The organism is Pseudoalteromonas sp. EB27 (assembly GCF_001974875.1).
Classification (GTDB): Bacteria; Pseudomonadota; Gammaproteobacteria; order Enterobacterales; family Alteromonadaceae; genus Pseudoalteromonas.
In genome coordinates, this window is sequence record NZ_MTQD01000020.1 from 1 (window position 1) to 57,671 (window position 57,671).

Annotated in this window: 53 protein-coding genes (1 of these 53 running past the window's edge); 26 read left to right on the plus strand and 27 right to left on the minus strand. The window is 39.0% G+C overall.

Annotated elements, in window-relative coordinates:
• Window positions 1-301: 301 nt before the first annotated feature.
• The 11 genes from moaE to BW142_RS18710 form a co-directional block, all read right to left on the minus strand.
• The gene (gene moaE / locus BW142_RS18660) at window positions 302-760 is read right to left on the minus strand and encodes a molybdopterin synthase catalytic subunit MoaE (RefSeq protein ID WP_008167810.1); all 459 of its coding nucleotides are present in this window, start codon (window positions 758-760) and stop codon (window positions 302-304) included.
• Window positions 760-1,059, minus strand: a complete 300-nt coding sequence (locus tag BW142_RS18665; RefSeq protein WP_076925900.1) for a MoaD/ThiS family protein — start codon at window positions 1,057-1,059, stop codon at window positions 760-762. Before BW142_RS18665 ends, moaE begins: the two co-directional genes overlap by 1 nt.
• Window positions 1,037-1,507 (minus strand): cyclic pyranopterin monophosphate synthase MoaC, encoded by a 471-nt coding sequence (gene moaC, locus BW142_RS18670; protein ID WP_076925901.1) that lies wholly within the window; start codon window positions 1,505-1,507, stop codon window positions 1,037-1,039. Before moaC ends, BW142_RS18665 begins: the two co-directional genes overlap by 23 nt.
• Before the next feature lies 1 nt (window position 1,508).
• A complete protein-coding gene (gene moaB / locus BW142_RS18675) occupies window positions 1,509-2,048 on the minus strand; it encodes a molybdenum cofactor biosynthesis protein B (protein ID WP_076925902.1) in 540 nt (179 codons plus the stop codon).
• Window positions 2,045-2,755 (minus strand): molybdenum cofactor guanylyltransferase, encoded by a 711-nt coding sequence (locus tag BW142_RS18680; RefSeq protein ID WP_143475961.1) that lies wholly within the window; start codon window positions 2,753-2,755, stop codon window positions 2,045-2,047. The genes moaB and BW142_RS18680 overlap by 4 nt, the downstream gene beginning before the upstream one ends.
• Window position 2,756: 1 nt before the next feature.
• Window positions 2,757-3,728 (minus strand): GTP 3',8-cyclase MoaA, encoded by a 972-nt coding sequence (moaA, locus tag BW142_RS18685; protein WP_076925903.1) that lies wholly within the window; start codon window positions 3,726-3,728, stop codon window positions 2,757-2,759.
• A 16-nt stretch (window positions 3,729-3,744) separates the two neighbouring features.
• Window positions 3,745-6,441, minus strand: coding sequence for a nitrate reductase (locus BW142_RS18690; protein ID WP_076925904.1), 2,697 nt, complete (start codon window positions 6,439-6,441; stop codon window positions 3,745-3,747).
• 43 nt (window positions 6,442-6,484) lie between these two features.
• Complete coding sequence (locus BW142_RS18695; protein WP_076925905.1) at window positions 6,485-8,008, minus strand: FAD-dependent oxidoreductase; 1,524 nt, start codon at window positions 8,006-8,008, stop codon at window positions 6,485-6,487.
• A 227-nt stretch (window positions 8,009-8,235) separates the two neighbouring features.
• Entirely contained in the window at window positions 8,236-9,429 is a 1,194-nt protein-coding gene (locus BW142_RS18700; RefSeq protein WP_076925906.1) for an alginate export family protein, read from the minus strand.
• Window positions 9,430-9,438: 9 nt separating this feature from the next.
• The gene (locus tag BW142_RS18705) at window positions 9,439-11,181 is read right to left on the minus strand and encodes a bifunctional protein-serine/threonine kinase/phosphatase (RefSeq protein ID WP_076925907.1); all 1,743 of its coding nucleotides are present in this window, start codon (window positions 11,179-11,181) and stop codon (window positions 9,439-9,441) included.
• Window positions 11,182-11,194: 13 nt separating this feature from the next.
• Window positions 11,195-12,664, minus strand: coding sequence for a NarK family nitrate/nitrite MFS transporter (locus tag BW142_RS18710; protein WP_010552543.1), 1,470 nt, complete (start codon window positions 12,662-12,664; stop codon window positions 11,195-11,197).
• A 289-nt stretch (window positions 12,665-12,953) separates the two neighbouring features.
• On the opposite strand from BW142_RS18710, the gene moeB reads away from it, so the two are divergent.
• Window positions 12,954-13,712 carry a molybdopterin-synthase adenylyltransferase MoeB gene (moeB, locus tag BW142_RS18715; RefSeq protein ID WP_083707602.1) on the plus strand — a complete coding sequence of 253 codons (759 nt, stop codon included), beginning with the start codon at window positions 12,954-12,956 and terminating at the stop codon, window positions 13,710-13,712.
• Here moeB and BW142_RS18720 read toward each other — a convergent pair whose 3' ends face one another.
• From BW142_RS18720 to modA, 3 genes are read right to left on the minus strand one after another with little or no spacing between them, the layout of a single operon-like run.
• Window positions 13,713-14,741: an ATP-binding cassette domain-containing protein gene (locus tag BW142_RS18720; RefSeq protein WP_076925909.1), complete on the minus strand. Its 1,029-nt coding sequence runs from the start codon at window positions 14,739-14,741 to the stop codon at window positions 13,713-13,715.
• A 1-nt stretch (window position 14,742) separates the two neighbouring features.
• On the minus strand, window positions 14,743-15,420 hold the full coding sequence (gene modB / locus BW142_RS18725) for a molybdate ABC transporter permease subunit (RefSeq protein ID WP_002959821.1): 678 nt from the start codon (window positions 15,418-15,420) through the stop codon (window positions 14,743-14,745).
• Complete coding sequence (modA, locus tag BW142_RS18730) at window positions 15,407-16,159, minus strand: molybdate ABC transporter substrate-binding protein (RefSeq protein ID WP_171972342.1); 753 nt, start codon at window positions 16,157-16,159, stop codon at window positions 15,407-15,409. The genes modB and modA overlap by 14 nt, the downstream gene beginning before the upstream one ends.
• A 45-nt stretch (window positions 16,160-16,204) precedes the next feature.
• Here modA and glp point away from each other — a divergent pair, with 45 nt between their 5' ends.
• Window positions 16,205-17,422, plus strand: a complete 1,218-nt coding sequence (gene glp / locus BW142_RS18735; RefSeq protein WP_076925911.1) for a gephyrin-like molybdotransferase Glp — start codon at window positions 16,205-16,207, stop codon at window positions 17,420-17,422.
• 70 nt (window positions 17,423-17,492) lie between these two features.
• Here the strand turns inward: glp and BW142_RS18740 are convergent, their stop codons facing one another.
• A complete protein-coding gene (locus BW142_RS18740; protein ID WP_076925912.1) occupies window positions 17,493-17,945 on the minus strand; it encodes a hypothetical protein in 453 nt (150 codons plus the stop codon).
• A gap of 274 nt (window positions 17,946-18,219) precedes the next feature.
• Window positions 18,220-19,644 (minus strand): sodium-dependent transporter, encoded by a 1,425-nt coding sequence (locus BW142_RS18745; RefSeq protein ID WP_024599116.1) that lies wholly within the window; start codon window positions 19,642-19,644, stop codon window positions 18,220-18,222.
• A 189-nt stretch (window positions 19,645-19,833) separates the two neighbouring features.
• Between BW142_RS18745 and BW142_RS18750 the strand changes: the two genes are divergently transcribed.
• From BW142_RS18750 to BW142_RS18775, 6 genes are all read left to right on the plus strand, one after another.
• Window positions 19,834-20,136 (plus strand): YciI family protein, encoded by a 303-nt coding sequence (locus BW142_RS18750; RefSeq protein ID WP_076925913.1) that lies wholly within the window; start codon window positions 19,834-19,836, stop codon window positions 20,134-20,136.
• 160 nt (window positions 20,137-20,296) lie between these two features.
• On the plus strand, window positions 20,297-20,554 hold the full coding sequence (locus BW142_RS18755; RefSeq protein WP_024594903.1) for a PepSY domain-containing protein: 258 nt from the start codon (window positions 20,297-20,299) through the stop codon (window positions 20,552-20,554).
• A 2-nt stretch (window positions 20,555-20,556) separates the two neighbouring features.
• Entirely contained in the window at window positions 20,557-21,231 is a 675-nt protein-coding gene (locus BW142_RS18760) for a response regulator transcription factor (RefSeq protein ID WP_007375447.1), read from the plus strand.
• Entirely contained in the window at window positions 21,225-22,562 is a 1,338-nt protein-coding gene (locus tag BW142_RS18765; protein WP_076925914.1) for an ATP-binding protein, read from the plus strand. Before BW142_RS18760 ends, BW142_RS18765 begins: the two co-directional genes overlap by 7 nt.
• A complete protein-coding gene (locus tag BW142_RS18770) occupies window positions 22,549-22,959 on the plus strand; it encodes a hypothetical protein (RefSeq protein ID WP_024599113.1) in 411 nt (136 codons plus the stop codon). The genes BW142_RS18765 and BW142_RS18770 overlap by 14 nt, the downstream gene beginning before the upstream one ends.
• A gap of 105 nt (window positions 22,960-23,064) precedes the next feature.
• On the plus strand, window positions 23,065-24,144 hold the full coding sequence (locus BW142_RS18775) for an FAD-dependent oxidoreductase (protein WP_076925915.1): 1,080 nt from the start codon (window positions 23,065-23,067) through the stop codon (window positions 24,142-24,144).
• Window positions 24,145-24,213: 69 nt separating this feature from the next.
• Here the strand turns inward: BW142_RS18775 and BW142_RS18780 are convergent, their stop codons facing one another.
• Complete coding sequence (locus BW142_RS18780; protein WP_076925916.1) at window positions 24,214-25,251, minus strand: AI-2E family transporter; 1,038 nt, start codon at window positions 25,249-25,251, stop codon at window positions 24,214-24,216.
• Between the two features lie 170 nt (window positions 25,252-25,421).
• On the opposite strand from BW142_RS18780, the gene BW142_RS18785 reads away from it, so the two are divergent.
• Window positions 25,422-26,312, plus strand: a complete 891-nt coding sequence (locus BW142_RS18785) for a TIGR01777 family oxidoreductase (protein ID WP_076925917.1) — start codon at window positions 25,422-25,424, stop codon at window positions 26,310-26,312.
• A 353-nt stretch (window positions 26,313-26,665) separates the two neighbouring features.
• Window positions 26,666-27,619, plus strand: coding sequence for a GGDEF domain-containing protein (locus BW142_RS18790; protein WP_083707603.1), 954 nt, complete (start codon window positions 26,666-26,668; stop codon window positions 27,617-27,619).
• A 181-nt stretch (window positions 27,620-27,800) separates the two neighbouring features.
• Here the strand turns inward: BW142_RS18790 and BW142_RS18795 are convergent, their stop codons facing one another.
• Entirely contained in the window at window positions 27,801-30,353 is a 2,553-nt protein-coding gene (locus tag BW142_RS18795) for a glycoside hydrolase family 3 N-terminal domain-containing protein (protein ID WP_076925919.1), read from the minus strand.
• Window positions 30,353-31,627 carry a sugar MFS transporter gene (locus BW142_RS18800; protein ID WP_076925920.1) on the minus strand — a complete coding sequence of 425 codons (1,275 nt, stop codon included), beginning with the start codon at window positions 31,625-31,627 and terminating at the stop codon, window positions 30,353-30,355. Before BW142_RS18800 ends, BW142_RS18795 begins: the two co-directional genes overlap by 1 nt.
• A 258-nt stretch (window positions 31,628-31,885) precedes the next feature.
• Here BW142_RS18800 and BW142_RS18805 point away from each other — a divergent pair, with 258 nt between their 5' ends.
• The 3 genes from BW142_RS18805 (at window position 31,886) to BW142_RS18815 (ending at window position 35,632) form a co-directional block, all read left to right on the plus strand.
• Window positions 31,886-33,214: a GH1 family beta-glucosidase gene (locus BW142_RS18805; protein ID WP_076925921.1), complete on the plus strand. Its 1,329-nt coding sequence runs from the start codon at window positions 31,886-31,888 to the stop codon at window positions 33,212-33,214.
• A 28-nt stretch (window positions 33,215-33,242) separates the two neighbouring features.
• Entirely contained in the window at window positions 33,243-34,565 is a 1,323-nt protein-coding gene (locus tag BW142_RS18810; protein ID WP_076925922.1) for an MFS transporter, read from the plus strand.
• A 62-nt stretch (window positions 34,566-34,627) separates the two neighbouring features.
• Complete coding sequence (locus BW142_RS18815) at window positions 34,628-35,632, plus strand: LacI family DNA-binding transcriptional regulator (protein WP_076925923.1); 1,005 nt, start codon at window positions 34,628-34,630, stop codon at window positions 35,630-35,632.
• 91 nt (window positions 35,633-35,723) lie between these two features.
• Here BW142_RS18815 and BW142_RS18820 read toward each other — a convergent pair whose 3' ends face one another.
• Together BW142_RS18820 and BW142_RS18825 are read right to left on the minus strand one after the other, a co-directional pair.
• Window positions 35,724-36,392, minus strand: a complete 669-nt coding sequence (locus BW142_RS18820; RefSeq protein WP_024600125.1) for a DUF2987 domain-containing protein — start codon at window positions 36,390-36,392, stop codon at window positions 35,724-35,726.
• Window positions 36,385-37,191 (minus strand): glucosaminidase domain-containing protein, encoded by an 807-nt coding sequence (locus BW142_RS18825; protein WP_024600124.1) that lies wholly within the window; start codon window positions 37,189-37,191, stop codon window positions 36,385-36,387. The genes BW142_RS18820 and BW142_RS18825 overlap by 8 nt, the downstream gene beginning before the upstream one ends.
• A 184-nt stretch (window positions 37,192-37,375) precedes the next feature.
• Between BW142_RS18825 and BW142_RS18830 the strand changes: the two genes are divergently transcribed.
• Window positions 37,376-38,668, plus strand: a complete 1,293-nt coding sequence (locus tag BW142_RS18830; protein WP_076925924.1) for an anti-phage deoxyguanosine triphosphatase — start codon at window positions 37,376-37,378, stop codon at window positions 38,666-38,668.
• An 82-nt stretch (window positions 38,669-38,750) separates the two neighbouring features.
• On the opposite strand, the gene BW142_RS18835 is transcribed toward BW142_RS18830, so the two are convergent.
• Window positions 38,751-40,907, minus strand: coding sequence for a prolyl oligopeptidase family serine peptidase (locus tag BW142_RS18835; RefSeq protein WP_076925925.1), 2,157 nt, complete (start codon window positions 40,905-40,907; stop codon window positions 38,751-38,753).
• A 165-nt stretch (window positions 40,908-41,072) separates the two neighbouring features.
• Here BW142_RS18835 and BW142_RS18840 point away from each other — a divergent pair, with 165 nt between their 5' ends.
• The gene (locus BW142_RS18840) at window positions 41,073-41,387 is read left to right on the plus strand and encodes a DUF962 domain-containing protein (protein ID WP_076925926.1); all 315 of its coding nucleotides are present in this window, start codon (window positions 41,073-41,075) and stop codon (window positions 41,385-41,387) included.
• Between the two features lie 669 nt (window positions 41,388-42,056).
• A complete protein-coding gene (locus BW142_RS18845; protein ID WP_076925927.1) occupies window positions 42,057-44,627 on the plus strand; it encodes a TonB-dependent receptor in 2,571 nt (856 codons plus the stop codon).
• A gap of 290 nt (window positions 44,628-44,917) precedes the next feature.
• Here BW142_RS18845 and BW142_RS18850 read toward each other — a convergent pair whose 3' ends face one another.
• Complete coding sequence (locus BW142_RS18850) at window positions 44,918-45,139, minus strand: hypothetical protein (RefSeq protein ID WP_076925928.1); 222 nt, start codon at window positions 45,137-45,139, stop codon at window positions 44,918-44,920.
• Window positions 45,140-45,342: 203 nt separating this feature from the next.
• Between BW142_RS18850 and BW142_RS18855 the strand changes: the two genes are divergently transcribed.
• Together BW142_RS18855 and BW142_RS18860 are read left to right on the plus strand one after the other, a co-directional pair.
• Window positions 45,343-45,831 carry a hypothetical protein gene (locus BW142_RS18855; protein ID WP_076925929.1) on the plus strand — a complete coding sequence of 163 codons (489 nt, stop codon included), beginning with the start codon at window positions 45,343-45,345 and terminating at the stop codon, window positions 45,829-45,831.
• Between the two features lie 24 nt (window positions 45,832-45,855).
• Window positions 45,856-46,506 (plus strand): hypothetical protein, encoded by a 651-nt coding sequence (locus tag BW142_RS18860; protein WP_076925930.1) that lies wholly within the window; start codon window positions 45,856-45,858, stop codon window positions 46,504-46,506.
• 163 nt (window positions 46,507-46,669) lie between these two features.
• Here the strand turns inward: BW142_RS18860 and BW142_RS18865 are convergent, their stop codons facing one another.
• The 3 genes from BW142_RS18865 to BW142_RS18875 form a co-directional block, all read right to left on the minus strand.
• Window positions 46,670-47,671 (minus strand): branched-chain amino acid aminotransferase, encoded by a 1,002-nt coding sequence (locus BW142_RS18865; protein ID WP_272941825.1) that lies wholly within the window; start codon window positions 47,669-47,671, stop codon window positions 46,670-46,672.
• A gap of 191 nt (window positions 47,672-47,862) precedes the next feature.
• Complete coding sequence (locus tag BW142_RS18870) at window positions 47,863-48,915, minus strand: acyl-CoA desaturase (RefSeq protein ID WP_076925931.1); 1,053 nt, start codon at window positions 48,913-48,915, stop codon at window positions 47,863-47,865.
• Window positions 48,912-49,955, minus strand: coding sequence for an iron-sulfur cluster-binding domain-containing protein (locus BW142_RS18875; protein WP_076925932.1), 1,044 nt, complete (start codon window positions 49,953-49,955; stop codon window positions 48,912-48,914). Before BW142_RS18875 ends, BW142_RS18870 begins: the two co-directional genes overlap by 4 nt.
• 268 nt (window positions 49,956-50,223) lie before the next feature.
• Between BW142_RS18875 and BW142_RS18880 the strand changes: the two genes are divergently transcribed.
• From BW142_RS18880 to BW142_RS18890, 3 genes are all read left to right on the plus strand, one after another.
• Window positions 50,224-51,399, plus strand: a complete 1,176-nt coding sequence (locus BW142_RS18880) for a PQQ-dependent sugar dehydrogenase (RefSeq protein ID WP_076925933.1) — start codon at window positions 50,224-50,226, stop codon at window positions 51,397-51,399.
• 151 nt (window positions 51,400-51,550) lie between these two features.
• Window positions 51,551-51,730: a DUF6435 family protein gene (locus BW142_RS18885; RefSeq protein ID WP_007375469.1), complete on the plus strand. Its 180-nt coding sequence runs from the start codon at window positions 51,551-51,553 to the stop codon at window positions 51,728-51,730.
• 614 nt (window positions 51,731-52,344) lie between these two features.
• The gene (locus BW142_RS18890; RefSeq protein WP_024600116.1) at window positions 52,345-52,581 is read left to right on the plus strand and encodes a DUF3144 domain-containing protein; all 237 of its coding nucleotides are present in this window, start codon (window positions 52,345-52,347) and stop codon (window positions 52,579-52,581) included.
• A gap of 36 nt (window positions 52,582-52,617) precedes the next feature.
• Here BW142_RS18890 and BW142_RS18895 read toward each other — a convergent pair whose 3' ends face one another.
• Window positions 52,618-53,571: an IS110 family transposase gene (locus BW142_RS18895; RefSeq protein ID WP_076925934.1), complete on the minus strand. Its 954-nt coding sequence runs from the start codon at window positions 53,569-53,571 to the stop codon at window positions 52,618-52,620.
• A 264-nt stretch (window positions 53,572-53,835) separates the two neighbouring features.
• Between BW142_RS18895 and BW142_RS18900 the strand changes: the two genes are divergently transcribed.
• From BW142_RS18900 to BW142_RS18925, 5 genes are all read left to right on the plus strand, one after another.
• Window positions 53,836-54,441 carry a DUF998 domain-containing protein gene (locus BW142_RS18900; protein ID WP_076925935.1) on the plus strand — a complete coding sequence of 202 codons (606 nt, stop codon included), beginning with the start codon at window positions 53,836-53,838 and terminating at the stop codon, window positions 54,439-54,441.
• Window positions 54,442-54,486: 45 nt separating this feature from the next.
• A complete protein-coding gene (locus BW142_RS18905; RefSeq protein ID WP_076925936.1) occupies window positions 54,487-54,678 on the plus strand; it encodes a hypothetical protein in 192 nt (63 codons plus the stop codon).
• A 536-nt stretch (window positions 54,679-55,214) separates the two neighbouring features.
• Window positions 55,215-56,225: a hypothetical protein gene (locus BW142_RS18910; protein WP_076925937.1), complete on the plus strand. Its 1,011-nt coding sequence runs from the start codon at window positions 55,215-55,217 to the stop codon at window positions 56,223-56,225.
• Window positions 56,226-56,912: 687 nt separating this feature from the next.
• Window positions 56,913-57,428 carry a hypothetical protein gene (locus BW142_RS18920; protein ID WP_076925938.1) on the plus strand — a complete coding sequence of 172 codons (516 nt, stop codon included), beginning with the start codon at window positions 56,913-56,915 and terminating at the stop codon, window positions 57,426-57,428.
• 122 nt (window positions 57,429-57,550) lie between these two features.
• Window positions 57,551-57,671, plus strand: the beginning of a protein-coding gene (locus BW142_RS18925; protein ID WP_076925939.1) for a cupin domain-containing protein. Its footprint extends 245 nt past the window's final position; 121 of the gene's 366 nt are visible here — the first part of the coding sequence; the start codon lies at window positions 57,551-57,553; the stop codon falls past the right edge of the window.

Below are 57,671 nucleotides of genomic sequence, written 5' to 3' on the forward strand. Positions count from 1 at the left end.
AGCTGATACGGCTATACAAAAGCTTACTGTTGATATGGTGAAGCTTAGTAAATCTTTACCTTCTTTTAAATCATATACCCATACAGCAAGAAAAGCTGAAAGTAGAACAAGTAATAATATTGTAAAATATAACATTTTTGATGTGCGCATATGTCTTCCAGACTTGGGTCGAGCTAACAATCTAATATTGCTGATTTATAACACGAAAAACGCAGACTTCACACGCAAACTAAGAGTTACATAAGTTATTTATTATCGAGCTGTAAAGCCTTTACTGAACGTAAATAATTAAATATTTGTATCACTTCTCCCACTTGCCCAACGCTTGTTTGTCACTTTGTTTAAACTCAACCCAGTTTGATGAGTCTTTAAAGTGCTCTTTCTTCCAAAATGTGGCGTGGTTTTTTAAATAATCCATTATAAATTGTGCGCCTTCGAACGCGGCTTGGCGATGGCGGGAAGTGACGCCAACAAACACAATTTGCTCGCCAAGGGCTAAGTAACCAACGCGGTGAATAATACATATTCGCGCTAGTTGCCAGCGCGTTTGTGCTTGCTCTGCAATAGATTGAAGAAGTTGCTCGGTCATACCAGGGTAGTGTTCAAGCTCAAGTGCAATAACGTTGTCACCACTGCTGAACTCTCTTACCAAACCTGTAAAGGTGACAACAGCGCCATCGCTTTTATTATTACTACAAAGCGTATTGTGCTCGTCACCTACATTAAAATCATCAGTTTGTACTTGAATGTGTATGCTCATTAGCCACCTGTAACCGGCGGAAAAAAGGCAAGCTCATCCCCTGCTTTCACTATTTCGTCGCTTGATGACATAGTTTGATTAAGCGCTGCAAGTAGCTCACGCTCTTCCAGCCACGGTTGCCAATGCGGATATTGGCTCACTAATCTTAATTTAAGTTCTGAAATAGTAAGCGGCCGCGTAATCTCAAGGCTTAATTTACTGCACTTCAAGCGCTCTTTTAGTTGCCCAAAAAACAATATCTCTACATTTTGGGCGTTAGATACAACATCGTTTGGATTAATCGCGCTGCCAACTGCCATTTTTGCCCCCTGCTTTTTGAGTAACGCGCATGCCACTGATTTCCATTAGTGGATCGGCGGCTTTACACATATCAAACAAAGTAAGGCTAGCCACAGATACCGCAGTGAGCGCTTCCATTTCGACCCCAGTTTTACCGGCAAGTTTACAGTAGCTGGTTACTTTAATTTGGCTGTTTGCTTCATCAAGTTCAAAATCGACTGCTACTTTACTAAGTGCAAGGGGATGACAAAGCGGGATTAAATCAGCGCACTTTTTAGCGCCTTGAATACCCGCAATACGTGCCACGCCTAACACATCGCCCTTTTTATTTTGATTAAGCATAACTTGCTCAAAGGCAAGCTTGCTCATGCTAATAAAGGCTTCAGCTGAGGCGTCGCGCAGAGTTACGTCTTTAAGCGATACATCAACCATATTAGCTTGGCCGTTTTCGTCAACGTGGCTTAACATACTATTGCTCACGCGATTCACACTTTTTACCAATGGTAATGTGCGGTGCAAAGTTACACGGTTTATGCATTGAGTTAAGTTGATCTTTTATAATGCCTGTCCACGCTGTTTTACATGCGCCTGTAGAGCCCGGCATACAAAAAATAACGGTGTTGTTAGCAAGTCCTGCAAGTGCACGAGATTGAATAGTTGAGTTACCAATTTCACCGTACGATATATGTCTAAATAGCTCACCAAAGCCGTCTACGCTTTTATCAAACAGCGGCGCAAATGCCTCAGGTGTTGAATCACGTTCGGTAAATCCTGTACCACCAGTCACTAAAATAGCGTGAATGGTGTCATCGGCTATCCACTGTGATGCAATAGCGCGCATTTGGTAAACATCATCTTTTACAATTTCTTTATCCGCTAAGTGATGACCCGCCTCAGTTAGCGCTTTAATTAAGTAATGACCAGAAGTATCGGTAATCGCATCGCGCGTGTCGCTTACTGTAAGCACGGCAATGTTTAAGGCTATTTGTGACTCTGTTGTGTGGCTCATAATGTTCTTCTCAATTGGTTAATGCTTTGGACAAAATGCTCATTTACAGCTTTAAATTGCGCCGGTGTATTGGTGTTTATTAATGCATGCGCTTTATTACATAAAAGCGTTTGCACACCAATGCTTTGGGTAAACTGTTTTATTGATTTATGACTGTTTGCGTTTGTGAGTATGTGTTTTAAATGATTTTTTACACTGCTTGTATTACGAATATACAGCGGTAGTGGTTCATTTTCAAAGTGCCAAGCATGTATTTGTGATTGATTTAATTGATTGCTCACACTTTGTACGTTATTTGACTGAGAAGCCAGCACTATTGTGCTTAACAAACTACTCGTAAGTAGAGGCATATCTACCGCAGTAATAAGTAAATCGTACTCGGTGGCTATTAATGTTGAGTAAATACCGCCAAGGGGTCCACTATTGGGGTATACATCTTTAACGTACTTTTCTGAAGGATAATCGCTCGGCGAATAATGGCTCGATGACTTGAGCGGATTTATAACATTGCGGCTTATTAGTATATTTTTAGCACCTGCGTCTTTTAATAAATCACACGTATTGTGCAATAGTGTTTTATTTTTTAAAACTAAATCGGCTTTGTCTGTGCCCATTCTTGATGACTTACCACCAGCAAGCACAACACCTGTAAAATCTCGCTTAACTTTCATATTAGCTTTTATATGAGTATTCACATCAGCTCCCATATTAACCACCTAACATGGCTAAGTGAGTTGTCGCACCTGTTAAGCGTTTATCTAGCTCATGGCTTATTTCTTTATTGCCCATAGCAGCTCGAATAGCCTTTACTGTCGCTGCAGTATCGTCCTCGTTTAGTAGCTCGCGTAAATCGATTCCTTGCTCGGCAAATAAACATAGGTGTAATTTACCCAGCGCCGATACCCTTAAGCGATTACAGCTTTTACAAAAATCTTTGCTGTAAGGCATTATTAAACCAATACGACCATCGTAATCAGGATGACAAAATTCCTCGGCGGGTCCGTTTAGTTTCCCCCTCACAACTTGTAACCAACCTTGGTCGAGTAATTGGGCTTTAACTGTTTGTCCACTTAAGTGGTTTTCTTCAAAAAAGGTTGCGCCGTCACCTGTTTCCATTAGTTCTATAAAGCGCACCGTAACTCTGTGGTGTTTTACCCACGCTAAAAAATCCTTCAATTGGTTTTTATTAAACTGCTTGGCAAGCACCGCATTTATTTTTATATCTTTTATTCCCAGCTCTACCGCGCGTTCAATTCCTTTTAAAATAAGGTTAAGTTTGTCGTGCCCTGTTATGAGTTTAAACATACTCGGATTTAAACTATCAATACTGACGTTGAGCGCATCAAGCCCTGCTTCTGCAAATTCATCAATTTTCTTTAATAAATTAAAGCCGTTGGTAGTAATGGCTACTTTTTCTATGCCGGGCGTGTTTTTACAAAGCTTTATAATATCGGTTACGTCGTTTCGTAAGCATGGTTCGCCACCTGTAATACGCACTTTTTTAGTATCTAGTTCTGCAAACGCATTTACAAGCGTGCTAATTTCATTTTTATTTAAAAAATTACGCGGCGTATCGCACTGATACCCGTTTGGTAAACAATAACTACAACTAAAATTACATACATCGGTTATTGAGAGGCGCAAATAGTTAAACTGCCGACCAAATTGATCATTAAGCATATGCTTCCTTTTTTCTTTACATTACAACAGCAACATCAATGCTGCTAGAACCTGCTTTGTAATGTTGTTTTATTAATTGGCTTAATTGCGTTTTACACGAACCGCAGTTCGTTCCACATTTAAGTTCAGACCCCAATTGCTCGACTGTGTTTGCACCGTTTTTAATGGCGTTTATAATTGGTTGCTCTCTTACTTTAAAGCAGCTACACACTTGCATACCTTGGGTAAATTCTTCATCTGGAGTTGCATAAAGCAAAGACTGTAACTGTGTAAACGTCAGTAATGGCTCTGCAAACAAATGGTTTATCCACTCAAGTGATATTTCTTTTTGCTCATTAGATATAACACCAACAAACGCTAATTGATCGTTTTGAATACACTGCACATGCATAGCTTTTGCCGTATTCATAGCCGACCACTGCCCTTGCAAACCGGTTAAGGTTTGGCAGAAATACAGTAAATCACTTTGTGGTTCATTAAGCGCCAACTGATAATTAAAGCAATTACTTGCATTAACTTTGAGCCAAAAATCACTTTTTATAACAAGTTCGTTTTTAGCAAACAGCTGCATATATTGCGCATACGGTGCTTTAACTATATTAACAGCGCCGTGTTTACACTCAGCCTGACCAGATAGTGGGTCAACTACCGATTGATACAGCCCGCTTACTGTTGCTGATGACGCAAATTGCTTGTTCCAATGAATAGGCATAAAGCATTCGCCTTTTCGCACGGCATCGGTTACTTTTGCATGCGCGGTAACCTGCCCTGTTTGGGCAATCGCACTAATTAAATCGTTTTGTTTAATTGCTAATTTACTGGCATCAAGCGGATTAATTTCAATATACGGGCGTGTAATATGCGATGAAAGCGCGGTACTTTTACCGGTGCGGCTCATGGTATGCCATTGGTCGCGTATACGACCCGAGTTCATTACAAACGGATAAGCACTTGATGTTTGTTGCACCGGTAATTGCGGCGTTATAGGTATAAAGCGTGCTTTTTTATCAGCGGTGCTAAATTGGTTATCTGTAAAAACCTGACCATTTTTATAAGGCTGATTTTTAACAACCGGCCACATAATGGGTTTTAAATTATCGTACTGGCTTTTTGTGAGCCCAACTAAACCAGAAAGATTTAGTAATCGGCTGCCGTTATTTTCAAAATCAGTTAATTGTGCCCATTCTTCAAAAATGCCACTAGGTTCTATAAAATCAAACCCTTCAAAGCCCATTTTTTTAGCAACGTCGCACATAATTTGCCAATCGTTTTTAGCACCCGAATAAGGCGCTACTAACGGTCGTTGCCTTGATATTCTGCGTTCTGAATTAGTCACAGTGCCGTTTTTTTCACCCCATCCAGTTGATGGAAAAGCAACATCGGCAAATTTTAACGTATCACTTTTTGCAATACAGTCAGATACAACCACCAACTCGCAGGTCTCTAATGCCTTTTTAATAGCGGCGTTATTAGGCAAGCTCACCATTGGGTTTGTTGCCATTATCCACACTGCTTTTATTTTGCCTGCGGCTATTTCATCAAACATATCAATGGCATTCCTGCCTGCTTTTTTAGCGATAGTTGGCGAGAGCCAAAAACGTTGTACAAGTGATTGATGCGCTTCGTTTTCAATATCTAAATGCGCCGCTAACTGATTAGCCAAACCACCTACTTCGCGCCCGCCCATCGCATTGGGTTGTCCAGTAATCGAAAACGGACCGCTACCTGGCTTAAGTAATTTACCTGAGGCTAAATGCGCATTAATAATGGCGTTGCATTTATCTACACCCGAGCTTGATTGATTTATACCCATCGAGTAAAAGCTAATCGCACTTCGGCTTTTAGCAAATAGCGTGTAAAACTCAGTGACTTGCTCAATTGTTATATCGCAAAAGTCGCTAACTGCCTGGCAGCTCCATTTTTGTGCCTCTTGCAGTGCGCTTTCAAAGCCGTTTGTGTGCTGAGCAATAAATTGCGTATCGAGGTGGTTATGCTCATTTAAATAATTAAGCAAGCCGTTATAAAGGGCGGCGTCACTGCCTGGTTTTATATTTAAAAATGTGTCGGCAAGCTCAGCAGTGTCGGTTTTTCGCGGGTCAATAACCACCACTTTCATATTTGGGTTAAGCTGCTTTGCACGTTCCATTCGCTGATACAAAACCGGGTGAGTCCATGCGGCATTAGAGCCAATTAAAATAAGCAGCTCAGTTTGCTCTAAATCCTCGTAGGTACACGGCACTACGTCTTCACCAAAAGCGCGTTTATAACCTGCCACAGCAGATGACATACACAGGCGCGAATTTGTATCAATATTGCCTGAGCCTATGTAGCCTTTCATTAACTTATTAGCGATGTAGTAATCTTCAGTAAGTAACTGCCCCGACACATAAAATGCCACAGCATCGGGTCCGTGCTTTTGTATTATGTCGTTAAATTTATTGGCAACATGGTCGGTGGCTTCATCCCACGTAACGGCTTGGTTATTAATAAGAGGCGACGTTAAGCGATTATCACTGCCTGTCGTGTCGAGCAAGTGGGTGCCTTTTACACATAAACGACCAAAGTTTGCGGGGTGCTCTCGCATGCCTTCAAGCTTGGTTGGCACATTATTAAAAAGTGAAATATCAACACCACACCCTACACCACAGTAAGCACATGTTGTTTGTTTTAAACTGGTTTTATTTATAGTTGGTGACGTGTTTGCGGTTGTCATGCTACTGCTCTCTTTTAGTGTGCTTTAATTAGTACGTTTTAATTTATGCAGGTTGCTTTACAGGCTCATTAAGGGTAACTACGTTAATGGTGTTACTAGCTTTTGCGAGTGCGCTGTTTATTACGTTTTGAACGAGTTTTTCACACCCTCCACAACCTGTACTAGCTTTGGTGCTTTGCTGCACACTTGCTAGGTCTATAAAGCCTTTAGCGACTGTTTGCTCAATGGTGTGTTTAGTTACTTTATGACAAGCGCAAATAATGGCGTCATCAGGCAAGTCGTCGGCGCTTAGCTCTGCGATGTCGCCGGCAAAGGGCATGATGAGCGCTTCGGGGGCGGTGGTAAGTTCAATGTCGTTTAAATGATATTGCAGTAAATTATCGTAATCGCTGGTATCGCCAACAAGTACTGCGCCAATCAGCTTATTACTTTGTGAATTAGTGACTACTTTTTTATAAATGCCATTGGGTTGGTCTTCAAAGTAATAGCTTATTGCGCCTTCGCTGCGTGCATGTGCATCGCCAATAGAGCCTACTTCAACACCCATTAATTTAAGCTTGGTGCTCATATCGGCACCGCTAAATTCATCAGCTTTATTGTCTAAGCCAGTACTTTGCAAAGTACCCTGCTGTGTATATTGTAAAATATGCCCAACTGCTATTTTAGCCATAGAGTAACCGGGTGCCACTAAGCCAAAAATAAAATTATTCCACAATGCACATTCACCAATCGCGTATATGTTTTTGTCGCTCGTTTGGCAATGGTTATTAATTACAATACCGCCGCGCTCACCTATCTCTAAATTAAACTCGCGGGCTAAATTATCATAAGGGCGAATACCCGCAGAAAATACAATCATGTCGGTTTCAAGGGTTTTACCGCCTTTAAAACACATTTTGTAACGGCAACTTTCACCTTCTACTATTTCCTCAGTTGCTACCGATGTATGCACAGTAACGCCCAAATCTGTAATTTTGCTTTTTAGCAACCGACCGCCCCCCGCATCAACTTGTACGCCCATAAGTTGCGGTGCAAATTCTATTACGTGAGTGTGTAAACCCAGCTGCTTTAATGCGTTTGCAGCCTCAAGCCCCAGTAAACCGCCACCAATTACCACGCCTACTTTACTACCGTGGGCTGAGTTTTTTATTGCGTGTAAATCGTTAATGGTGCGATAAACAAGGCAATGCTCGCGATCTTTACCCTGTATAGGAGGTACAAATGGAAATGACCCCGTAGCAAGCACCAGTTTGTCGTATTCAAACGACTCCCCTTTAGCGGTTGTTACAATTTGCGCATCACGATTTATATCAACCACTTTAGAATGAGTACGAAAGCGTACTTGCCAATCGTCATAGATTTTATTGCATGTAAGTGCGAGGTCGTCTGCGGTTTTACCTTTAAAAAAGGAAGATAGTTGCACTCGGTCATACGCTAAACGGTCTTCACCGCTCAGTACCGTAATTTCAAATTGTTCATCAGCTTGATTTTGAGAAACTAGCTGCTGCACAAAATGGTGCCCCACCATTCCGTTTCCTACCACTACAACACGCTGCTTGCTTAGCATTTACCCACCTCAAAGTGATATCTCCTTTAGTAATTGACTAAAATTGAAATCGAATAATTTGTTATAGGATTGTTATAGCAATATGCAAGCCAAATATATAAGCATTCTAAATCAGTAAGTTGCCTACTTTGGTGCAGAGGTAAAAAGCGTAAAGCCCCACAAGATGGTGCAATTGCACCATCTTGTGTCGCTATAAATTACAAGAGGATATTAGAAGATAGTGAGGGTTAAAATTTAGCACTCATCCATACCCATAATTTTTGGGTATCGACTTTATTAGCAGCAGTATCCCCCGCTGAGTAATCGGCGTATTTAACGCCCACTGCGTATTGTTTATTAATAGGTTTAACGTATTGTACGTTTAGCTCACTGCCTAAATCGTCAACCCCATTTGATTGCTCATTGGCATCAAAACTGTGATAAGCCATCAGCCATTTTCCGTCAAACGCTTTACCGTTTAAACTAATATAAGTGTCGTCCAAGCCTTGTGATGGTGTATTTAAAAACGTATCGGCCCAACCATTAAATTTATGTAAAGTAGCAAGCGGTGTTGCAAACCCGTACTCGCCATTGTCAGAGCCAAGTGACTCTATGCCGACTTTTAATGTTACTGTTTTTATACCCAACCCATTTAAATCAACAGCGCCTTCAAGTGCATAGTAATCGGCATCAAAATCGTTCACGCTTGTTGAGGCAGACTGCGTTGCATATTCCGCTTTGTAATAAAATTTTATGTCGTTTAGAGTTTTATTACCGTTAAAAGAAACGCCATAAGTGTCTAAACTGTGGTCTTGTATAGCATCGTCACTTAATAAATAACTGTATAAAACCACTTTACCGTAGTCTGTTTTAAAGCTTGCATTAATTAGATGATCGGACGACTCAATGTCTTTATCGTCAGCAAATATGCGGTTACGCTTATTTAAATAACTGTATTGTAAATCTATGTTATTAAATGCGTAATTAACGGTTGCTGCATCAAAGGTTTGCCTGTCTTGGCGCCAACCTACGTGCCCAACAAAACGCTGCCCATCAAGTGCTATTACTTGGCGCCCTACTTTTAGCGATAAACCATCGCGTACATATTTAACAAAGCCTTGGTCAATCTCAGTGTTTTCTGGGTCTGTAATAACAGAGTAATTAGTATTTTTCCCCACCGTATTGTTGTAATCATCTACGCCCAATAGGCTGCGAATGTCTTCTACTTCAATAAGGGCTGAAAAACCATTCACCTCATCTGTTTGATGCGTTAAGCGGGTTCTAAGTGTCAAGCCACTTGCATCTTTTAAAGCATTGTCTTGATCAGCGCTTTCAAAACGCAGCCTAAAATCAAGATCAGTTTGCGAAGCTTGGCTTATTGAAGGCGCAGTGAAGCAACCCAGTATAAAAATAATAGGTAAGTTGTTCTTATAGTTAAGCATTTTGGTTCTCTAAGTTTTAATTATTAATACACATACCAAAGCAATAAATAAACACAGCGAAATACATTTCCAGACCATCACTGGATCGCGTTTTAGTATAGAGCTTTTATTGGCGGTACTTTCTAAATAAGGGTTAGGTTTATTGATATCGTTTATAAACTCAGAAAAAGCTTGGTATCTGAGCTCAGGTTTAGGGGCAAGCGCCTTCATAAGGGCTTGATCTAACCAAAACGGAATATCGGCTCTGTGTTTACGAATACTTGTGTAGTGCCAATGGCTATAATCTTTTGGCGCTACGTGGTTAAGTGGCAGTGGTTTGTAAGGCAATTTTGAGCACAATAACTCGTATGCAATAACGCCAAGTGAAAACAAATCACTTTTAAAATCGGCGTGCATAGTAATAAGTGTTTCGGGCGCGGTATAGTCGGCTGTGCCTTGCGGGCAATCATCCGCAATTTGTTTAACCGACTCGTCCATAGCCGCAACACTTACTGTGCCGTAATCAATGAGCGTTACTTTTCCGTGAGCATCTATCATTACGTTATCGAGTTTTAAATCGCGATGTACCATATCGAGTCGCTGAAACGCCCTTAGTGCATGTACTACTTGTTCAATAATACTGCGTACTTGGGTTATTTCTGGGTGCGGCACGTCGTGCTTCCAATCACTCAGTGTTTGCCCGTCCATGTACTCACAAATATGATATAAAAAACGACTTTGCGATTGCGTACTCAGTACTTTCATCACGTTAAGGTGGTTTATGCGTTGTCCAACCCAGCCTTCTCTTATAAAGCCTTGAAGGTAATGCACATCGTCTTCAAAATTAACCGAAGGTGCTTTTAAAACCACTGGCGGTATATCGGGCGCTTGTTGCACTAAATAAATATGCGAGCGACTACTGGCATGCAATTTACGAATAACCGTGTAGTCATCAATTTTTTGCCCAACATTAAGCGCAGGTGGAATTTTGCGACGAGTTAGCGAATGATAAAGCTCATCTAGTTTTTGCTCAGCAATGTTTTCTACTTTTACCAGTAAACAACTTACGTTGTCGTCACTGCCTCGCGCTAATGCAAGTTCGGTAATTGCTTTAGCTGCATTTTCTAAATTAGTGTGCTCATTAATTAATTTAGCTATATCACTACTTGGGAGCACATCGTGTACGCCATCGCAGGTTAATATATAAATATCGTCTGCTTTTAGGTCAACTTCGTAAACATCTATTTCTTGATGAAGTTGTGCTCCAAGCGCACGTGTTAGCGTATCGTTTACTTTGTGATCCCGTGTTATCGCCTCTATTTTAGTCCCGCGTAGGCGGGTAATACGCGTATCACCTAAGTGAAAGATATAACCCGTTGCCGACTTTAAAATAAGCGCTGTAAAAGTCGTCATCCAATCAGCTTGGCGCTGACCTAAGTGATTGTAATTAACCGATTGCGAATACAGCCACTGATTTAAACTTGCTAACACCTTCGACACTGACTTTTTAACCGCCCAACTTTCGGGGGTATTTAAATACTCATTTATAAAATGAGTAACCGAAAGTTGAGACGCTTGTTTAGCATTTTTTGCTGATGAACACCCATCGGCTAAGCAGGCAATAACACCTTTAGACTCTTTTTCTTGCGCTTTGGTGTTCAGAGCAGCAAACGCATCTTGGTTTTCTGCTTTTAACCCTTTAGCGCTGTGCCCGCCAAATGAAACGTTGAGTTCATTTTTGAGTGCTTTAGCGTGGAGTGTTTCATCAAACATAGTCAATAATGCCTTAAGTCACTGAAATAAGTTCAACGGTGCCGTCTTCATTTACTTCGGTAATATGGCCATCTGGTTCTTTCATAAAAAATAGTGCAGCTAGGCCAAGTAATGCACTACCGGCAATAATGAAAAAGAAAGTTTGATAATCAACAAGTGACAATGCCGTTAAGTAAACTACCGCACCTACATTACCATAAGCCCCTGTCATACCAGCAATTTGCCCAGTTAAACGACGCTTAATTAGTGGTACTGCCGCAAATACGGCGCCTTCACCGGCTTGCACAAAGAACGAACATGCCATAGCAGCTACTACAGCAAGCCATAAAGGCCACGATGCATCAACCAAGCCCATTACAAAATAACCAACAGCAAGACCCATCGTAAGTACAATAAGTGTTATACGACGACCTAATTTATCTGAAATCCAACCGCCACCTGGGCGAGATGCTAAGTTCATAAATGCATAAGCAGAGGCTAAAATACCGGCATACACCATATCAAGCGCAAACACATCCATAAAAAACAGCGGCAACATAGAAACAACCGCAAGCTCAGAACCAAAAGTTGTAAAATATAAAATATTTAAAACAGCCACTTGCTTAAACTCATAACGATGCGACTCAGGTACAGGCTCTTTAAAAATATGACCATTTACGTCAAAGGTTTTATACACTTCGTAAATATAAAGTAGGACTAAAAAAGCATACACAGCAAGTACAAAATTAGCCGAAATTAAGTTAGCACCGGTTGGCGAAAGCTTCCAAGTAAGTAATGCTAATGCGCCGTACATAGGGATTTTCATAATAAGCAGTAATACAAAGTCGCCTTTACTGGTAACTTCCATTGCGCCTACTTTTTTAGGCTTAAAGTATGTACCGCCTTTTGGCGTATCGGTTACATTTAAGTACCAAATAACACCAAATATAACGCTTAATACACCGGTTAAACCTACTGCATAACGCCAGCCATCTTCGCCGCCAAACATTAGTGCAATAATTGGCAATAACATAGCCGCAGCTGCTGAACCAAAATTACCCCAGCCGCCATAAATACCTTCTGCTATACCCAACTCGTTAGCAGGAAACCATTCACTCACCATTCTAATGCCTACAACAAAGCCAGCACCAATAAAGCCTAAAGCAAAACGCGCTATTGCGGCTTGCTCAAATGTAGTTGCCATAGCAAACATAAAACATGGAATACTACAGCTAATAAGTAGTGCCGCGTAAACAATACGGGGACCAAATTTATCGGTTAGCATACCCACCACAACACGCGCTGGAATAGTTAACGCTACATTTAAAATTAGTAATGTTTTAACCTGTGCCATGGTAATACCAAGTGAACCCGCTATGGCACCTAATAAAGGAGCATGGTTAAACCATACAAAAAATGACACAAAAAAGACCATCCAACTAAGATGTAATACTTTCATTTTTCCGCTAAACGATATTAGGTTAAACCCAGAACTCGGTTGCATGTTTATTTTCCTCGTAAACGTATTATTGTTTTATTAATGCCCCACCCTTTTATACGAGTAGCAGCCCAATTTTTGTTAAATTTAAGTTAACCCGATATAGCAATTACTGAGCCACTAATTAAAAACTATAAATTTCATATGGTTACATGCAACAGCTGTTTTTATACGTTATAGTTGCACTATATAAGTGAAGGGCTCTGGGTTGTTAGAGTGCAAATAAAAAGCGTTACTACTTGCTCTTGGATTTAACAACTTGGTATTGTTCAAAAAAAGTATGAGAAGTTTGAAAATGCAAAAAACACCGCTAACTTACCAGCAGCAACTGCGCTATTCACGGCACATTATGCTCCCGCAGCTTGATATAGACGGACAAGAGCGACTATGGCAATCGCATGCTTTAATTATTGGTGTGGGTGGGCTTGGTTGCGCGGTAGGTCAATACTTAGCGGCATCTGGCGTTGGCACGCTTACCTTAGTTGATAACGATGAAATAGACGTGACCAACCTGCAAAGGCAAATACTGTATAAAGAAAGCGACATTGGTAGCTCAAAATGCAGTGTTGCTAAAAAACAGCTTAACGCGCTTAATAGTGAAATAAACATAAATACTATTGAGGCATTTTTTGATGCAAATACCTCTACAGAGCAGCTATTTAATAACATTGATATAGTAATTGATTGCTCAGATAACCTAGCAACGCGTAATGCACTTAATAGCGCCTGTTTTAAAGCTAAAGTTCCGCTAGTGTCAGGCTCTGCAATACGAATGGAAGGACAAGTCGCGTGTTTTACTATGGATGGAAACAGCCACTGTTATGGTTGTTTATCGCAATTTTTTAGTGAACAAACACAAAGCTGCTCTGAATCCGGTGTGCTCTCTCCTATTGTGGGGCTAATAGGCAGTATTCAGGCTACTGAAGCACTAAAAATGCTTGCTGGTTTGCCAAGTGGCTTAGACAAACACTTATTGCTGGTGGATGGTTTAAGCATGGAGTTTAATCGTTTTAAAATAGCTAAAAACAGTCAATGTGCGGTGTGCAGCATTTAGTTATTCTAGATTACTGATTGTTGTATAAAGCACATCGCCCACTTTAAAGTTGTTTTTGTCCCACACTCGTCTTGAAGCCAAGCAATACAAAGTTTGCCCATCTACATTAAGCGTTAACTGCCACTTGTTGTTAATAAGCTCAGCCTGAGTTAATACCGTCTTTAAAACATTACTGTGCGTTGTTTGCTCAGGCTTTAACGCACTAAGCGACATTTGCTCACTTTCTATAATTAGCTTGTTACTGCTATCTACAAGTGCAGGAAGCACAAAAAGCGGCTGCTCACTTTGCTGTAATTGCAGTTGATATAGCCCGTAGTCTTCATCAAATTTAACAACATCGTAATTAATTAAGCTCAGCGGTGTTTGCCTATCGTTTGCATAAATAGCTTTTGCAACGTGTGCACTTGCACCTTGGTTTATCACCTTACCTTTATCAAGCTGAATAAGGGTATCGCAGCAAAATAGCAGCTCTTTTAATGAGTGACTTACTATTATAAATTTAATATTAAACTTAACTGCAATCTCGCTAAGTTTAGTGAGTGTTTTAAAACGCAATGACCAATCAAGCGCGCTAAAAGGCTCATCAAGCATTATAAATTTTTGACCAGCAAGCAAAGTGCGTGCAAATACTACACGTTGGCGTTCGCCGCCCGATAAGCTTTGTACATCACGGTTTAGTAAGTCTTGTAATTCAAGTGTTTTAACAACGTATTCTAGCGTTAAGCTTGTTTGTTTATTCCCGCAGTGTTTTTGTGTAAACGCTAAATTACCTGCCACATCTAAATGAGGAAACAACGGGCACGATTGCAACTGAAGCGTTATACCGCGTTTATCGCTTGGCAACTCATGCACTGACTGATTGTTTACATAAACACTTTTTGCAGGCTCTAAACCACTAATACAACGCAGTAATGTTGACTTACCCGAGCCAGAAGGTCCGTAAACACCGAGTACATTAAACGACTCAAGCTTAAGGTTTATATCTAAATCAAAATTATTGAGTGCTTTAAAAAGGCTTAACTTAATCATGTTATTGCTTAACCCCTACAATGCTTTTATTAAACTTAAATAACAGCACTAAACAGGCAAACGAAATAGCCAGTAAAATAAGTGAAAGCTGATGCGCCGCCGTATAATTTAACGATTCAACATGGTCGTAAAGTGCAATAGACACCACCTGTGTTTGCCCCTGAATATTACCGCCAATCATTAATACCAAACCAAACTCACCCAATGTATGCGCAAAGCCTAAAGCAAATGCGCTACCAATACTGGGTTTTAAAAGCGGAATAATTAAATGCACAAAGCGTTTAAACGGGCTTAACCCAAGCGCAATGGCAGCTTCGTTATAGGTTTGATTAATATGCTTAAACCCAGCCACAAGTGGCTGCATAACAAAAGGCAGCGAATAAAAAAGCGAGCCAATAACCACACCCTGAAAACTAAACGCAAGCTGTGTACCCGTTAGCCAAAACCAAAACTGCCCAAAAGCGTGATCAGGCGAAAATAAAACAAGTAAGTAAAACCCTAATAACGTAGGCGGCAGCACTAAAGGCATTGCAATTAATGCCTCTAAAAATGGTTTAAATTTACCGTTATAGCCAGCGAGCTTGTAAGCCAGTGGAATACAAAAAACAAGAAGGAGCACTGCGGTTATAAAGGCAAGTTTTATAGTTAACCACAGCGCGGTTAAATCACTTTGAAGCATTGTTGTCCTTTATTCTGTAACCTAATTCAATTAACTGCTGCTGCGTAGCTTCTGCCATTAAAAATTGCATAAGTTGCTTAGCGCTAGCATGCTTTTTAGTCGAGCTAATAATAACGCCTTGTTGAATTATATCGGGGTATTGATTGGTAGGCAGCACGGTGTAATCTAAATATTTTTGATCTTGCGTGTTACTGTAAGCCGCCTTTAGTGATGAAACAGCCACCAGCCCTACTCCTACATTACCACTTTCAACAAACTGAAACGCATGCGTAATATTATTACCATACACATAATTTACTGGCTTTTTAAAATGGTTATTAGCGTAGTGCTCTGAGGCACGCCCGTATGGTGAAAAACGCGGATTAGCAATAGCTACTTTATCATTTACTTTTTCAGCTTTTGGTTGCCACAAAGCAAGTTCGCCTAACGCGTAAGTGATTAAACTACTTTGCTCGGCATAACCTTCTTTAATAAGTGATTGCGGTCGAAAATCGTCAGCCGATAAAAACACATCAAATGGCGCGCCATGCACTATTTGCGAATATAAAACACCGCTAGAAGCAGCTGATATTTTCACGTCAACATTAGGTAATGGGGATTTTTTTAGTAGGGTTTGCAATACAGTTTTAAAATTACTCGCTACGGCTACTTGCAGCGTTTCTTTTGCGTTTACGCTGCACGAAAGCATGCATGCTATACACAAAAAATAACCCAACCATGTATTGTAAAGCTTTGACATTATAAGTATTGTTTCAAAATAAAATGATTTAAGTAAGCAATATATATGAACGATGTTTGCAATGCACCCGGTTTATTACCAATTGAAACAGCAATACAAAATATACTTGGCTCAATAACGCCTGTTAAGGACGTTGAAACCATCACTATAATGCAAAGTGTTGATCGCGTTTTAGCAAGCGATGTTAAATCAACTATAAACGTACCCGCTCATAACAACTCTGCAATGGATGGCTATGCGCTGTGTATTTCAGATAAAAGCTTAACTTATACACAAGTAGGTAGCGTGTTTGCGGGTCAAGTTTTTGAAGGAACGCTTACCCCTGGGCAATGCGTAAGAATAATGACCGGAGCCGCCATTGCACCAGGCGCTAACGGCGTTGTAATGCAAGAAAAGGCCTCGGTAGATGGCGATAAAATTACGTTCACCGCGCAACCAGAGCTAAATGAAAACGTGCGTTTTGCTGGCGAAGATATTGCAATAGACGATGTTATTTTAAAAGCAGGCAATAAATTAAAAGCCGTTGATGTGGGGTTACTTGCATCTTTAGGGATTGCCAATATAGACGTGGTGAGAACTTTAAAAATAGCCGTACTTTCTACAGGCGATGAGCTAATTGAACCTGGTCAGCCTCTTAAGCAAGGCGCTATTTTTGAAAGTAACCGCGCTGTTATTATTAGTGCGCTGCAACAAAAAAATATCGACGTGATCGATTTAGGAATAATCCCTGATGACAAAGAACTCATCACCAATGCATTTTTAAAAGCGAATGAACTCGCCGATGCCGTAATAAGCTCAGGCGGCGTATCAGTTGGAGAAGCCGACTTTACTAAAGAAGTGCTCAACGAAATTGGTGAAATTCACTTTTGGAAAATAGCCATGAAACCAGGCAAACCTTTTGCCTTTGGTAAACTAAGTAACAGTTACTTTTTTGGCTTGCCAGGTAACCCTGTGTCGGCCGCTGTTACATTTAATCAGTTAGTAGAGCCTGCACTGCAAAAACTGTCGGGTCTTGGTGAAGTAAACCCTAAAATGCGCTTTAACGCTGTTACTACATCCGTTATTAAAAAGCGCCCTGGCAGAGCCGACTTTCAACGCGGTACTGCAACAATTAACGAACAAGGTGACTTGATGGTTGCCCCGTTTAATAAACAGGGCTCGGGTGTACTTTCGTCGCTTAGTAAAGCTAACTGCTTAATTGTAGTGCCAGCACAAAGCGGCAATATCGAAAAAGGCGCAACAGTAAGTATTGAGTTGCTATAAAGTATTGAGGTGTTATAAAGCCTAACATGCTACAGCTAACTGTATAATTTAGCTGTAGCGCTACTCTAATTTAAAATATTTTTATGTTTAGAGTTTGGATTAAACAGTTTAACTTTTCGCTACGTCCTACAAACTCTTCTTTGCTCAACCTATTAACACACTTCAGCGCATTTTTAGTCGCAAAGTATCTATCATAACTTAAGCTTCTTTCGCATTTAACACTATACGTTGAGGGCCAAGAGCCACCGGCACCCGTTGCTATGCCAACAACGTTACATGTAGCATCTATATACTGCTCCCATGCTTTTATTTGCGCTTTAACTGCATCTACTTGGTAATCATCAGTTAGTTGTGGGTAGATCTCACCCATCATTTTACTGATTTTAGTTTTGTACCTATTGCCCTCTAAATTATAAGTATTGCCCGTGTGCATTGCACCGCCTTCAGGCCAATCATCAGTACTTTGTGCAAATGCGCCAAATGATGAAATAGCAAAAGCAAACCCAATAATAATTTTATTCATTTTAAATCCCTTTAATACCAATCTGCTTATATATGGGGTCTATTTAACGTTAAGAAAATTACGCTAGAACTAGGCAAAAATTTTTGTATCTAGTTGTTCTAAATAAAAAATTTTTAACGACGTTATAGTGCAATTTAATTCGTTAAATTGATCAAAGATTTATGCAGGTTGGTATAATAGTTATACCAGATACCTATAAAAAACGCCTATAAAAAATGCCGCTAAGCTTAACTGAGCGGCATTATATTATTCAATAAGCTTTTAAAGAGGCCTATTAAAAACCAAATATTTTTAAATCAAAAAACTTAGTCGCCACTGTATTTATAAATATTACAGCTAGAATGACAGGAATAAACGTTGAAAGTGAAAAGTTAACGTACTTTTCCATCAAGCTTCCCGCATAATTAGGCGAACCTAAGCTTAGCTCTTGTGTTAAGCGTGCTTTTTTCCAGCGGTACATTACAAACAAACACACCATTAAGCCGTTAAGTGGTAAAATTGTGTCGTAAAATACATCAACAATAATATCAAAAAAGCTCTTACTAACGCCGCCATAACTGGTGAAAGATGTAAGGCTGTCAATCATACCAAACGACATTGTACATAAAATAGTAAGTACACCGGTTGAAAGTGTAAGGATGCCCAATGCTTTTTTACGGCTAATACCTTTACGATCACTTAGTGTTGCAGTCGGGACTTCCACTATTGAAACAAGTGAAGTAATCGCTGCAAAAAATACTAATAAAAAGAATGAGAACGCAACAATAGACGCACCTACATAACCAATATCATTTTGCAGTGCTAATAATATTTTAGGTAGGTATACAAAAATCATTGATACGGACGAATCAGAAAGTGCTGATGGGTCTGTATTTGGGTCAAAGCTAAATATCGCTGGCAACACCATTAGCCCCGCTACAAACGCAACGAGTGAGTCAGTAATAGCGACCATTTTAGCACTGCTTACAATGTCATCTTTTTTAGAAATGTACGACGCGTAAGTCATTAATATACCCATACCCAGCGATAGCGAGAAAAACGCTTGGCTTAATGCGCCATTAAGTACACTTGCACTCATCTTAGAAAAATCAGGAATAATGTAGTATTTAACACCGGCCATTGCGTTATCAAGCGTTAATACATAAGTAACTAGAGCTAGTAGCATAACTAATAAAGCGGGCATTAAAAATTTGGCGGCTTTTTCTATTCCTTGTTTAACACCACCTAACAAAATTAAGTTAACGATAATAACCACAACAGCCATATAACCAAACACAGTGTAACTATTAATAAAAACACCAAAATGGCCAGGATCTGCAAGTAAATCTAAATTACCGAGGCCTGTTTGCGTTAAATAACCAAAGATCCAAACCGTAATCACCATATAAAATACAGCAATCATAAATGGTGTAAGCACCGCAAAAAACCCAGCTAACTTCCATTTTTTATCGTTATTAGATAATAGTTTGTACGAACCAAGTGGATCTTTTTGAGCGTTACGACCCATTGCCATTTCAGCCATCATGACTGGTAAACAAATGAATATGACAAATAAAGCGTAAATTAATAAGAATGCGCCACCACCATTTTTAGTAGCAGAAACCGGAAAACCAACTAAATTACCAATACCAACAGCTGAACCGGCCGCTGCCATTATGAATCCAAGGCGGGAACTAAATCGTTCTCTATTTTCGCTCATGCATAAAACCTTTTTATTATTTTGTATATTTCAGCGACTCTACCAGTGTTACACAGAGATTTTCAAGCAATTACAGCTTAAAAATAAAATCGAAGTGTAAACCTGTGTAAATACGCTTTTAATTCACCAATTTTCAACGCTGTGGTAGTATTGCGTTAATCAAATTTAACAATTTTTATGAGATTCCTTATGTTGTACATGATTCACTCAACAGACGTTGAAAACAGCTTAGAGCTTAGAAAAGCAGCACGCCCAGCACATTTAGAGCGCCTAAGTGAACTTGACTCACAAAACCGTCTACTTACCGCCGGTCCATTACCAGCAGTTGATAGTGAAGATCCACAAGAAGCAGGTTTTACTGGTTCATTAGTGGTTGCTGAATTTGAATCAATTGAAGCAGCTCGAGAGTGGGCAGCAGCAGATCCTTATGTTGCCGCGGGCATCTATGAAAATACAATTGTTAAACCTTTTAAAAAGGTATTTCCTGCTTAAAAAGTATTAAACCCTAGAGCGTGCGTTGCACTGTAATTCAGGGTTTGTTCACAGGATTTTAATTAAAATTATCAGGATAAAAACGAATTTACCGTTTTTACTTGAATTTTAGTAACTTAGTTAATTAAACTAAGTGAGTCTGGTCTAGGAGTTTTCCATTATGCGCGTATTATTAAGCCTCGGTTTTATTGCTTGTGTTAGCTTAGCTAACTTTAGTCAAGCAGCAACCGCCACCCAAGCATCTCATGCTGAGGTGGACAAAAAGAAAGCCGTAATACTCGCAAAGAAAACAATTGGCGGTAAGACATTAAAGATCACTGAAAAAACAGATTTTTATACCGTACGAATACTCAAATCTGACGGCCACGTCGTTGATTTACATATTAATAAAAAAACCGGCGAAGTGAAAAAGGATTAAAAATGCGAATTTTAGTTATAGAAGACGATTTACATTTAGCAGATAACCTACGTAATGCCTTAGAAAAAGAACGTTACAGCGTGGATTTATGCCACGATGGTGAAGCAGGTCTTTTCCACATTACAGAATACCCGCTTGATATGGCCGTAGTTGATTTAGGTTTACCTAAAATAGACGGTATTGAGCTAATTAATAAAGCACGAGCACAAGGCATTACAATCCCTATTTTAATCTTAACCGCGCGCGATCGCTGGCAAGATAAAGTAGAAGGTTTAGATGCAGGTGCCGATGACTACCTTACTAAGCCATTTCATGTTGAAGAGCTTATTGCCCGTTGTAATGCATTAATTCGTCGCAGTGCTGGTAAAGCAAATCCAGAAATGACTGCAGGTCCAATTAAAATCCATACACGTTCACAACAAGTATGGGTTGATGACAAAGAACTTAGCCTGACAGCTTACGAATATAAAGTACTTGAATACTTAATGGTAAATCCGCAAAAAGTAATTTCTAAATCAGAACTGACTGAGCACATTTACGACCAAGATTTCGACCTTGATTCAAACGTAATCGAAGTATTTGTACTACGTTTGCGTAAAAAGCTTGACCCTGAAGGCGTACTAAACCCAGTAGAAACACTACGTGGGCGTGGTTACAGGCTTAAAAGCCAGTGGTAATACCGCAAATATCGTTAAAAATAAGGCAAGGATTTATCCTTGTCTTTGTTTTGTTAGTCGCACTTCCTATCTTATTTTATTCAATTGGTAAGGCGTATTACGCTTCACTTGTTGATGCGACAGAAAAAACCCTCGAAGCACAACTCTACTCGCTAATATCTGAAGTCGATTTTACTGAGCATGGTATTATTATGCCCAGCACTATTTTAGCGCCTGAGTTAAACAGATTAAATTCTGATACCTACGCAATGATCTACCGCGATGATGACCCGGTTTGGAACTCAGAGTCGGCTGTAAATTTAAACTATGTACCTCAGCAAATAGAGACCAAAGCAGGTGCTGCCGACTTTAGGCGTGTAGAATATAATAATACCGCTTATTGGCAACTTAGCCTGACTGTAATTTTAAACAACATAGATCAATCAGAACAAGCTCGCTTTATATTAGTTAAACGTAACGACGCTCTACTTCGTTTAATGGATGGCTTTAAGCAAACCCTTGTAGATTGGATGTTTATCATGGGGATTGCAATCGCAGGCCTGATGGCGATTGGTTTCATTTGGAGCGCTCGCCCACTCCAACGACTCGATAAAGAAATAAAAGCGATTGAATCAGGCGATATTCAAGAAATTAAAGGCCTCTACCCAGTAGAACTGCAAACAATAAAAGCAGATCTAAACTTGCTACTTGAGTCGCAACAACGCCAAAAGGAACGCTATAGAGCCTCATTGAGCGACCTTGCTCATGCACTCAAAACGCCGCTGGCTGTATTAAAATCAAGTCCATTGGCAAACGATGCCGATGCACAAGAACAACTCGACCGCATTAATGTGATGATCGAGCACCAATTAAAACGTGCTGCAACAGGCGCATCAGACACATGGAAAAAACAAACCCCTGTTAAGCCAGTACTCGATTCAATACTCAGTGCTATGGCAAAAGTATATCGTGATAAAGATATTATTTTTAGCTGCACTGTAACCGAAAAAGATTATTTTTTAGGCGATCAAACAGATTTAATGGAATTACTCGGTAACTTGATTGATAACGCGTGTAAAGCATGTCGCTCGCAAGTAGAAATACAGGTCATTCAAAGCAAAACCCTGTGTATTGGAATTAGCGACGATGGTCCTGGCGTGCCAGAAGATAAGCGCGAATCTTTACTTACACGTGGTACTCGCCTCGATACTTACGAAAGCGGACACGGCGTAGGCATGGCGATTGTATCAGATTTAGTTAAGTCGTATCACGGTACGCTAACCATTACCGATGCTGATAAGTTAGCCGGCGCTCAATTTATCTTAGAGTTTAATTACAATGACAAAAAGTAACTATTTATTAAAACTCACTGCCATTGTGCTATTAGCTACAAGCCAGTACAGCTTGGCAGATGAGGCATGTACTTTAGCCGCTAAAGCAACAACCGATGAAGCTAAGCGGTATATTCAATGCCTAGATACCCAAATTGATAAAGCAAAGCAAGTACAAGGCAGTTGGATACAAAAGCGCAAATATGAGCTAACTAAATCACAAGAAAGCACAGGTAATACTCAAGTACTTCCGTTATTTATGCGTAGCATTACTAATAGCGAAAAGTACCTGGAGAGCGCCTGCCAATGGCGCTATTTAATAAAACTTCCTAATGCTACAACAGCTGCAATTAGCTATAAGCTCTGTGAAATTGAGCTTATAAATCAATTTACAGAATCACTAAAACACCCATTCTAACGAAACTAATTAGTTAAGTTATTCTGTACACTCCCCGCTCCGCTTGACAATTTATTTATATCAAAACAAACTATCTACTAGTAGATTGCTAAATAGGTAATAAAAATGACTAAACCAGTAATAATTATAGGTGGTGGACTTGCCGGCTTATACAGTGCGTATAAATTACAACAACTTAATATTCCGTTCTTATTACTGGAAGCTAAATCGCAATTAGGCGGTCGAATTTTTGCCGCGCAATCACCAATAAATAACGATGTTAGTTTTGATTTGGGCCCTACGTGGATATTTCCCCACCAACCAAAAATTCAAGCTTTAGTAAAGTCACTCAACTTGAGTATATTTGAGCAATACAACAAAGGTGATGTGTTATATCAAGCACCTAATTCCAAGCAGCCTCAACAAATTGCAGGTGCTGGAGATATGCAGTTATTTAGGCTTAAGCACGGCATGAATACCTTAATAACTGCCTTATACGCGCAACTTAATCCTGATTCTGTGTTATTAGAACACAATGTCACTGAGCTTAAAAAAGGTGATAACAACTGGCAAATTACGGTTAATCACTTAGGTAATATAAAGCACTTTACTACTGAAAAACTAATTTCAGCAATTCCTGCTCGTATGGTTACAACGCATTTAACACCTGAACTATGGGCTACTCCAACACTCATAAACCGCCTTAGTAGTGTACCTACATGGATGGCAGGACAAGCCAAATTTATAGCTACTTTTGAACATGTATTTTGGCGTGATAAAAACTTATCAGGGCAGTGCTTTAGCCGCGTAGGCCCTATGGTCGAAATTCACGACGCCAGTGCTGAAGATGGCAATTACGCCGCATTATTTGGCTTTATAGGTGTGCCCTACTTATCACGAAACCAAGTAACTCAAGAGCAATTAATTCAAGCCTGTGCCCAGCAGCTTAGCTACTTTTATGGTAAAGATGCAGAAAAGGCAACGGGGTACTTTATTAAAGACTGGGCAGACGATAAGTTTGTAGCGAATAGAGACGATCAAACTCAGCCTTCACAGCACCCTGAATTTGATTTTTCTGGCTTGGATGAGCAATTAAATAACCTAAATATTAATTTTGTAGCGAGTGAGTTTGCAAAACAAGAAGCGGGATATTTAGAAGGCGCAATAAACGCAGTGGATGACGCTATTAAATTGTTTGTTAATTAATAGTCTTGTATTTACTGTTAACGTAGCCATCAAGGGCTTTAATTTTACAGCCCTTGATGGTTATAGATGTTAGTTATTTTTAGCAACCTCTTCGCCACTGCCTAGTAGAGTGGCAACCCACCTACCTTCTGCACTGGCTTCTAGGGCTATTTTTACAATCATAGTTAATGGCACAGATAAAAGCATACCTACAGTACCTAATAACCAGCCCCAAAATATTAATGATAAAAATACTACTAGCGTTGAAAGACCTAGCCCTTTGCCCAAAAATTTAGGCTCTACAATATTACCCATTACCGTATTTATTGTTAAATAACCTGCAGCAACCAATCCCGCAATTAACGGGCCTTGAGTAATAAGTGCAAGTAATACTGCCGGTACAGCCGCAATAATTGACCCAATATTAGGAATGTAATTGAACATAAACGCCAATACGCCCCAAAGCACAAAGTAGTCTACATCCAAAATCCATAAGTAAAACGCAGCAATAATACCCGTACCTAAACTTACTAGCGTTTTAATTGCCAAATATGAATTAATAGACTCTAGAAAGCGGTCAATTTGCTTCATTTTGCTATCAGGATCTTCAAGTGCCATGTGTATTTTTTTGCTCAGCATTGGCCCTTCAAACAGCATAAAAACAACAGTTAAAATAATTAAAAACATGTTTGCCATTACGCCACCTAAACCGGTGAGCATATTGGTGGCTACATCAACCATTTTACCTGGGTCGAACATATTGATTAACTGATCTTTATTGATCAATATATTGTATTGAGATGCTAAATCTACCAGCCATACAAATTCTTCTTTGAGTTGTGTTTTATACTCAGGAAGTTGCTGCGAAAAATCATTTATTGATTGCCCTACAAGCCCGCCAAGACTCACACCTAAGCCAACTATAATAAGCACTACCAACATAACAGCAATGCCTTTAGGAATTCGGTAGCGCGCAAAAAACTTGATTAGCGGATTACAAATAATGGCAATAAACGCTGCCAAAATAAACGGAATAATAATTACACTTGCTGCTTTTATCCCCGCGAGTACGACCACTAAGGAAGCAAAAACTATTAAGCTTTTATTTACTCCAGTTAAACTTGCCAATTTATTAATCCTTTTATTAATTATATGGCCTTAGTGTAAGGCAAAAGGTAATTAAATGAAATAATGACGAAGTGATCATAAAAGCCTGTTTTACGTATAAATTTGCAAAGCTGTTTGCTAGCGAGTATGTTTTTTAATCACTTGCTACTATTTTATTGTAAGGATTAATAATGCATATATTTGTTACTGGCGCGACGGGATTAATTGGTAAGCACTTATGCCCTTTTTTACTTCATCATAATACTGTTACTGTGCTTAGCCGAAATCCGACTAAAGCAAACGTATTATTGGGCCATAAAGTTAAAGCCGTAAGCAATGTTAATGAAGTAAATTTTAACACCGTTGATATTGTTATTAATCTAGCTGGCGAACCGATTGTAAATAAACGCTGGAGCGACAAGCAAAAGCAAATAATACGCGACAGCCGTATTGATATTACACAACAAATTAGCGAAGCTATTCAAGCTTGTAGCACTCCCCCGCATACTTTTATTTCTGGAAGTGCTGTGGGCTTTTATGGTCGACAAAATAGCAACCCTATTGATGAAACCTGTGAAAATCCGCATGATGAATTTAGCCATCAGCTTTGTAAAGACTGGGAAAGTGCAGCTTTACTTGCGCAATCAGAACAAACCAGAGTGTGCCTATTACGTACGGGTATTGTTTTGGCCAAAAAAGGTGGGGCATTAAGTAAAATGCTACCCGCTTTTAAATTATGCTTGGGTGGCCCTATTGGTGATGGCGAGCAAGGTATGTCGTGGATACACATCGACGATATGATTCAGCTAATACTTTTTATTATTAGACATCCTGAAATATCAGGTCCTGTTAACGCAACTGCACCAAACCCTGTGAGCAACGCTCAGTTTAGTAAAAGCTTAGGCGAGGCGTTATCACGACCTGCATTTATCCCTATGCCAACCGTAGTGCTTAAACTATTAATGGGTGAAATGTCAGACTTACTTACAACGGGGCAATTTGTAGTTCCTAAAAAAGTACTAGCTCATAATTATCGTTTTCATCATCCAGATATTAAATCAGCTTTAGAGAGCTTGGTTTAGCTGGCGTTAATAATTCTTAAGGTAGAATGCAGAAAATTGAAAAGCAATCCTTTTAACCGAATTGACCTTTTCTTATTAATACATAATAATTACACACTTAATTGAATATATATTTCATCATTTTATAATAAAGAGAATAAATCATGTTTCATTTGCCTACTGTGATCTTCCTCTCTTTTATTCTTAACTTACTCATAAGCTTATTCTTTCTCTCAATTTATAAATATAAAAAACAAACATCTTTTCTACTATTTGGTTTAGCCTGTGCCACATTTGCGCTAGCAGAAATACTGGCATGTTTGCGCTTATACATAGACTTTCCTTTGATAACCCACTACTTGGCTAGTATTTCTATGATTATGAGCCCACTTTTAATTATTATTGGACTATATAAATATAAAAATATACAGAATATTAGTCTAATGCCTCTTTACTGCATATTTGGGTTTTCTGGTTTATTGTTATTGGCAATTTATCCTTTCGAAGCAGCAAAAATGCTAACGAGCTTAGTAATTGCCGGATTATTTATTTACACGGCGTATTTAATCAAAAGCATGAGCTTTGTTGCTAAAGCCCAGAAAAAGGCGTTGATCACCTGCTTTTTAGTGCACAGCGGTGTTATGTTTTTAAACGTAATATTTCTACTAATACCGGTACTGAGCTCGAGTATTCAGGATGTAGCAACGCCTTTACAAATTGTGCTTATTAGTCATTTACTATTAGCCACTCTAAGTGCTCTTATACTGCCATTTTTGTTATTTTCTAATAGTGAATACACGCTATCGAACCTTGCGAATACCGACTCTCTTACACAATTATTTAATCGAAGAGGCTTCTTTAATAATGCCAAAGAAACCCTTAAACAACCTAACAACAGTGATAAAAACGTATCTGTAATTATCCTAGATATCGACTTTTTCAAGCGTGTAAATGATAAGTACGGCCACGACACCGGCGATCAAGCAATTAAATGGATTGCGCAGCACATAAAAGAGCAATTTATTGATGAAGGTATTTGCGCCAGAATAGGCGGTGAAGAGTTTGCTATATTACTACCAGACTATTCTCTACGAGCAGCTAAAGAATATGCAGAACACTTACGTGAAAATATTTCTAAGCATCCATTTTATTATCAAAACTCGCATATTAACCTATCTGTAAGCGCCGGTGTGAGTAGTGCACTAAATGGTAAAATGAGTGTAAAAGACTTACTGTCGCTGGCTGATAAGCGCCTTTATCTTGCTAAAGAAACTGGCAGAGATAAAGTAGTCAGCTTTGACGAGAAAAACCTCTTAATGCAGTGCTAATTATTTTATAAGTAATTATAAAAAAGTCCCCTCTTATAAAAACGCGGTACCCCTTTGTATTTATACCGACCAGTTCCTATTAAGTTATATCAATTAGCTCAAGTGTTTATGCAGGTTACCTCTACATAAAAAAAGCCCTTCATTCGAAGGGCTTTGGTATACACACAATAGAGTTAATAAACTACTTACAAGACAGTGTAGCTTCGCCTGCCTTATTTGGCACAAACTGAATATTAGCTACAGAAATTGATGCTTTACCATTGCTGCGTAAGCTAAATGGGCTTGTTAGGTTTGCAAAATTAACACCCTTATCAGCAAAGCAACCTAAATCGATTGATACTGACTGCCATTTATTCTCAATGGCTTTATCCACTACGTTTGCTAAATCAATGCTTGCACCACATTCACCCGAGCAAGTCATAGCAAGTGCTATATCGCTCGTTAGTGCTTCGTTTAATTTAATATCAAAGCTAATCACACTATCGGCTTCAACGTAGGCAATGGTATCTTCTGCAAAGCTTGTTACTATTTCAGCACTGGCTTTTTCTGTACCGCTGAAGTTAAATTGGCGCGCGTCTTCTTGTACTGTTTTATCCTCAGTACGGTATTTAATTGCACCAAATTCATGGGTACTGCTCGATACATCTAAAAGCTCATCGCCCGATTTTAACAATAAGCGCCATGGTGCTACAGGTGCACCAACAAGTATATCCATACTCGTAAGCCCAGAGTTATCAAGTTTAGAGTCTTCATCAAGGTCGTCAGCTAACACGTTTTTATCGCCGTACGATAAGCCAAAACCATAAGGGAGTAATGGGTCGTAATTTTCATCGCCTTTATTAACCGCAGTTTGTACCGCTGATTTAGGCCAAGAAAACGATAATTTACCTTTAAAGTTATTTTGAATGGTGCCGTCTGCCGCTTTTAATAAAACATCAGCAATACCTGCGCCTTCTGTACCTGGCAACCATGCAGCTACAAACGCGTCAGATGCGTTAAGTTCGCTGTTAACCCACATAGGTCGACCTGATATAAACACAGATACAACAGGAATGCCTTGCTCTTTTATTGAGTTTAAAAGTGCTAATGACTTTTTATTCCCGCGCTCAAACTCAAGGTTATCTTTATCGCCGTGCCCTTCTGCGTAAGGTTCTTCACCAAATACAACAATGGCAACATCAGGACGTTGCTCAAACGTACCATCAGCGCTTAAAGTAACACTTCCACCTGCTGCAGATATTTGATCTTCAAGCCCTTTGTAAATTGACGTTGCTCCAGGGAAATCTGCATTTTTGTTATTGGTACCTTGCCACGTAATACTCCAACCACCCGACTGTTTACCTATATTATCGGCACCATCACCTGCAACAAGTACGCGTTGATTAGCTGCAATAGGCAATAGGTTATTTTTATTTTTGAGTAACACAAGTGATTCGCGCACAGCTTGACGTGCTACTTCGCGGTGCTCTTGGGCACCAATTAGCTCTGTTTTTCCAGAGTAAAGACGCTTAGCCGGGCTTGGTTTATCAAATAAACCAGCGCGAAGTTTTACGCGTAATATTCTGCTCACTGCGTCATCAATACGCGACATACTAATTTCGCCTGACTTAACTTGCGCAATTGTATTGTTATAAAGAGGCTTCCAGGCACCTGTTGGCACCATAAAAATATCAAGGCCAGCATTAACGGCTTGTGCACAACTTTCGTTAGTACAGCCTTCAATTTGACCGTGACCGTTCCAATCGCCTACTACAAATCCATCAAAACCCATTCGTGTTTTTAATACATCAGTAAGTAAATATTTATTGCCGTGATTTTTAACGCCATTCCAGCTATTGAACGATGCCATAACCGATTGGCTACCTGCTGATAAACCGCCTACATAGCCTTGTGCGTGAATATCAAATAATGATTGTTCACTGTCGATATTATTACCCTGATCATCACCATCAACCGTGCCACCGTCGCCAATAAAGTGCTTAACGGTACTAATTACACGCTTGTCACTTAAAAAGTCGCCATCGGCTTTACCTTGTAAGCCATTTACTATGGCTGCTGAGTAATCATGTACAATTTTTGGATCTTCTGAGTAACCTTCGTAGGTTCTTCCCCAGCGATCGTCGCGCACTACGGCAACTGTGGGTGCAAATACCCAATCAATACCCGTAGCCATTACCTCTACTGCAGTAATCGATGCTATTTGCTCGATTAAATCAGGATTATTCGCCGCGCCTAAACCAATGTTGTGCGGAAATAACGTGGCACCAATTACATTATTATGGCCATGTACTGCATCGGTGCCCCACATAGTTGGGATACTACTGCCATCAACTGAGTCGTCGACAGAAGCTTGATAAAAGCTCTCTGCTAAGGCTACCCAGTCCATAGGTGTTGCATGTTTGTCGCCATTAGGGAATGCGCCACCGCCATTAAGGTATGAACCGAAGCCATATTTACGCATGTCTTCAACGGTAATATCACGAATTTCTGGCTGAATCATTTGAGCAACCTTTTGCTCAAGTGTCATGGCTTTTAAATAGTTAACTATTTTAGCTTCAATATCGGCATCTTTTTTAACGGCAATATTAAGTTTTGGCCAAATTTGCGCTGTTTTAGATAACGTTTCATTAGTTTCAACCGATGTCACTGCGTCGTTTGAACAAGCCGATAAAGTACCTACTGATGCAATTAATGTTGCTAAGGCTATTTTATTAAGTGTAAAAGGGGTTTTCATTATAGAGTCTCCTGCGCATGAACTGGTTTGCTACCGCTTAAACCATAGAACACGATAAATATGTAACATAAAATAGGTAAAACATACGAAAGTTGAACACCCACACTATCAGCAAGTGCACCTTGTAAAAGTGGCACTATTGCACCACCCACAATCGCCAAACACAAAATACCAGAGCCTTGAGCTGTATGTTTGCCAAGTCCATTTAACGCTAAACTAAAAATAGTGGGGAACATAATAGAATTGAATAAACCAACCAATAGTATTGACCACATTGCTAATTGACCCGACGTGCTCATGGCAATAACGACTAAAATAATAGCCATGGTTGCGTTAAAGCCAAGTACTTTACCAGCAGGTAATTTTTGCATTACAGCAGCACCAATAAAACGCCCAACCATAGCACCACCAAAATAATAAGTGATGTAATGAGCTGCAGCATGCTCTTTTAGCCCTGCTATATTTTCTTGTGCTAAAAAGCTTACTAAAAAGCTACCAATTGCCACTTCGGCGCCTACATACATAAATATACCCACAGCACCTAATACAAGATGGCGATACTGCCAAGCACTGCCTTCAATTGCCTCTGATTTTTCGGCTTCTGCTTTTTGCTCGCTCATAATGTCTGGTAATTTAAGCCATGCAAAAATACCGGCTAGTAAAATAAGCATTGCAGCTAAAAGGAGGTAAGGAAGTTGTACTGATTCTGCATTTTGTGCAGGTGTTAAAAAGGCTTCTGACGCTGAGTCCAGAATTAACAGAGCACCAAATGATGGCGCAACCGTAGTACCCAACGCGTTAAAAGCTTGGGTTAGTGTTAAACGAGACGACGCAGTTTTTGCTGAACCCAACAAACTTACATAAGGATTTGCAGATACTTGTAATAACGTTATGCCACTGGCCAGTACAAATAAAGCAAATAAAAATACAGGATAACTATGTAAAGACGCTGCTGGGTAAAATAAGATACACCCTACTGCCGCAATTAAAAGCCCAACCACGATTCCTTTTTTATAACCAAGCTTTTTAACAATGTATCCACTAGGGAGTGACATTAAAAAGTAAGCGCCAAAAAAGCAAAACTGCACAAGCATTGCTTGAACATAAGTTAAATCGAAAACCGCTTTTAAATGCGGAATCAAAATATCATTTAAGCAGGTAATAAAACCCCACATAAAAAATAGTGAAGTTAAAGATGTAAGTGCAAAACCATAGTTTTTATCTTGGTGGTTTTGCGACTGTGTGTGTGATGTCAGTGGTGCTGAACTAGCCATGTGCTCTCCGCAATTTATTATTATAAATTGATCTTCAGTAAGTAATTAATACAAACCCCGCTAAGGCGCAGTATTAAAGAGTTGACCTGAAGATTAATTAACATTAATCTAAAAATGTAAGCGCTTTCACGGCTAATTAAATACGAACATGTTACATATTTCAACAACTTTTATTTTTAATAATGTTTTGTAACCGCTGAAAGTCAGTAAAAATAGGCGCTAAGCGTGCAATTAAGTTCTCAAAAAGGTTTGTAACCAATGACAAAAATATCATTACCATTTAATTCACCTCTATTAACAAAAGACTTTGTTTATGGTGTAGCAACAGCATCATTTCAGATAGAGGGCGGGTATGAGCATCGCTTACCGTGTATTTGGGATACCTTTTGTAGTACTGCAGGTAAAATTGCTGATAATTCACATGGTCATATTGCCTGCGATCATTACAACAATTGGCAACAAGACATAGATTTAATAGAGTCTCTAGGTGTTGATGCTTACAGGCTTTCTATTTCATGGCCTCGCGTTATGACTCAAGACGGAAAGTTAAATCCTGTAGGCGTTAAGTTTTATACTGATATTTTAGATGAGCTAAAACGAAAAAATATAAAAGCCTTTGTTACTTTGTATCACTGGGATTTACCGCAACACCTTGAAGATGAAGGCGGCTGGCTTAACAGAAAAACAGCTTATGCATTTGAGCAGTACGTAGAACTAATTACTAACGCATTTGGAACACGAGTGTATTCTTACGCTACATTAAACGAACCCTTTTGCAGCGCGTTTTTAGGTTACGAGATTGGCATACATGCCCCAGGTCTAGTAGGCAAGCAGTATGGTAAAAAAGCAGCTCATCACTTATTACTCGCTCATGGTCTGGCTATGAACGTGCTAAATAAAACATCGCCTGATACTCAAAACGGCATTGTGCTTAACTTTACACCCGCCTACCCGCTTACAGATACTCAACAAGACATAGACAGTGCCAAATACGCTGATGACTATTTAAATCAGTGGTATATGAAACCAATAATGGACGGTAAATACCCTGATATAATTAACCAACTACCTGAGGATCATTTACCAGACATACACCCAGGTGATATGGAATTAATTTCTCAGCCAATTGATTACTTAGGCATTAACTTTTATACCCGCCAAGTTTATAAAGCGCACCCTATTGATATTTATGAACCCATTGCACCTACGGGTCCTTTGACAGATATGGGATGGGAGGTTTACCCGCAATCGTTTACCGATTTGCTTGTATCGCTTAATAAGACATACACCCTGCCGCCTATTTATATAACCGAAAATGGCGCAGCAATGCCCGATACATATAATAATGGCGAAGTTAACGACTTAGACCGTTTAAGTTATTATAATACTCATTTAAACGCAGTTCACAATGCAGTTGAACAGGGTGTTGTTATACGTGGCTACTTTGCTTGGAGCTTAATGGACAACTTTGAGTGGGCAGAAGGCTACTTAAAGCGCTTTGGTATTGTTTATGTTGATTATAAAACGCAGCAACGTACTATTAAAAATAGTGGCTTAGCCTATAAAGCACTTATCTCAAATAGATAATAATAAGCACAAAGCGGGACAAACAATCATGGTCAGTGTAAAAGAAAAAATAGCGTATGGCTTAGGCGACACCGCCAGTAATATTATTTTTCAAACAGTTATGATGTTTTTAATGCTGTACTACACAGATGTAGTAGGTTTATCGCCTGCCGTTGTTGGTACTATGTTTTTAGCAGTGCGTATTTTTGATGCCGTAACCGATCCATTAATGGGTAACCTTGCTGATAAAACACATACGCGCTGGGGGCACTTTCGCCCCTACTTACTTTGGCTTGCACTTCCTTTTGCTATTATAAGTATTTTAGCGTTCACTACACCCGATTTAGAAGGCACCGATAAAATAATTTATGCCTTTACTACTTACACACTTCTTATGGTTGTCTACACCGCTATTAATATCCCTTATTGTGCATTGGGCGGCGTACTTACTGCAGACGCAAAAGAACGCGTTACTATTCAGTCTTACCGGTTTGTATTTGGTATGCTAGGCGGCGTAATAGTAGCGGGTTGTACTATGCCAATGGTTGAGTATTTTGGCCAAGGCGATGCTGCCAAAGGCTATCAATACACAATGACTGCAATGAGCATTTTAGGTTTTGTACTGTTTTTACTTTGTTTTTTAGGCACAAAAGAGCGTATACAACAGCCAAAAGAGCAAAACATTCCTTTTGCCAAAAGTGTTAAAGCCTTAATTAAAAACGATCAATGGCGAACACTTTGCTTAGCTGCATTTTTTTTACTTACCGGGCAAGTATTAAGGCTTACGCTTGCTGTTTACTACGTAAAATACTATTTAGGTCGAGACGATTTAATCACCTTATTTATGACGCTAGGTGTTGCAGCCAGCATGGTAGGTTGTGCTTTAGCTCAACCACTTGCAAAGCGCTTTTGTAAGATAAAGGCCTATATAAGCTTACAAGTTATTGCCGCCGCTATTTGTGGTTTTAGTTACTTTATTAGTAAAGACTCTTTAGTATTGGCATTTGCGGCCTTTATTTTATGGAAATTCTTTTTAGATATGGCAACCCCGTTGTTGTGGGCAAAAATGGCCGACACCATAGATTACGGGCATGAAAAAACAGGTGTACGCATTACGGGTTTGGTTTATTCTGGCGTCATATTTTTTATTAAAATGGGTGTGGCTGTAGGCGGTGCAATTGCAGGCTGGTTATTATCTTTTTACAGCTATCAGGCCGATGCAGTACAAACCCTCGACACCCAACACGGTATTTTACTTTCATTTACTGTACTACCTGCTTTTGGCTCATTATTTGTTGCCTACATAATGAAAAAATATACACTAACTAATCAAGTTGTTGAAAATATTCAATCTAAACTAACAGCTAGTTAAGATATATACTCCAAGGTATTATTTAGCCGAAATAGTTAAGGATAAGCGAGTGAACAAATAACATGGCAACAATTTATCAAGTCTCAGAGCTTGCGGGCGTATCGTTAGCCACCGTTTCTCGCGTGATGAACAAAAATACCCGCGTAAGCGATAAAACTAAACAAAAAGTGCTTGATGCCATGGAGCAGCTTGGCTACAAGCCTAATTCAATAGCGCAATCTTTAGCCTCTAACTGCACTAACAGTGTCGGTATTTTAGTGTCTGAGTTACATGGTCCTTTCTTTGCCCAAATGATGGCAGGTATTGAGTCAGAGCTTCGTGCTGCGGGTAAGCACGTTATTATTACCACCGGACACAGTGAAGAAGACAAAGAGCAAGAAGGCATTGAGTTTTTAATTAGCAGACGCTGCGATGCCATTATTTTGCACGTAGAAGCCGTCTCAGATGACTACCTAATAAAGTTAAGCGAAGGCTCTACACCTGTTTATTTAATGAGCCGTTACGTAGAGCAACTAAAAGACAACTGTATCAGCCTAGATAACCAATTAGGTGGCTACCTGGCCACTAAATCGATATTAAATCAAGGGCATACACAAATAGCGTACATTGCAGGTCCTCAGTTTAAAGCCGATGCATTTAATCGCTTAGAGGGTCATAAACAAGCCCTTACAGAAGCTGGCGTTAAATTTGATCCTGCCCTTTATTATATTGGCGACTTTAACGAAACTGGCGGTAGTAAAGCCTTAAAACATTTTATTGATGAAAAACTTAGCTTTACCGCACTGGTATGTGCCAATGACGAAATGGCATCCGGTGCTATGAAGTACGCACGAGAGCACGGTTATAATTTACCAAACGACTTATCGATTGTTGGATTTGATAACGTTATTTTTGCAAACTACCTGTACCCTACACTCACGACCATAGATAATCCGGTCGGGAACATGGGCGAAATGGCAGCAAAACTAGTGCTTAAAGACGTATATCAAAATAAAAACCTCGTTATAAATCGTTTTTTTGAACCCACTTTAATGCAGCGAGACTCTTCAGCACCACTTATTAAATAAAAACTAAAGGCTAAAAACGAGTACAGAATTTGGTACAAAAAAAGCGGCTAAATGCCGCTTTTTATATGTGACCTAATTAACTAAACACTGATCACTTAACAATCCAAGGCGTTACTTTAATAACTTGCGATATATCGCCAAGCACCGCGCTATCATCTTCCCAGCTATCTTCAACTGCAAAGTAACATACTGACTTTTCACACGTTATGCTCTTATCATCAAATTGCATTGGGCTTTTAAATGTAACTGCTACGCCCTTTTGCTCTGGTAATAAAAACCACATTAATTTACTTACAAAAAATCCCGACAAATCAGTTAACAGCTCATCAAGTTCGTCGTTAATGGTATATAACGACTGCTTTGAAAACGCTAAACCTTCAAGTTCGTTTGCTTCTATTTGTAGCTTTAATTGGCAATCGTGTACAGGATTGAGCGGCTCTACTACAATGACCGCTTTATCGGTATCAAGCTGCTTATCGAACGGCAATAGTAATTGTGCTTTATCGGTAAAGTTAAGTGGATACTCGTTTCTTTCGGTTAAAATAGTACCGCTTTTAATCGCACATGTTTCATTAGTACCAATATCACTAATGTAAAAGTTAACTCGCGCATATTGAAAATCGCCTTTGTTAACAATTTTTAAGCGGTCGTAAAAACCGTCATACGACATCACAAACTCTCTCGCATTAACATTAAATGCACTAATGCTCAGCAGTACTAACGCAATAGCGTTGGTACAATTAAAAATGTATTTATTCATCAAAGTAGGCTCTATTTTGGCTAATCATGGTGTTTAACTCTTCTATATACGCTTCACCGCGCTCAGAGTAAGACATTAAACCATGTGTAAGTTCAGTCGCTAAAATTGGTTTTTGCTCAAGACGTAAGTTTTCACGTATTGCGCGCAAATCTTTATAAGCAGGATGCGTATTTATGTTTTTAAAGTAAGAGTTTATAGCAGCTCTTACCGATTTGAACGCAGCAACTTCGTGCGCAGCCCCTGTATTACGGCGTTTTGGCACCATGCCACAACCTTTTGTGTAACACCACTGACCAAAAAAGTTAAGGCCAATACGTGCAAAACGTGATGTGCCCCACGCAGATTCATTTGCAGCTTGCATAAGCGCTAATTCTTTAGGAATTATATCAACACGGCGTAATGCTTGCGTAAGTATGAGCGTATCAACCGTGGTTGGTAAGCCGTATGACTTTAAAATTTTAGCAATATCTTTGCTTTGCTTTTTTTCTAAAGGTAATTCGTTTTGTAGCATCATGCGTGCTATTTCTAGCTTAGCGCGTTGCTGTAGTATTTTTTTGTTTTCGGCTTCTACATGCGGGCGGATAAAGCTAAAAAATGCATGTTTTTTTTCTTTTACATCACTAAATTCAGAAAACTTAGGTAATTTTACGTTATGTAATGGTTTTTCTTTTTTCTTCACTTTTTTGGGTTGTTCTGACGTTTGTTCATCCTGATCAACGTCGTCACTTTGTATAAACGGATATGCAAGCGCCCATACAAAAAATACGGTTAACAAAAACTGAAAAATAATTCTTAGCATGTATTCTCTCTTTCAAACAACTAATTATGCATGGTTAATACACAAGCATACGAAGGCACATTATACCTAAGCCACTTTATAAACGCGAATAACGAAAAGTAGTGCATTTGTTCATTCGCAATTTATAAGTCCATGGGTATACTGGGCAAAGTTTAATAATATTAACTATGTGTGAGTAAGCAGTATGGATAAACAATGGCAAAGCCGAATAATAGAGCAATATAAACATCGCCCTAACGATAACCGCTCGCCGTGGCAGGTCGATCGTTCGCGTATTATTCATGCCGCTGCATTTAGACGTTTGCAAGCTAAAACCCAAATTATGGGTATTGGCCTAAACGACTTTTACCGCACTCGCCTTACCCACTCTTTAGAAGTATCGCAAATTGGTACTGGCATATTGCGCCATTTAAAAGCGCAACATAGTGACTTTACGCACTTTCCATCAACCGGACTGCTCGAAACACTCTGTTTAGCGCACGATATTGGCCATCCGCCTTTTGGCCATGGTGGTGAAATAGCACTCAATTACATGATGCGCGATCACGGTGGTTTCGAAGGTAACGCACAAACACTGCGCATAGTTGCAAAACTTGAGCCCTACAGTAATGGCCACGGCATGAACCTCACTCGTCGTACTTTATTAGGCTTTATAAAATACCCCGCGTTTATTAATACGCTTTGGCATACCATTCCTGACGATACAACCGGTCGTGCATTTATAAAAGCGGATGATTGGAGACCTGCCAAAGGGTTATACAACGACGATGCAGCCATATTTAATTGGATAGTAGAACCACTGAGTCAAAACGATAAAACATTGCTAGGTAGCCATGCTGCTATTGATAAGTACCGCGCTAAAACAACGTATAAATCGCTCGACAGCGCCATAATGGAACACGCCGACGATATAGCGTACGCGGTACACGACTTAGAAGATGCCATTGCAACCCACGTACTTACGTTAGACGATTGGCAAACTCATGCTCTGCCTCATTTAAAAGCACTAAATTTTGCCTGGTTAAACACCATGCTTGAATCGCTGACCCAGCGTTTGTTTTCAAAAAATGATTATGAGCGAAAAGATGCCATAGGTGAGCTGGTTAATACCTTTATTATTCATATACATTTAGATATTCAAAACGATGACTTTGAATGCCCTATTTTAAAGTACACCGCTAAATTAGATGCCCAATACGACAGTGTATTGCAAATACTTAAGCATTTTGTGTTTCAACGTTTAATACGTGACCCCGAAATGCAGCAAATAGAGTTCAAAGGTCAAAATTTACTAATAGAGTTATTTACGGCGTTTGCTAGCGATCCGCTGCGTTTATTGCCCGAAACAACACAAGCACAGTACATAGAAGCACAAAAGCAAAACCAAGGTATGCGTATAATTTGCGATTACTTAAGTGGAATGACCGACGAATACGCTTATAAAACGTATCAACGATTGTTTTCACCTATGCAGTAGTAATATTAAAAAGGCCGAGTAAATTAAATTTACTCGGCCTTTTTGCTCAGCTATTAAAGTTAGCTATTTAGTTAAATCGCTCTTATAACGACTCTACGCCCATGTTGTAAAGCGTAAAACCAAATATATCAGCGTACTGCTCAATTGTTTTGCTTGTTGGAGTACCTGCACCATGCCCTGCATTGGTTTCTATGCGAATAAGCGTTGGATTATTACCCGTTTGCTTTGCTTGAAGCTCAGCTGCAAACTTAAACGAATGCGAAGGGACAACGCGGTCATCATGATCGCCAGTTGTAATCATAGTAGCTGGATACTCAACACCTGCTTTTACATTATGAAGTGGTGAATAACCTTTAATGTATTCAAACATTTCTTTGCTTTGCTCGCTCGTACCGTAGTCGTATGCCCAACCAGCGCCCGCAGTGAATGTATGGTAGCGCAGCATATCAAGTACACCTACAGCAGGTAGAGCCACTTGAAATAAGTCTGGACGCTGCGTCATCACTGCGCCAACTAACAAACCACCATTAGAGCCACCGCGAAGTGCTAAGCGCTTTTTAGACGTGTACTTTTTGTCTTTTAAGTACTCAGCCGCTGCAATAAAGTCGTCAAACACATTTTGCTTTTGCAATTTTGTGCCTGCATTATGCCAGTCTTTACCGTACTCACCGCCACCACGAATATTAGCAACGGCGTACACACCACCTTGTTCAAGCCATACTGCATTAACGGGGCTAAAGCTTGGCGTTAAACTAATATTAAAACCACCGTAACCATATAAAATAGTAGGGTTTGAACCATCAAGCTTAATGCCTGTTTTATAGGTAATTACCATCGGTATTTTAGTACCGTCTTTTGATGTGTAAAACACCTGCTCAGACGTGTAATCATCGCTATTAAAATCAATAGCCGACTTACGATAAACACCCGATTCACCCGTAGTTACATCAAACGTATAAGTAGTACCTGGTGTTTTGTAGTTAGTGAACGAATAATAAAGCGTTGTTTGATCTTTTTTACCGCCAAAACCACGTGCAGTACCCACGCCTGGCAAGGTAATTTCGCGAATTAGCTCGCCTTTTTTGTTGTACTGTTTTACCTGCGAAATAGCATCAACCATGTAGTTGGCAAAAAAGGTATCGCCACCTTTTGTCAGGTTTAGTACGTTTTTGGTTTCAGGAATTAAATCAACCCAATTTTCAGGGCTTGGATTACTTGCATCAACCGTCACTACTTTTTTGTTTGGTGCATTAAGGTTAGTAACTAAAAACAGCTTGCTGCCTTCGTTATCAATAACTGATGTATCTGAATCAGTATTTCCTACAACCGTTACAAACTCACTGTTTTCTTTTGTTAAATCTTTTATAAACAGCTTATTGCCTGAAGTAGACGTACTAGCTGAAATAAGTAAGTAGCGGCCGTCATGAGTTACATCAGCGCCTACATAGCGATGTTTTTGCTCATCAGTTTCACCAAATACAACACTATCAGCAGATTGAGCAGTACCTAGCTTATGGTAATACGCTTTATGCTGATCTGTTTTAGCCGAAAGCTCACTGCCTTTAGGCTTTTCGTAGCTTGAATAATAAAAGCCTTCGTTGCCTAACCAGTCTATACCACTAAATTTAACATCAACAAGCGCTTCTTCAACTTGCTCTTTAGTATGTGCATCAATAACTATAATTTTACGCCAGTCGCTACCGCCTTCAGATATTTGATACGCGAGTAATGAGCCATCTTTTGAAAACGATAAACCCGACATAGACGTCGTACCATCGTCACTAAACTTGTTTGGATCTAAAAATACTTCTACGTCGCCGCCATCTTTACTGCGATACAAAACATACTGATTTTGCAGGCCATCGTTTTTATAAAAATAGGTGTAGTCGCCCTCAGTAAAAGGTGCGCCTATTTTTTCGTAATTCATTAGTTTTTCAAGGCGCTGCTTTAACTTATCGCGATAAGGTATCTGCTCTAAATAAGAAAACGTTAAATTGTTTTGCGTTTTAACCCAATCTGCAGTCTCGCTGCTCATATCATCTTCTAACCAACGATATGGGTCGCTAACTGCTTCTTCAAAGTAGGTGTCTACGATATCGCCTTTTTTTGTTTCTGGGTATATAACTGCATTAACTTGCTTCATTGGTGCTTTTACTTCTTCTTGAGTTACCGTATTAGTTGGCTCTGAACAGCCGCTAAGCGCTACAATTACAGCACATGCTAGAGTGTGTTTAAACATCCTGAGTTCCATTCTTATTTATTAATAGTGCACATAAGTTATTAACTTTTAGCTCTTTTGTCTATTTAGATGCGTTAAGCGCCATTTATCGCTGTAAACAAATGTAAACTTACGCTTTAATAGTTCACAACACTGATAAAATAAAAAACGATAAAAGAGCACACCATGCAAAGTACAAACCCCACGTTTAAAAGCTTTAAAGCCTTCTACCCTTATTATTTAAAAGAGCATCGCAACGTTACTTGCCGCCGCTTACATTTTATAGGAAGCACACTCGTTCTTGCTGTAATCGCAATAGCATTATTGAAACAGCAATATAGTTTATTATGGCTATTACCTGTTATTGGATATGGGTTTGCGTGGGTCGGGCATTTCTTTTTTGAAAAAAACCGCCCAGCTACTTTTAAACACCCCTTTTACAGTTTGTGGGGAGATTGGGTCATGTTTAAAGACATGCTTGTTGGAAAAATTAAATTTTAACACTATTTTTATCATTCTTTTTTATACCAATTACTTATAAAAACAAAATTACTTCATGCTTTAAGATATAGGTTCTAATAAGTAGTACATAATTTATAGTACACCCATTAAATGTTAATTTAATTAACATTTAATGGGTGGTTTTGTGTTTTATGTTTTTAAAAATATTTATAACTCAACAGTTGTTTATTGCCAGCCCAATAAAAATGGCTTTCCACTCATGACTAGTTAAACCTACCAACCTCATCTTACCAGTTAATTAAACGTTAAATTTAACTTTTAAATATAATTCATTATCCATCAATTACTTAGCAACTACCTTCGCTATATAACCAAAACAATGGTCATTATAAAAAACAACCAAATGTAATTATAAAAACACCTAAATTAATTGAATGTTATTCAATTGACTGGCTTTGTAAATTAAGTATATGTTCAAGGTAACAAAGAGGTTTATACCAATCCGCTTAATTAAGTGAGCTATTTTGAGGATGGAAAAACGTGTTGATAGCTAGGCAAAAAATTCGCTATTTAGTTGCTTTAAATGAGAATTTTTTAACGCAGGTAACGGCACGTTTAGCCCCTAAAAATGATTAAGTATTATTGCGGGTTGGTATTAATCTTTTTGTACATAACTAAAATAATTCAATGGGTATGGGGAAATACAGCATGAATAGAAAACCGTTATTTAAATTACAGCAATCGGTACCACAAATATTACTCGCCGTGAGTGCGTCAGCTGCACTACTTGGTTCGCTCTCAGTAAATGCTGCAGAGCAAGACACTAAAGCAGAAGAAAACATCGAACAAATAAGCGTAATTGGCTCTCGCCGATTAGGCCGTACAGTAGAAGACAGCGCAGTACCCATCGATATAATTGGCGCTGATGCCCTTAAAAATTCTGGCTTTACTGAAACGAATGCCTTACTTAGCAGTTTATTACCCAGCTTTAACTTCCCGCAGGCATCACTTACTGATGGCAGCGACCATGTGCGCCCCGCTCAGCTTCGTGGCTTAGCCCCCGATCACACCTTAGTGCTTGTTAATGGTAAACGCCGCCACAGCAACGCATTACTTAACTTAAATGGCTCAACGGGTCGTGGTTCATCATCGGTTGATTTAAATGCAATACCAGCAAATGCTATTGCCCGTATTGAAGTATTACGCGATGGTGCAGCAGCGCAATATGGCTCTGACGCTATAGCGGGTGTTATTAATATTGTGCTTAAAAGCGCAAGTAGTGGTGGCTCAGTTGCGGCTATTTATGGTGCTAACGTAACCGAAATGGACGGTGTACCACAGCTTGAATCTGTATCTGAAGGTAGCGACGGAAATTTAGCATTTACCGAAGGTGGCGATCGCTCTTTAACAGACGGTCAAACACTCACACTTCAAGGTAATATGGGTTTTGAACTTGGCGATAATGGCTTTTTAAACATCTCAACAGAATACCGCGACCGCCATTCAACTAACCGCTCAGACTACGATAACCGTGAAAACTACGCACGATTAGATGATGGCTCGTTAGACCCTCGTGAACTTACCGTAAACCGTTATAACCATAACTTTGGTAATGGCGATGTTGAAGACTTTTCAATGTTTTATAACGCAGGTTATCAATTAACAAACGATATCGATTTATATTCGTTTGGCTCTTACAGCAAACGTGAAGGCGAAGGTGGCGGGTTTTATCGCCGCGCGAGTGATAGCCGTAATATAGAAGAAGTATACCCTGATGGCTTTTTGCCGGTTATCACTTCAGACATAGATGACTTTTCGCTGGCACTTGGCGCTAAAGGTTTTGCAAACGAATGGAATTACGATGTATCGGCCGTATATGGTCAAGATGCGTTCGAGTTTGGCGTTATAAATAGCTTAAATACCTCATACGGCCCTACTAGCCAAACAAGCTTTGATGCCGGAACACTTACCTACGATCAACTTACCTTAAATGTTGATTTTAATCGTGAGGTAGACGTCAGCTTTTTAGAAAGTTCAGTAAGTGTGGCCGTAGGTGCTGAGTATCGCCGCGAAGGGTACCAAATTGATGCAGGCGAAGAAGCTTCATATGCACAAGGCACATTTGGCCCAGGTGGTGCAGTAACCGACCCAGTTGATGGCCCATTTGGCGCAGCGGGTTCACAAGTATTTCCAGGTTTTACACCCGAATCAGAAGGCGACAATAGCCGCCATAACGTGAGCTTTTATATCGACCTTGAAACCTACCTAACCGACGATTGGAATTTAGCAGTTGCCGCCCGTTATGAAGATTATTCAGACTTTGGCGATACCATTAATGGTAAAATTGCCACGCGTTATTCGTTAACTGAAGACTTAGCGCTGCGCGCATCGGTTTCTACTGGTTTTAGAGCACCGTCGTTACAACAGCAATACTTTACCTCGGTAGCCACTGTATTTGTTGATGGCGAACCAACCGAAACCGGCACATTTGCACCAGGCAGCGATGTAGCAAAAGCGCTAGGCTCACCAGGTCTTGATGCCGAGGAAGCAACAAACTACGGCGTTGGTTTTACATGGTCTACCGACTTTAATTTCAGCTTATCGGTTGATTACTACCAAATATTAATTGATGACCGCATTGTGTTATCAAACAACTTATCGGGTGCTGCTATTGAGCAACTACTTGAAGGTACCGGTGCTAATCAGGGGCGCTTCTTCTTAAACGCAATTGACAGTAAAACCCGTGGTGTTGATGTGGTTGCCTCTTATAATGTAGCAACCGATGGTTACGGCGATTTAGCCTTTAACTTAGGTTATAACTACGGTAAAAATGAAGTGACCAATATCATCGACCCACCAGCAGAACTACAAGGCGCTGGGTTTGATCAAGACAACTTATTCTCTGGTAATGAGCTGCGTCGCTTTGAAGTAAGCACACCGCGTAATAAGTACAACTTAAGTGCAACGTGGACTAACGATGATATTCGTACAACGCTTAGAACAACACGCTACGGTGAAACTCAAGATCCATCATCAACGGCAGAGCTAAATGAAGTACTAAAACCAAAATGGATCACTGATTTAGACGTAGCTTATGCACTTACCAATAACGTATCGTTAAGCTTGGGAGCGAATAACATTTTTGATATTTACCCAGACGCAACACGCGAAAATGTTGACGAAGTAAGCACTTTCTCACGCTTGTTTGCATACTCTAGCTTTTCACCGTATGGATTTAACGGACGTTACGTGTACGGTAAAATAGAAATGAAGTTCTAACCACTAATTAAAATATCTGTATGATTAGCAACCATTCAGATATTCCAAAACAGTGTAATATATTCAAAGTTAGAAAAATCGGTTTTGATGAGCTCTATAACTAAAACCAGAGCAAAGTAATCATAAGCAACTATTTAGTTTTGAAAGCGATTAATTAACGTGAATTTATTGGCTATTTGGTTTACTTATTTCAGGCTGTGGCCAAAGATAATTAAAACAAATCAAATGAACTTGTAATTAACACAACGTTATTAAAATTCACCTATTCTTGGAAGCGTGCTTAATCGTCTTTATTCCAAAAATAGCCCAACTTCACCAACGCGCTCAGACTCTTGAGAAAATAAAAAGTAATAACCGCCACCATCATATGTACCAATAACCACTCCATTGCTTTTTACTGATTGATATGATGAATCATTTTTATAAAGTTGCCGAAAGTAATTGTCCTTTCTTATAGTGCTACATAGCTTTTCATGTCTTTTATTCTCACCAACTAAACACCATGGTGCCATTTCAAAATTGCTTTGCCACTTATAATCTTATCCTAACAATAACGACGCTTGGTAATTTATTCAATTTAATAAATATAAACACAGTTAAAAATTCAAAAACATTTAAATATAATGTAATTTATGTTTAGATAAACCAAGTTATTTTTGTTTGATGACTCTTTTTTAAAATGGTATTCATCAACTATCAAAGGAATGTTTATTTCATGCGTAAATTCGTCAACATTATATTTGTCACTCTTTTTGCAGTCTTAATCTCGGGGTGTTTAGATAAACCAGATACACCAACACTAGAAAAGCAAAGTACTCTCCTTCGTAATGCAATAAATATAAATAATTTATCTCTATTAGCTGATGCATCCTCAATTCCTTTTATAGTTACTAAGCAAGAATGGGAAACTGCAGATGACGGTTACGGTTTTGTATTAGGTGAAAAAAGTACTTTACTAGCTAGTAATGCCAAAGAGCTAAACGATGTACTTAAAATATTAGAGCCTATTAAAATTGAAGGTGAAGAACCCATAAAGCAACAGTTCACTATTTCAGATTTTACCGAAGAATTTAATAGTATTGATGAACATTGGAAATCTCTTGATATTATTGTTTTTCTTCGTGGGCAAAGCGATGTAGAGCACATAGTTATTTTAGGATTTGATAAAGAATCTTTGAAGTTACGAGCAATATATTTTAATTAGTTTAAACAATAAATAGGAGCTAGGATGGCTAGTATATTCGATCCAAAAGGAAAAAATTTTTCACAACGTATTAATGCATTTTTAGATGATGCAAAAGCAACTTATGGCATTACCGTTGGTAAGGATTCTGGTCGCACAGTTGATTGGCAGCAAAAACACCACGTTGCTCATATGTTTTTATACAATTCGTACAAATCAACTAAACCTGCAAAGGTTGATATAGGGAAAAGAACAATCTCATGGTCACACTTTTCTGATCCAAAAGTTATTTGGGCTACAGTAAAATTCAGTGATTTTTTGAGGACAGCTAAAAATAGTGTTCCTGTAAAAGATGGTACAAAATGGAAAGTTGGTTTTGAACCCGATCAAAAAGCAACAGAAAAGCATGTAAAATCATTGCAAACCACCGCAGGAATAGGTAATTCAGGCAAGGCGATGGTATCGTCAGGCTTAAAGCCTTGTGGTCAACCTTGTAAATGTGGAGCAGGTCGGTCTAAGCATTTAGATGGGATAGCCTCAGATCTTAACAGCGGTAATTTAGCTACACTTTCAGCAAAACTTACGGCAGCAAAAGCTGGTACATTAGATAACTACTTAGCTCAATTTGGTTTATATAGACCATTACTAAATCATCCAACAAGCCCTGAAAAGTGGCATGTTGAGGCGAAACCTTAAACGCTTATTTGCTTACTCTAGCTTTTCACCGTATGGATTTAACGGACGTTACGTGTACGGTAAAATAGAAATGAAGTTTTAATAAGCACAGCTTAAAGTACCCAAACACACAAAAGCCACCGATTAGGTGGCTTTTTAATGCGAGTTGCTATTAAATCTATTATTAGATTTTAGTTAACCAGCCGTGCTTGTCTTCACTTTTACCCCATTGAATATCGTTCAATGCTTGGCGAAGGCGTGCTGTCGTTGGGCCTGGTTCGCCAGTACCAACTTTGTATTCTTTATCGTTATGAATAAACGTACCCACAGCAGTTAGTACAGCTGCAGTGCCCGAAAGCGCAGCTTCAGTGCCAGGTTTAGCCGCACGCTCTAGTAGCTCAGTAACGCTAAAGTTACGCTCGCTTACCGTCATACCTAAATCTTTTGCAATGGTTAAAATACTGTTGCGTGTAACACCGTGTAAAAAGGTGCTATCGAGTGCTTTAGTAATAATCTCGTTGCCATCAATAAGTATAAAGTTAGCGGCACCGGTTTCTTGTACGTCGCCACCTGGGCAAAACAAAATTTGATCGGCTTGATACTTAATACGTGCAGCGCTAATAGGTGCTAGTGCACTGGCGTAGTTACCACCACTTTTTACCATACCCATGTGCGGAGCGCAGCGCATGCCATCTTCTTCAAGCAATACACGTAGTGCAGTTGCACCACCGGCAAAGTAATCACCTACTGGCGATAGTAATGTGTATAAAAGCGAGCTCATTGATGGCGCTGCGGCTTTACCAATTGCAGCCTCAGTACCAATGTGCGTTGGGCGAATATACATAGAACCCGGCGGTAATGGCGTTTCATCTGCATATTCACGCATAATATCGATAATCATCGTTTTTAGCATATCGCTGTCAAAACTCGGTAAGCTTAGTAGCGCTGAGCTTTGTTGCATACGTGCAATGTTTGCATCCATTCTAAAAAGATAAACAGAACCATCTTCATGGCGAAAGGCTTTTAAGCCTTCAAAACATGTACTTGAATAATGAAGAACGTGCGCACCAGCATGAAGTTCAAGTTTATCGGAAGGAACAATTGAGCTTTCGCTCCATTTATTATCAGAAAAACGAGCTTGAATCATCTGCGGCATAAACACGGTACCAAATGCGGCCATTTTAATCTCTCTTGTGTGGTCTATTTCCCTCCATTGTATGACAATCACACGCTATTTAACCATAGCTAAAGTAAGGCTTTTTTAATTAACTATGAGAATTTTTTGCAAGTGCTGTTTACTAATCAACCGCATTGGGTGCTATAAACAAAAAAATCGACCTATGCTGTTACATAGATCGATTTTTTAAAACAAATAATTTATTTAAACGAGTATTTAATAATACGTTTTAATACCGACGTATACTGTCTAAAAAAGCCACCAGTGTGATAATCAATACCGTGTTTTTGCAAAACAGCTTGTACTTGAGGTGCAACTTCTTGATAGCGCGAAGACGGCATATCTGGAAATAAGTGATGCTCTATTTGGCAGCTCAAATGCCCTGTTAAAACATGAAACCAATGCGACCCTTTAATATTAGACGAGCCCAGTACTTGTCGGTAATACCACTGCCCTTGGGTTTCGTTTACGCAGTCTTCTTGTTTAAAGGTTTCGGTTTCTTCAGTAAAGTGACCACAAAATATTATGGTCGACGTCCATAAATTACGGATTAAGTTAGCTACCAAGTTACCCGCCAATACCCATAAAAATAAAGGCCCTGCAAGTAACGGAAATATCGCATAATCTTTAATTAATTGGCGAGCGCCTTTACTAAAAAAGCGTTGCTTTAGTGTTGAGTGCGATACAAGCCCTTCGCGGTTTTCTTTCTTTTTACCAATAAAAACACGCTCTGCAGCCAACTCGTGATACGACACGCCCCACTGAAATAGCACACTTAAATTAATATACGTAAAAAACTGCCATACATTTTTAAAACGCCACTTAAAATCATCGCTCAGGCGTAATAATCCATAACCAAAGTCTCTGTCTTTACCAATAATATTAGTATACGTATGGTGTTCAAAGTTATGAACGCGGTGCCAGCTTTGTCCATCGCACGCAATGTCCCATTCATAATGCTGTGAGTTAAGTTGCTTGTCGTTCATCCAATCGTATTGACCATGCATTACATTGTGGCCAATTTCCATATTGTCTAAAATTTTAGCCAGCGCTAGTAATAACACGCCTGCAACCCATAATAATGGCTGAATAAAACCAAGCATAAGCAAAATTCGCCCGCTCCATTCACACACTCGCTGTTTGCGCACAACAGAGCGAATGTAGTCGGCATCTTGTTGGCCTACTTTGCCAAGGGTGTCCATTTTAATGGCATCTAGCTCGCTTGCGAGCATGTCATAGTTAATGTTTTTCATAATTGTAACTCCAAATCACTAACAGGTTGGCTTACGCAAAGTTGTATTAATTGCTCGCCGTTGTCACTCAATTCACCTGTTTTTAAATTACGTATCACGCCTGACTTTTTAATACATTGGCATTGATGGCAAATACCAATACCGCAACCGCGTTTAACGGGTAGCTTTTTTTCTTCAAACTGAGTCAGTAAAACATCGTTGCCCGATACAACATGGGCACTGGCGTTAATTTTTACATTAAATTGGCTGTCATCGTTTAAGCTAGGCAGCGCCAAACCAAAGGCTTCTTGGTAGTAATTTAGCTTGTGCGTTTTAGCAAAATCGCTCACCGTCTGCATAAATTCAGCAGGGCCACAGCAGTAAATATCTGGATTTTCCCACGGCTTAATATTGCTGGTTATATCGCTTGATTGCTCACGCGTTAATAATAAAAACGAAAAATGCTCAAATTGCGCTGCCAACTCACTTAGCTCATCAACACATTGGTGCTCAGTGGCTTTTGCGTAATACACTAACGAGACTTTTTGCGTAGTCTGGCCTAAGTAATCATCAAGCATAGCCAGCATAGGTGTTATACCCGACCCACCGGCAACAAAAGTAGCCGGTGTATGTGTATTTTTAAATACAAAGTCGCCGTTTGGCGCAGAAATATTGCACCATAAACCCGCTTTTAATGCGCTACTGAGTAAACCTGTAAAGCGCCCTTGCGCATTTGTTTTGATTAGTAAGCGCACCAAACCTGTATTTTTAAATTGCTTAGCGCTTGAGGCCACGGTAAAAACGCGTGTTAATAATCGCCCATTAATTTCAAGCGTTAAACTTATATGCTGCCCTGACGTATGTGTCTGCCATTGTTTGCTTGGCTTAAGCTGCACACTTAAAAAGCCGCCATCAAGCATAGCGGTACTAACTACTTGCGCTCTAAACTGCCCTGCACGCCACGCAGGTTTAAACACCTGCATTATTGGCTCTATGTAGCCTGCAAAACTTTGATGGTGTAAAAACCATTTTGAAAATTGGTTTAATACTTGTGTCATCATGGTTAAATCTCTATCAAATCTTAATTATTTTGAACTTACACGTGTACGCTCAAACTTCAGCGCACAAGTGTACGCTCAAATTTTAAGTTTTCAACCCCAATAGAGTAATTATTCAATTTTTTATTAGCGCTAATTGCTAAAACAATTTCCTGTGAAGAGGTAATTTTATAAATATATAAGTGTGTATTTTTCATTCAACTCAACACTTAACAAATTTATTTATGCCATGTTAAGGTTATAAAAGACTGAATTAATTTTGGAAGCCATAATGATAAATTTAATGTCACATAACACACTCCCTAAACTAATAAGTGCAGGCCTAGCCATTGCTATATTTGCTACTAACGCACCCGCGCATGCAAAAAGCGATTACGTAAAAAACTATAAACAGCTCGATACTTTAGCGCTTAGCGTTAACGCAGTAACAGCTGCAGAAGGTGTGGTTATACCTTGGGCTATTGAGCCTTTAGCTAATGGTGATTTATTAATATCTGAGCGCAGTGGAACGTTATTTTTATTACCTAAAAATACCACTAAATTAACTGAGGTCTCTGGGCTGCCAGGCATTGACGCTAATGGCCAAGGTGGATTACTTGATTTATCACTACACACCGATAGTAAGCAAAACCAATGGCTGTACTTTAGTTACTCAAGTAGTGAGGGCAAAGGAAGCGGAAGTAACACCGCCTTAATGCGCGCCAAGCTAAGTAGCGATCATACGCTGTTGTCTGATCAGCAATTGCTATACAAAGGCGAGCATAATAGTACCAAAGGCCAACACTACGGCAGCCGTATTGTGTTTGATGATGAAGGTTATGTTTATTTTTCAATTGGCGATCGCGGCTCGCGCGATATAAACCCACAAGATCTCACCCGTGATGGCGGTAAAATTTATCGCTTACACGAAAATGGTAATATCCCAAGTGATAATCCGTTTGTTGAACAAAAAAATGCAAAACATGCGGTATGGTCTTATGGGCACCGTAATCCACAAGGTATGTGGTTTGATAATCAAAATAATACTTTATGGTCTCACGAACACGGGCCACGCGGCGGCGATGAGCTTAATATAATAAAAAAAGGCGCTAACTACGGATGGCCTTTAGTAAGCTATGGCGTTAACTACAGCGGTACCAAGTTTACCGACCTTAAAGAAAAAGACGGCATGCAATCGCCCGTATTACATTGGACCCCTTCAATTGCCCCTTCCGATATGTTGTACGTAACGAGTGACAAATACCCAAAGCTTAAAGGTAAGCTATTACTAGCATCAATGAAATTTGCATTTATTAGCGCATTGGAAATCTCAAAGGGTAAGGTTGCTAAGCAATATAAAATACTCGATGGAATTGGCAGAGTACGCAGCCTAGCCCAAGGCAACGATGGTTTTATTTATTTAGGTATTGATGGTCAAGGTATTAAACGCCTGGAGCCAGAAACGTAAACACTAGAACTAGCACACAGTATGCAAAATTACACCGTGTTTACTTTGCGCTTTTAAAGCGCAAAGTAAACATTTTCACCAAACAAAGAACTATTAAGCCCATTAATGCGTACACTAACTAAATATAATTTAATAAATTAAGAGAATACTAATGTTTTCATTTTTAAAGCCTGATCCCGTAAAAAAACTGCGTAAAGAATACGATGTAAAACTAGAGCAAGGCATGCAGGCACAAAGAAAAGGCGACATTAAAAGCTTCGCAATGTTAAGCGCCGAAGCCGAAAAGATCTGGAGTGAAATAGAAACTCTAGAGGCAAAAAAAGCTAAATAATACCAATCGTGTTAAGTTATTAGACATTTATAGCGACGGATAAATAGAGTGATAACAAGGCATAAATTTCGACATGTAGTTGTTCTACATGAGAAATTTATAACGCCGCTAACGCTTTATTTAGCACGCTAGAAAGGCTAAATATTTAAGTCGATTGGTATCAGTATATTTAACGTGTCACCCCTGTTTCAAAAGCAGGAAGACGCGTTTAGTAAATAATTCATGACCTCGTTTTTACAGCTTCCACCAGCCAAAAATCACCTTTTATAATATGCTTACACAAACAAGTGTACTTAAAGCGGTTACTTGCATTATCGCCGCCGTTTTTTAGTGGCTGTTAAATCATTTAAAAAGGCTTTTGGTTTTCATTTTAAATATGTAATTGCTGCATTTACGTACAGTACTGGCGTTTTTCCTCCTAAGTCAAAAAATGAGGACGTTTTCCTCATTTGTGCATATCATTAAAAGAACAACCCGCCTGAAAGTTTATAACTGGCAATGTGTTACAAGATTTGCTATTACTATTAAAAATAACTAAGAGGATATACTTTGCTCATAAAAAGAGGAAAGTGTCCTCTGATAAAGCTATTATATGTTTAGGGAATGTTCAGAGTATGGATGAAAAATTTGAAGAAGTAGTCGGCCGGTATTTAGAAAAAGCGATTGAAGTTGAAACTGAGACTTCAATGTCTCAAGCAAGCTCTTCAATGCTATTTGCTACCGCTTGCTACAATGCTCAAAACATTCTTGATAAATCATCCCCAAACAACCTCGAAGCTAATATTACAGAGTATATTGAAATGTATGAGGATATGCTTAGGAACTCTATTGAGCACTACTCCAGCAAATAAACATATAACAAGTGACTATGGTGTCAATTCCTAATTTCAAACAATTTTAGGATCCCACATGATACCATCCCTCGCCATAGAATTTATGATTACTATAAGCTTTCTTATACAGGCAATAATAGCCACTTTTTTAGGTTTCCCTGCCGCGACTAGCCGATGATAAATAGCTTTAAATTTAGGGTTGCATTGAATAGCTGACATCATTGCCATATACATTGCGGTTCTAATTTTTGGCCGTCCACCTCGTATCATCCGTTTACCCTGATAAGCACCACTTTCTCGATTAAATGGTGCAACACCAACCAGTGATGCAGCCTCTTTATTGTTTACACACCCAAGCTCAGGCATGTCACTAAGTAAGTTAAACGCGACAACATTACCAACGCCAGGCACACTTTGAATAATGTCATTCTTGACCTTATATTCGTCACATTCTTTGATGAGTTTTTGTAGTTTCAAATCTACTTTTTCAATCTGATTTTTTAATGCCGTTAGGATAGGTTTTATTAGTGATGATATTGTTTTTGGCATTATCTGTGAACGATTTTTCTCCATCGTTTGCATATCCATTAACTGCCTTCTTCTAGAAAGTAAATCACTCATCAAGCGCATCTGCTCTGGCTTTAAAGAAGAGAGTGGTGGCTTTATTGCTTCACCAAAATGAGCGATGAGTTGCGCATCAAGTTTATCTGTTTTTGCTTTTTGGCCAATAGCGCCTGCGAAACGTTTAATATTAACGGGGTTAGCAACAACGAAAGGGATATTCGCTTGAGCACACGCCATAACAAAGGGGTGTTCGAGGCGCCCAGTTGCTTCAATAGTAACACGCGTTATTGGGTGCTTTTTTAGTGTTTTTATAGCGTGTTTAATGCCGCCGTCACTGTTTTCTACGGTGAAATATATATCTAACGGTCGGATGTAAATATCGAGTTGAGTTTTACCTGTATCGACACCGACGTTAATTTCATTTTGATTATTGAGTGTATTCATAATAAGCTGACTCTGCCTTGCGATTCGGGCTCGAGGCCCCGTTGACTATCCGAGTTTAGTGCTTGGAGTTTATACAGCGTTCTTTCTTGTTATCGGTCTCTCAATAGAGGAGCCTTCAATCAATCGAACTACTGTATAAAGGCTTTGGTTGCAGCCAAAGCTTGGGCCTCACATTACCCGAACTAGGTTAAAGTATTAATTAATTTATGGGTTTATTATCCATACAAGAACATTAAACGAAAAAATTACAAAAGGAGTTTGGCGGTGTTTGAGAGTATTGCGATCTATTCAGGATTAATAGCAACAATCTGGATATTTATTGGTATTTATGTAGCAAGTAGATTTTATGCTGGTTACAGTCATTCTAAACAATTTTGTAGTGAGTTAGGTGCTACTGGCAGTCCTACTGAAAAATTGTCTCCTTTAATTAATAATTATCCTCTTGGTTTTCTATTTTGCTTTTTCGGTTGGTATCTAGCACAACTTTTAGATGTTTCAGCCTTAGTAAATGCTGCGGGTTGGTTGGTTATAGCTCATGGTGTTGGTACATGGGTTGCTGGTTACTTCCCAATGGACGCCGATCCATTTACTAAAAATCCAACTTTTAATTGTAAGGTGCATTCTTGGGCAGGTTTTATCATGTTACTTTCATTAGTTGTAGCACCAATATTAATTGCTATAAGTCCAACGACTGAAATTATCCCATTATATTTCCGTATTTTTTCATTGGTTTCTGTTGTTGCCGCTGTTTATTATCTTTTCGCAATGGCTAAAGCTGTAAAATCTCAAAGCAATCCTGGTATCCATCAGCGTATTTCATATGGTTTTCAATTACTTTGGCTAACTGCTTTTTCACTAGTATTGGCGTAATTGTAAACTAACAAGGTTCTTCGAGAGATCGCTTTTGAAAATGCAATGGAAAAATTCCCAGATATCGAAATATTTGGGGTTACGTATTTAGATGCTTTAAACGCTGATAAATGGAAAAAACTACCTAAACAGCAAGGTCGTTTAAAAAGAAGTTCATGGTCTTGGGCTAAAGAATACCCATATTACCAAAGAAGACCAAACAGATTTGAAGTGACGTTAAAAAAGGTGGGATATTAGGTGCGATATGCTTTGGGCAGTTATCAAAACATGGTAATAACGTACGGATGAACCTAATTGAATCAACATCTATTCGACCTAGTGTTTTAGGACGAAAAGCGTTGCCAATATTATCTCATGTATCTGCGGTGTTTGCTCAAGCTGTCGAAGCGACAGAAATTTGGGTTGTAGATCCAGATGTCAACCATGAAGAACAAAAAAATTAGGATGGCACCCATCCTAATTACCTTGAACCGACTTTCCTTTAAATAAAAAGCGGAACATTACAGTGAACAAAGGTATGAATAAATTGACCTTACGGGGTCAAATGAAAGTGAATGCCTTACTTCACGCTGCGGCAACTGTATTGCCTTGTTCATAATATAGAAAAGCTGCAAAACACGATGCATTAAGAAGGTTAAGCCCTTTTACCCTAAATAAAAGCCACTCAAACACCCGTAATCCCGTCCAAAACGCCAATTAAAACAACACCAAATTCCCACTTTATATTCTGCATAAAATACAGTAATCGATTGAATCAAAATAGGAACTCAGCTATGGTTTATTTATCAATAAAAAGAAATAAAAAACGAGTTAATCTACAGGCTCGTTATGACCAAAATCGAGGTTTAGTGTTAATGGTAAAGGTTTTAAAGAACGGCGGGATTTCGCTACACACTAACTTAAGTAATATTAAAATTACAGATATTAAACATAAAATAAGACACCCAGTAGAATCTCTTGAGATTAAATTAAAAAAGATAGTAACAGCTTTAAATGCTTTGGATGAAGCATTTGAAAGTAATGAAAATGATACAATATTTGACCACGATGGATCTGTTGAAAAAAGAATATTTGATTATGTACAGTCTTTAGATGAACTCTACGACATATCTTTCCTTGTAATGAAAGCCGTAAATGAAACTATTAGCAATGATAATAACAATGCAATCTTATGGTGCAAAGAAAACTGCAAAGATAAATATTCTAACTTTAAAGGTGCGGTTGATAGATATCATAAAACCATTCGAATAATATCAAATAAAATCAAGCATGATTCATTAAAAGTTGATTTTGTAACTTTGGTCGGTAATAAAGACAATCCAATATCAGGGTTCTACTTTTCAAATATTATAGGTAAAAACAATTTAAACGGTTCTGACTCAGATATTCATGAAGTATATGAGGGGTCCAGTACTGCATTTTCGTATAATCACTTTATTAAGTCTACTGTAGGGTTTGTCTTTTATATGCTTGATAAACTGAACTCTACTTTATTTAAAGAAATGAAATTGAAAAATGATGACCTGTTAACTTTATCTGAAAGTCTTTCGTTAATTTCTGTAGCTGAGAAATATAAACCTCATTTTTTTCCTGATGAATACAGTAGATATGTATTATCTATTGTAGAAAGTAAAAAATCTTTTAATATCGATTTTCCATACAAACAAGGTGAAAATAAAAGCTTTGTATTAACGAATGTTCAATCTTCATTTCGTATTAATAACATTGGCGGGACTAGCAGTGGCCATAATCAAATACCATATCACAAGTTAATTTGGCCATAATCAGGGAGCCGGAGGTCTCTAACCTCCAGCCCCCACGCCACCCATCATGCGGGTCTGCAATGGGCAGTTCATCTCCTGTAATGAATACCGATCCAAATATCTCTCAATGACACTAAACCTTGTGATGCTAAATAGTCATTGCCTAGCGCAATGTTAATTCCTTTTGTTTTTGAGCTTCGACAAGGCCCTTTACTGGTGATACCACAGGCTATAACGAGTCGTACACTGCCCCCCAGTTTTATTAAACTGCGTACTTTGGTGCGTGGTCTACGCCATCAAAAAAATTAGGATGGCACCCATCCTAATTACCTTGAACCGACTTTCCTTTAAATAAAAAGCGGAACATTACAGTGAACAAAGGTATGAATAAATTGACCTTACGGGGTCAAATGAAAGTGAATGCCTTACTTCACGCTGCGGCAACTGTATTGCCTTGTTCATAATATAGAAAAGCTGTAAAACACGATGCATTAAGAAGGATAAGCCATTTTACCCTAAATAAAAGCCACTCAAACACCCGTCCCCCCTTCCAAAACGCTAATTAAAACAATATCAAACACTTCAATATTCTACGTAAAAATACAGTAATCAATTGAACCAAAATAGGAACTCAGCTATGGTTTATTTATCAATAAAAAAATTTAAAAACGAGTTAATCTACAGGCTCGTTAAGTTACCAAGGAAGATATGCGTAAATTTCTGGCATTGGATATAAAATCTCAAATAGACTTGCGAGAAAAGTATCCAGATCTAGATAAGTTGTATGCTGTAGAAGATACAGATGCATATACTTACATGGCGGTTTCGGTTTTCGATCGTTGGTTGGGAGTAGAAGACTCAATTAAATACTTATCTGATGTTGCTGATGAGGAGCAACAAAGTAGAGATGCAAAATTCGTTAAATTTGCGAAAAAATTAATCGACAACACTGAGGTTCTAAACTTTACATTTAAAGGTCGTTGGAGTTCAGCTAAACCACAGTTTCGCAAATTCACCTCGGACGCTGCTAAAGAAGCTTACCTAATGTGCGCTCCACATAATGTAGATAGTAGTCATTTTTATAAAGTGATGCTGCCTGAGTTGGAGGCTGTATATTTTGAAAGCTGGGACGACACTAATGTTTTCTATTTACGTAATCCTAAACACGCAGAAAAAATTGAAAAATGGGCTAATGAATGTGGCTTATACCGTCTAAATAGGTAACTTAATAAGCGCATCAAAAATGACGTCAAACGCTTGGCTGACGCTCATTCTTCGCTAATTTTAGCCAAGTATTATCCGCATTTTATACGGGCGCTAGCAGTACTAGCTATAGAGAATTTTTCATGAAACATAATGCAATCAATTTTAAAGAAAAGTTTACTAAGTTTACAGATCATTGGTCTCCTCGTATAATTGCAGAAATGAATGACTATCAGTTTAAATTGGTCAAAGTAGAAGGTGAAT

Coding starts and splice junctions, on each gene's coding strand:
- BW142_RS18770 (WP_024599113.1), top strand. CDS start 22,549: ATGACAAAAAGTAACTATTTATTAAAACTCACTGCCATTGTGCTATTA.
- BW142_RS18875 (WP_076925932.1), bottom strand. CDS start 49,955: ATGATGACACAAGTATTAAACCAATTTTCAAAATGGTTTTTACACCAT.
- BW142_RS18760 (WP_007375447.1), top strand. CDS start 20,557: ATGCGAATTTTAGTTATAGAAGACGATTTACATTTAGCAGATAACCTA.
- BW142_RS18820 (WP_024600125.1), bottom strand. CDS start 36,392: ATGAATAAATACATTTTTAATTGTACCAACGCTATTGCGTTAGTACTG.
- BW142_RS18705 (WP_076925907.1), bottom strand. CDS start 11,181: ATGTTTGATGAAACACTCCACGCTAAAGCACTCAAAAATGAACTCAAC.
- BW142_RS18810 (WP_076925922.1), top strand. CDS start 33,243: ATGGTCAGTGTAAAAGAAAAAATAGCGTATGGCTTAGGCGACACCGCC.
- BW142_RS18710 (WP_010552543.1), bottom strand. CDS start 12,664: ATGCAACCGAGTTCTGGGTTTAACCTAATATCGTTTAGCGGAAAAATG.
- BW142_RS18850 (WP_076925928.1), bottom strand. CDS start 45,139: ATGGCACCATGGTGTTTAGTTGGTGAGAATAAAAGACATGAAAAGCTA.
- BW142_RS18870 (WP_076925931.1), bottom strand. CDS start 48,915: ATGAAAAACATTAACTATGACATGCTCGCAAGCGAGCTAGATGCCATT.
- BW142_RS18910 (WP_076925937.1), top strand. CDS start 55,215: ATGGTTTATTTATCAATAAAAAGAAATAAAAAACGAGTTAATCTACAG.
- BW142_RS18905 (WP_076925936.1), top strand. CDS start 54,487: ATGGAAAAATTCCCAGATATCGAAATATTTGGGGTTACGTATTTAGAT.
- BW142_RS18720 (WP_076925909.1), bottom strand. CDS start 14,741: ATGATTAAGTTAAGCCTTTTTAAAGCACTCAATAATTTTGATTTAGAT.
- BW142_RS18860 (WP_076925930.1), top strand. CDS start 45,856: ATGGCTAGTATATTCGATCCAAAAGGAAAAAATTTTTCACAACGTATT.
- BW142_RS18835 (WP_076925925.1), bottom strand. CDS start 40,907: ATGTTTAAACACACTCTAGCATGTGCTGTAATTGTAGCGCTTAGCGGC.
- BW142_RS18785 (WP_076925917.1), top strand. CDS start 25,422: ATGCATATATTTGTTACTGGCGCGACGGGATTAATTGGTAAGCACTTA.
- BW142_RS18815 (WP_076925923.1), top strand. CDS start 34,628: ATGGCAACAATTTATCAAGTCTCAGAGCTTGCGGGCGTATCGTTAGCC.
- BW142_RS18890 (WP_024600116.1), top strand. CDS start 52,345: ATGGATGAAAAATTTGAAGAAGTAGTCGGCCGGTATTTAGAAAAAGCG.
- BW142_RS18885 (WP_007375469.1), top strand. CDS start 51,551: ATGTTTTCATTTTTAAAGCCTGATCCCGTAAAAAAACTGCGTAAAGAA.
- moaA (WP_076925903.1), bottom strand. CDS start 3,728: ATGCTTAATGATCAATTTGGTCGGCAGTTTAACTATTTGCGCCTCTCA.
- BW142_RS18830 (WP_076925924.1), top strand. CDS start 37,376: ATGGATAAACAATGGCAAAGCCGAATAATAGAGCAATATAAACATCGC.
- moaB (WP_076925902.1), bottom strand. CDS start 2,048: ATGAGCCACACAACAGAGTCACAAATAGCCTTAAACATTGCCGTGCTT.
- BW142_RS18825 (WP_024600124.1), bottom strand. CDS start 37,191: ATGCTAAGAATTATTTTTCAGTTTTTGTTAACCGTATTTTTTGTATGG.
- BW142_RS18845 (WP_076925927.1), top strand. CDS start 42,057: ATGAATAGAAAACCGTTATTTAAATTACAGCAATCGGTACCACAAATA.
- glp (WP_076925911.1), top strand. CDS start 16,205: ATGAACGATGTTTGCAATGCACCCGGTTTATTACCAATTGAAACAGCA.
- moaC (WP_076925901.1), bottom strand. CDS start 1,507: ATGTTAAGCCACGTTGACGAAAACGGCCAAGCTAATATGGTTGATGTA.
- modB (WP_002959821.1), bottom strand. CDS start 15,420: ATGCTTCAAAGTGATTTAACCGCGCTGTGGTTAACTATAAAACTTGCC.
- BW142_RS18740 (WP_076925912.1), bottom strand. CDS start 17,945: ATGAATAAAATTATTATTGGGTTTGCTTTTGCTATTTCATCATTTGGC.
- BW142_RS18695 (WP_076925905.1), bottom strand. CDS start 8,008: ATGCTAAGCAAGCAGCGTGTTGTAGTGGTAGGAAACGGAATGGTGGGG.
- BW142_RS18755 (WP_024594903.1), top strand. CDS start 20,297: ATGCGCGTATTATTAAGCCTCGGTTTTATTGCTTGTGTTAGCTTAGCT.
- BW142_RS18880 (WP_076925933.1), top strand. CDS start 50,224: ATGATAAATTTAATGTCACATAACACACTCCCTAAACTAATAAGTGCA.
- BW142_RS18665 (WP_076925900.1), bottom strand. CDS start 1,059: ATGGCAGTTGGCAGCGCGATTAATCCAAACGATGTTGTATCTAACGCC.
- BW142_RS18690 (WP_076925904.1), bottom strand. CDS start 6,441: ATGACAACCGCAAACACGTCACCAACTATAAATAAAACCAGTTTAAAA.
- BW142_RS18700 (WP_076925906.1), bottom strand. CDS start 9,429: ATGCTTAACTATAAGAACAACTTACCTATTATTTTTATACTGGGTTGC.
- BW142_RS18895 (WP_076925934.1), bottom strand. CDS start 53,571: ATGAATACACTCAATAATCAAAATGAAATTAACGTCGGTGTCGATACA.
- moeB (WP_083707602.1), top strand. CDS start 12,954: ATGCAAAAAACACCGCTAACTTACCAGCAGCAACTGCGCTATTCACGG.
- BW142_RS18745 (WP_024599116.1), bottom strand. CDS start 19,644: ATGAGCGAAAATAGAGAACGATTTAGTTCCCGCCTTGGATTCATAATG.
- BW142_RS18840 (WP_076925926.1), top strand. CDS start 41,073: ATGCAAAGTACAAACCCCACGTTTAAAAGCTTTAAAGCCTTCTACCCT.
- BW142_RS18855 (WP_076925929.1), top strand. CDS start 45,343: ATGCGTAAATTCGTCAACATTATATTTGTCACTCTTTTTGCAGTCTTA.
- BW142_RS18920 (WP_076925938.1), top strand. CDS start 56,913: ATGCGTAAATTTCTGGCATTGGATATAAAATCTCAAATAGACTTGCGA.
- BW142_RS18805 (WP_076925921.1), top strand. CDS start 31,886: ATGACAAAAATATCATTACCATTTAATTCACCTCTATTAACAAAAGAC.
- BW142_RS18790 (WP_083707603.1), top strand. CDS start 26,666: ATGATTATGAGCCCACTTTTAATTATTATTGGACTATATAAATATAAA.
- BW142_RS18795 (WP_076925919.1), bottom strand. CDS start 30,353: ATGAAAACCCCTTTTACACTTAATAAAATAGCCTTAGCAACATTAATT.
- BW142_RS18750 (WP_076925913.1), top strand. CDS start 19,834: ATGTTGTACATGATTCACTCAACAGACGTTGAAAACAGCTTAGAGCTT.
- moaE (WP_008167810.1), bottom strand. CDS start 760: ATGAGCATACACATTCAAGTACAAACTGATGATTTTAATGTAGGTGAC.
- BW142_RS18800 (WP_076925920.1), bottom strand. CDS start 31,627: ATGGCTAGTTCAGCACCACTGACATCACACACACAGTCGCAAAACCAC.
- modA (WP_171972342.1), bottom strand. CDS start 16,159: ATGTCAAAGCTTTACAATACATGGTTGGGTTATTTTTTGTGTATAGCA.
- BW142_RS18680 (WP_143475961.1), bottom strand. CDS start 2,755: ATGGGAGCTGATGTGAATACTCATATAAAAGCTAATATGAAAGTTAAG.
- BW142_RS18775 (WP_076925915.1), top strand. CDS start 23,065: ATGACTAAACCAGTAATAATTATAGGTGGTGGACTTGCCGGCTTATAC.